46 protein-coding genes (1 of these 46 cut by a window edge) are annotated in these 56,175 nt (G+C 68.3%); 27 read left to right on the plus strand and 19 right to left on the minus strand.

All coding sequences use genetic code 11. The features are described 5' to 3' along the window. Together CAP_RS15020 and CAP_RS15025 are read left to right on the plus strand one after the other, a co-directional pair. Positions 1-422: the 3' portion of a peroxiredoxin family protein gene (locus CAP_RS15020; protein WP_044241140.1), read on the plus strand. 148 nt of this gene lie to the left of the window's left edge; the window shows 422 of its 570 coding nt (coding positions 149-570); its start codon lies beyond the left edge, outside the window; it ends in the stop codon at positions 420-422. 298 nt (positions 423-720) lie between these two features. Next, positions 721-2,772, plus strand: a complete 2,052-nt coding sequence (locus CAP_RS15025; protein WP_156040820.1) for a hypothetical protein — start codon at positions 721-723, stop codon at positions 2,770-2,772. A 162-nt stretch (positions 2,773-2,934) separates the two neighbouring features. On the opposite strand, the gene CAP_RS15030 is transcribed toward CAP_RS15025, so the two are convergent. Both CAP_RS15030 and CAP_RS15035 read right to left on the minus strand, forming a co-directional pair. Next, the gene (locus tag CAP_RS15030) at positions 2,935-3,525 is read right to left on the minus strand and encodes a GTP-binding protein (RefSeq protein ID WP_044241143.1); all 591 of its coding nucleotides are present in this window, start codon (positions 3,523-3,525) and stop codon (positions 2,935-2,937) included. 11 nt (positions 3,526-3,536) lie between these two features. Beyond that, positions 3,537-4,019: a roadblock/LC7 domain-containing protein gene (locus CAP_RS15035; protein WP_044241146.1), complete on the minus strand. Its 483-nt coding sequence runs from the start codon at positions 4,017-4,019 to the stop codon at positions 3,537-3,539. Between the two features lie 981 nt (positions 4,020-5,000). On the opposite strand from CAP_RS15035, the gene CAP_RS15040 reads away from it, so the two are divergent. The 6 genes from CAP_RS15040 to CAP_RS44645 all read left to right on the plus strand — a co-directional run bounded on the left by CAP_RS15040 (position 5,001) and on the right by CAP_RS44645 (position 11,661). Further along, the gene (locus tag CAP_RS15040) at positions 5,001-5,354 is read left to right on the plus strand and encodes a hypothetical protein (RefSeq protein ID WP_044241269.1); all 354 of its coding nucleotides are present in this window, start codon (positions 5,001-5,003) and stop codon (positions 5,352-5,354) included. Positions 5,355-5,617: 263 nt separating this feature from the next. After that, a complete protein-coding gene (gene pyrG, locus CAP_RS15045) occupies positions 5,618-7,273 on the plus strand; it encodes a CTP synthase (protein WP_044241147.1) in 1,656 nt (551 codons plus the stop codon). Between the two features lie 246 nt (positions 7,274-7,519). Further along, positions 7,520-7,717 (plus strand): 50S ribosomal protein L35, encoded by a 198-nt coding sequence (rpmI, locus tag CAP_RS15050; RefSeq protein ID WP_044241148.1) that lies wholly within the window; start codon positions 7,520-7,522, stop codon positions 7,715-7,717. A gap of 19 nt (positions 7,718-7,736) precedes the next feature. Then, a complete protein-coding gene (gene rplT, locus CAP_RS15055; protein WP_044241149.1) occupies positions 7,737-8,093 on the plus strand; it encodes a 50S ribosomal protein L20 in 357 nt (118 codons plus the stop codon). An 18-nt stretch (positions 8,094-8,111) separates the two neighbouring features. Further along, positions 8,112-9,182: a phenylalanine--tRNA ligase subunit alpha gene (locus CAP_RS15060; RefSeq protein WP_197041190.1), complete on the plus strand. Its 1,071-nt coding sequence runs from the start codon at positions 8,112-8,114 to the stop codon at positions 9,180-9,182. Between the two features lie 991 nt (positions 9,183-10,173). Then, complete coding sequence (locus CAP_RS44645; protein WP_081864904.1) at positions 10,174-11,661, plus strand: sigma-70 family RNA polymerase sigma factor; 1,488 nt, start codon at positions 10,174-10,176, stop codon at positions 11,659-11,661. 140 nt (positions 11,662-11,801) lie between these two features. Here CAP_RS44645 and CAP_RS15070 read toward each other — a convergent pair whose 3' ends face one another. Together CAP_RS15070 and CAP_RS50405 are read right to left on the minus strand one after the other, a co-directional pair. Continuing rightward, a complete protein-coding gene (locus tag CAP_RS15070) occupies positions 11,802-14,543 on the minus strand; it encodes a protein kinase domain-containing protein (RefSeq protein WP_044241151.1) in 2,742 nt (913 codons plus the stop codon). 142 nt (positions 14,544-14,685) lie between these two features. After that, complete coding sequence (locus CAP_RS50405; RefSeq protein ID WP_156040821.1) at positions 14,686-15,087, minus strand: hypothetical protein; 402 nt, start codon at positions 15,085-15,087, stop codon at positions 14,686-14,688. A gap of 349 nt (positions 15,088-15,436) precedes the next feature. On the opposite strand from CAP_RS50405, the gene CAP_RS15075 reads away from it, so the two are divergent. Together CAP_RS15075 and CAP_RS15080 are read left to right on the plus strand one after the other, a co-directional pair. Continuing rightward, positions 15,437-16,951, plus strand: coding sequence for an acyl-CoA carboxylase subunit beta (locus tag CAP_RS15075; protein ID WP_231511480.1), 1,515 nt, complete (start codon positions 15,437-15,439; stop codon positions 16,949-16,951). A 490-nt stretch (positions 16,952-17,441) separates the two neighbouring features. Further along, positions 17,442-17,939, plus strand: a complete 498-nt coding sequence (locus tag CAP_RS15080) for a hypothetical protein (RefSeq protein ID WP_156040822.1) — start codon at positions 17,442-17,444, stop codon at positions 17,937-17,939. 993 nt (positions 17,940-18,932) lie between these two features. On the opposite strand, the gene CAP_RS53610 is transcribed toward CAP_RS15080, so the two are convergent. Continuing rightward, positions 18,933-19,391 carry a hypothetical protein gene (locus tag CAP_RS53610; RefSeq protein WP_231511481.1) on the minus strand — a complete coding sequence of 153 codons (459 nt, stop codon included), beginning with the start codon at positions 19,389-19,391 and terminating at the stop codon, positions 18,933-18,935. A 183-nt stretch (positions 19,392-19,574) separates the two neighbouring features. Here CAP_RS53610 and CAP_RS53615 point away from each other — a divergent pair, with 183 nt between their 5' ends. From CAP_RS53615 to nusB, 6 genes are read left to right on the plus strand one after another with little or no spacing between them, the layout of a single operon-like run. Next, positions 19,575-21,131: an Rne/Rng family ribonuclease gene (locus CAP_RS53615; RefSeq protein WP_269324304.1), complete on the plus strand. Its 1,557-nt coding sequence runs from the start codon at positions 19,575-19,577 to the stop codon at positions 21,129-21,131. A gap of 6 nt (positions 21,132-21,137) precedes the next feature. Next, positions 21,138-21,518, plus strand: a complete 381-nt coding sequence (locus CAP_RS15090; RefSeq protein ID WP_044241157.1) for a PilZ domain-containing protein — start codon at positions 21,138-21,140, stop codon at positions 21,516-21,518. Positions 21,519-21,530: 12 nt separating this feature from the next. Beyond that, positions 21,531-22,235 carry a riboflavin synthase gene (locus CAP_RS15095; protein WP_044241158.1) on the plus strand — a complete coding sequence of 235 codons (705 nt, stop codon included), beginning with the start codon at positions 21,531-21,533 and terminating at the stop codon, positions 22,233-22,235. Positions 22,236-22,251: 16 nt separating this feature from the next. Beyond that, positions 22,252-23,418, plus strand: a complete 1,167-nt coding sequence (ribB, locus tag CAP_RS15100) for a 3,4-dihydroxy-2-butanone-4-phosphate synthase (protein WP_044241159.1) — start codon at positions 22,252-22,254, stop codon at positions 23,416-23,418. Positions 23,419-23,462: 44 nt separating this feature from the next. Then, positions 23,463-23,945 carry a 6,7-dimethyl-8-ribityllumazine synthase gene (gene ribH / locus CAP_RS15105; RefSeq protein ID WP_044241272.1) on the plus strand — a complete coding sequence of 161 codons (483 nt, stop codon included), beginning with the start codon at positions 23,463-23,465 and terminating at the stop codon, positions 23,943-23,945. 22 nt (positions 23,946-23,967) lie between these two features. Beyond that, positions 23,968-24,390, plus strand: a complete 423-nt coding sequence (gene nusB / locus CAP_RS15110) for a transcription antitermination factor NusB (protein WP_044241160.1) — start codon at positions 23,968-23,970, stop codon at positions 24,388-24,390. A 7-nt stretch (positions 24,391-24,397) separates the two neighbouring features. On the opposite strand, the gene CAP_RS15115 is transcribed toward nusB, so the two are convergent. The 4 genes from CAP_RS15115 to CAP_RS15130 all read right to left on the minus strand — a co-directional run bounded on the left by CAP_RS15115 (position 24,398) and on the right by CAP_RS15130 (position 31,060). Then, positions 24,398-26,896 (minus strand): endonuclease MutS2, encoded by a 2,499-nt coding sequence (locus CAP_RS15115; protein ID WP_044241161.1) that lies wholly within the window; start codon positions 26,894-26,896, stop codon positions 24,398-24,400. Then, positions 26,896-28,821, minus strand: a complete 1,926-nt coding sequence (locus tag CAP_RS15120) for a sigma 54-interacting transcriptional regulator (protein ID WP_044241162.1) — start codon at positions 28,819-28,821, stop codon at positions 26,896-26,898. Before CAP_RS15120 ends, CAP_RS15115 begins: the two co-directional genes overlap by 1 nt. 42 nt (positions 28,822-28,863) lie before the next feature. After that, a complete protein-coding gene (locus tag CAP_RS15125) occupies positions 28,864-29,952 on the minus strand; it encodes a hypothetical protein (RefSeq protein WP_044241163.1) in 1,089 nt (362 codons plus the stop codon). 109 nt (positions 29,953-30,061) lie between these two features. Then, the gene (locus tag CAP_RS15130; protein WP_044241164.1) at positions 30,062-31,060 is read right to left on the minus strand and encodes an NAD(P)H-dependent glycerol-3-phosphate dehydrogenase; all 999 of its coding nucleotides are present in this window, start codon (positions 31,058-31,060) and stop codon (positions 30,062-30,064) included. Between the two features lie 63 nt (positions 31,061-31,123). On the opposite strand from CAP_RS15130, the gene CAP_RS15135 reads away from it, so the two are divergent. The 4 genes from CAP_RS15135 to CAP_RS15150 all read left to right on the plus strand — a co-directional run bounded on the left by CAP_RS15135 (position 31,124) and on the right by CAP_RS15150 (position 36,015). After that, entirely contained in the window at positions 31,124-32,188 is a 1,065-nt protein-coding gene (locus CAP_RS15135; RefSeq protein ID WP_044241273.1) for a hypothetical protein, read from the plus strand. A gap of 132 nt (positions 32,189-32,320) precedes the next feature. Then, positions 32,321-33,826 carry a signal peptidase I gene (gene lepB / locus CAP_RS44650; RefSeq protein ID WP_156040824.1) on the plus strand — a complete coding sequence of 502 codons (1,506 nt, stop codon included), beginning with the start codon at positions 32,321-32,323 and terminating at the stop codon, positions 33,824-33,826. A gap of 186 nt (positions 33,827-34,012) precedes the next feature. Beyond that, complete coding sequence (locus CAP_RS15145; RefSeq protein WP_044241165.1) at positions 34,013-34,600, plus strand: hypothetical protein; 588 nt, start codon at positions 34,013-34,015, stop codon at positions 34,598-34,600. 245 nt (positions 34,601-34,845) lie between these two features. Further along, positions 34,846-36,015, plus strand: coding sequence for a zinc-binding dehydrogenase (locus tag CAP_RS15150; RefSeq protein WP_044241166.1), 1,170 nt, complete (start codon positions 34,846-34,848; stop codon positions 36,013-36,015). Positions 36,016-36,167: 152 nt separating this feature from the next. Here the strand turns inward: CAP_RS15150 and CAP_RS15155 are convergent, their stop codons facing one another. Both CAP_RS15155 and kbl read right to left on the minus strand, forming a co-directional pair. Next, entirely contained in the window at positions 36,168-37,574 is a 1,407-nt protein-coding gene (locus CAP_RS15155; protein WP_156040825.1) for a hypothetical protein, read from the minus strand. A 35-nt stretch (positions 37,575-37,609) separates the two neighbouring features. Beyond that, on the minus strand, positions 37,610-38,800 hold the full coding sequence (kbl, locus tag CAP_RS15160) for a glycine C-acetyltransferase (protein ID WP_044241170.1): 1,191 nt from the start codon (positions 38,798-38,800) through the stop codon (positions 37,610-37,612). Between the two features lie 115 nt (positions 38,801-38,915). On the opposite strand from kbl, the gene CAP_RS52315 reads away from it, so the two are divergent. From CAP_RS52315 to CAP_RS44660, 3 genes are all read left to right on the plus strand, one after another. Further along, positions 38,916-40,058, plus strand: coding sequence for an NHL repeat-containing protein (locus CAP_RS52315; RefSeq protein ID WP_052375287.1), 1,143 nt, complete (start codon positions 38,916-38,918; stop codon positions 40,056-40,058). 28 nt (positions 40,059-40,086) lie between these two features. Beyond that, entirely contained in the window at positions 40,087-41,499 is a 1,413-nt protein-coding gene (locus CAP_RS15175) for a DUF4331 domain-containing protein (protein WP_044241171.1), read from the plus strand. A 247-nt stretch (positions 41,500-41,746) separates the two neighbouring features. Next, positions 41,747-42,406: a hypothetical protein gene (locus CAP_RS44660; protein WP_156040826.1), complete on the plus strand. Its 660-nt coding sequence runs from the start codon at positions 41,747-41,749 to the stop codon at positions 42,404-42,406. Between the two features lie 10 nt (positions 42,407-42,416). Here CAP_RS44660 and CAP_RS15185 read toward each other — a convergent pair whose 3' ends face one another. From CAP_RS15185 to CAP_RS15195, 3 genes are all read right to left on the minus strand, one after another. Then, the gene (locus CAP_RS15185; protein ID WP_197041191.1) at positions 42,417-43,331 is read right to left on the minus strand and encodes a hypothetical protein; all 915 of its coding nucleotides are present in this window, start codon (positions 43,329-43,331) and stop codon (positions 42,417-42,419) included. 67 nt (positions 43,332-43,398) lie between these two features. After that, the gene (locus tag CAP_RS15190; protein WP_197041192.1) at positions 43,399-44,478 is read right to left on the minus strand and encodes a helix-turn-helix domain-containing protein; all 1,080 of its coding nucleotides are present in this window, start codon (positions 44,476-44,478) and stop codon (positions 43,399-43,401) included. Positions 44,479-45,399: 921 nt separating this feature from the next. After that, the gene (locus CAP_RS15195) at positions 45,400-46,419 is read right to left on the minus strand and encodes an endonuclease/exonuclease/phosphatase family protein (protein ID WP_044241174.1); all 1,020 of its coding nucleotides are present in this window, start codon (positions 46,417-46,419) and stop codon (positions 45,400-45,402) included. Between the two features lie 14 nt (positions 46,420-46,433). Here CAP_RS15195 and CAP_RS15200 point away from each other — a divergent pair, with 14 nt between their 5' ends. Continuing rightward, positions 46,434-46,883 (plus strand): hypothetical protein, encoded by a 450-nt coding sequence (locus CAP_RS15200; protein WP_052375293.1) that lies wholly within the window; start codon positions 46,434-46,436, stop codon positions 46,881-46,883. 8 nt (positions 46,884-46,891) lie between these two features. Here the strand turns inward: CAP_RS15200 and CAP_RS44665 are convergent, their stop codons facing one another. Beyond that, entirely contained in the window at positions 46,892-48,133 is a 1,242-nt protein-coding gene (locus CAP_RS44665) for a HupE/UreJ family protein (RefSeq protein WP_052375296.1), read from the minus strand. 16 nt (positions 48,134-48,149) lie between these two features. Further along, positions 48,150-49,697: a tetratricopeptide repeat protein gene (locus CAP_RS15210; protein WP_081864907.1), complete on the minus strand. Its 1,548-nt coding sequence runs from the start codon at positions 49,695-49,697 to the stop codon at positions 48,150-48,152. A 123-nt stretch (positions 49,698-49,820) separates the two neighbouring features. Here CAP_RS15210 and CAP_RS50415 point away from each other — a divergent pair, with 123 nt between their 5' ends. Further along, positions 49,821-50,672 (plus strand): hypothetical protein, encoded by an 852-nt coding sequence (locus CAP_RS50415; RefSeq protein WP_156040827.1) that lies wholly within the window; start codon positions 49,821-49,823, stop codon positions 50,670-50,672. A 207-nt stretch (positions 50,673-50,879) separates the two neighbouring features. Next, positions 50,880-52,307, plus strand: a complete 1,428-nt coding sequence (locus tag CAP_RS50420) for an ImmA/IrrE family metallo-endopeptidase (protein ID WP_156040828.1) — start codon at positions 50,880-50,882, stop codon at positions 52,305-52,307. 408 nt (positions 52,308-52,715) lie between these two features. Here the strand turns inward: CAP_RS50420 and CAP_RS15240 are convergent, their stop codons facing one another. From CAP_RS15240 to CAP_RS15250, 3 genes are all read right to left on the minus strand, one after another. Further along, positions 52,716-53,465: a hypothetical protein gene (locus CAP_RS15240; protein ID WP_156040829.1), complete on the minus strand. Its 750-nt coding sequence runs from the start codon at positions 53,463-53,465 to the stop codon at positions 52,716-52,718. Positions 53,466-53,647: 182 nt separating this feature from the next. Beyond that, positions 53,648-54,718, minus strand: a complete 1,071-nt coding sequence (locus CAP_RS15245) for a polysaccharide deacetylase family protein (protein ID WP_231511483.1) — start codon at positions 54,716-54,718, stop codon at positions 53,648-53,650. 101 nt (positions 54,719-54,819) lie between these two features. Further along, positions 54,820-55,629 (minus strand): ComF family protein, encoded by an 810-nt coding sequence (locus CAP_RS15250; RefSeq protein ID WP_063748694.1) that lies wholly within the window; start codon positions 55,627-55,629, stop codon positions 54,820-54,822. A gap of 140 nt (positions 55,630-55,769) precedes the next feature. Between CAP_RS15250 and CAP_RS15255 the strand changes: the two genes are divergently transcribed. Then, positions 55,770-56,175, plus strand: a 406-nt coding sequence (locus CAP_RS15255) for a DUF4339 domain-containing protein (RefSeq protein ID WP_044241181.1), incomplete at its 3' end; no start/stop codon positions are given.

Genomic DNA, 56,175 nt, shown 5'->3' on the forward strand with positions numbered 1-56,175 from the left:
CCGACTTCTCCTTGCCGACGCTGGACGGCAAGACGGCGCGCCTCTCGGACTACCAGGGCCAGGTGGTGCTGCTCGACTTCTGGTCGACGACCTGCGACCCGTGCCTCGCCGCGATGCCGCACCTCGTCGACATGTACAAGAAGAACAAGGAGCGCGGCTTCGTCGTGCTCTCCATCGCGCTCGACGGGCCGGAGTCGCGGTCGCAGGTGAGCAGCGTGGTCCACCAGCGCGGGATGGTCTTCCCCATCCTGCTCGACGAAGAGACGTCCGTCACCGCCCGCTACAACCCGAAGCGTGAGCTGCCTTTCACGGTCCTCGTCGACCGGCGAGGGGCGATCGTGAGGAAGCGGGGAGGATACCAGCCCGGGGACGAGGTGACCCTGGAGGCTGAGGTCGAGAAGGCCCTCGCAGCCGCCCCCTGATCAGAGGCGTAGAGCCATCTGTCCAGTGAGGTCGATGACCTGTCCGGAGAGGTCGGTGACCGGTCCGGTGAGGTCGATGACCTGTCCGGAGAGGTCGAGCCATCTCTCCCGAGAGGTCGATGACCTGTCCCGAGAGGTCGATCGATGACCTGTCCCGAGAGGTCGATGACCTGTCCCGAGAGGTCGATGACCTGTCCCGAGAGGTCGATGACCTGTCCCGAGGGCTCGGTGACCTGTCCCACCACACCGCCCCACGAGCGACCGCCAAGCGATTGGATGGCCATGCTACAAGGCGCGGGTGCCGAGCCACATCCGCGCGCTCTCGCTCTCGACGCTCCTCCTCGCCTCCGTGTGCTCGGGCACCGCGGGAGCTGCCGAGATCGGCGCCATTGATGGCAAGCCCGTCACGCTCGACCTGACGAACACCGCTGTCGTCGACTACCGATTCGACAACCGCAACGACGATCGCCGTTACCCCACGCGCTACGTCGACGATCAGTTCGGGGAGTGGATCGATCGCTTCAATCTGCAGTTCTTCTGGTGGCGGCTGCAGCTCGGGGTGCGCGTCGACACGGCCACGTACTTCATCACGCCCTCGCCCGGGGACGCGGAGTTCCAGCGCCTCTTTTCCTCGGACGAGGTGGTGTTCGGGCGGCCGGACCTGGTGCGGGAGCTGAATACGCGGTTCCTCAATACCTACTATCCCGCCAAGCTGTACGTCAGTTACTCGCAATCGGGGGTGGAGGCCACGGTCGGCGATTTCTATGCGCAGCTCGGGCGCGGGCTGGTGTTCAGCGTGCGCAAGCTCGACGAGCTGGCCATCGATACCACCGTGCGCGGGGGGAAGCTGACGGTCAATCAGGCGGTGGGGCCGCTCCGGCTGGGCGGGACCTTCTTCGGGGGCCAGATGAACCCGCTGCGCATCGACGAGGTGAGCGGTCGGCGGCTGCACGGGGACGGGTCACCGCTGTTCTTCGGCTTTCCCGGCCGGGGGAGCGTGACCGATCTGGAGAGCGTGGAGGCCTTCGCCGATGCGCAGGGGAACACGGTGAACGTCACCCAGCTCGGACGCCCGAGCTACCTCGAAGACACGGTCGTGGGCGGGCGCGTCGAGGCCGGGACCGATCTCGTGCAGCTCGCGGCGAACGGGGCGATGCTGCTGCGGAAGTCGTACACCCGGGAGTACCTCGATTGCATCGAGCGCGGAGACGACGAGCTGCGCTCGGGCAACAACCTCATCCAGGGTCGATGCGCCAATCAGTACCCGGAGTTCACCCGCAACAATGCCTCGCGGCGGCACGACACCATTCGCAACTTCGGGGGCTCGCTGAACATCCCGTCCATCGCCGATCACGGGGACGCTTACGTGGAGGTGGTGGGCCAGCAGCTCCGGGACGGTCACCTGGACCTGACGCGCACCCCGGCGGAGGACCTCTCGGGCTACGCGGTGTACGCCTCCGCGAACGCGCGCGGGGGGCCGCTGACGCTGGCGCTGGAGGGGAAGCACTACCGGCGCTTCTTCCCGCTCGCCGCCAACATCGACGCGGATCCGATCTCGGGCGTGGGGTTCGGGGCGCCGGAGTTCAGCCTGGTGAACTACAGCCAGCCTCCGACGGCGGAGCCGATCTACATCGAGCCCATCGGCGCTCCCAACGTGTGCATCACCGCGGGCCGGGCGCGGGCCGATTACCGGTTCCGGCCCGATTCGGCGGTCTATGCGTGGCTCGGCCGCTACGTGAGCTGGTCGGAGCTCGACCCCGAGAACGAGACCTGCGACACCTCGCGCGAGAAGCAGACCAATGCCTGGGATTACGGCGCCGGGACGGACCTGGAGTTCGAGAAGGGGCGCTCCCATGCGCGCGTCTGGGCGGGCTTCCGGCGCACCGAGACGGAGGTGCCGTACAGCGGCTTCGTCGGCGGAGAAGGAGAGCTGTTCTACAGCGAGACGTACGTTCGCTACGACATCGTGAAGCACCTGGCCGGCGCGTTTTCGCTGCAGTTCCAGGGCAACCACCGGCGTCGCTTCCGGCCTGAGAACTTCGTGCGGGTGTGGATCGAGGGCGAGAACTACACGGCGCTACAGTGGGCCCCCAACCTGGTGGGGATCTTCGGCGTCGAGTACACGTCGCAGGAGGGGTGCGAGCCCGGAAGGACCGAGGGCTTCTGCCACTACTTCAACGGCGGCCTGCAGTGGAAGGCGACGAACCACGACACGCTGCCCGAGCAGATCTTCGACACCGTCAACCTGTTCGTGGGGCAGCGGCGCGGTGGGTTGCGCTGCGTCTCCGGGGTATGCCGCTTCTTCCCGCCTCTGGAAGGCGTGCGCCTGGAGCTGGTCTCCAGGTTCTGATCCGGTGCGTCGACGGCGGCGCGCGCAAGTCACGGCCCTGAAGCTTCAGGGCGTGATTTTCCCGTAGCTTCAGGGCGTGATCTCCTGGAAGCTCGGGCGGGTTTGCTGGACGGGTTCGGTGAGGAGAGGACCCCGGCGTTCACACGCCGGCGAGGGAAGGGCTCAGGGGCCGCCCTTCTTCAGCTCGGTCAAGACGAGCTTCGCGACAGCCTTCAGGGTGTCGAAGACACCCACGCCAGTGCGCGCCACGCCTTCGAAGTCAGGCACGCCGAGCGGGTTGAGAAGCTGACGAAGCTCGGGCACGGTGCCGGTCTCGGGGAGATCCCGCTTGTTGTACTGAATGACGTACGGAATCTTGTCGAGCGAGTACCCCTGCTCGGCCAGGTTGGTGCGAAGGTTCTCGACCGACTCCTGGTTGGCTTCGACGCGGGCGACCTGCGAATCAGCCACGAACACCACGCCATCGACGCCCTTCAGGATGAGCTTGCGGCTCGCGTCGTAGAACACCTGCCCCGGCACCGTGTAGAGGTGAAACCGGGTCTTGAAGCCGCGGATCTCGCCCAGTGCGAGCGGCAAGAAATCGAAGAACAGAGTCCGGTCCGTCTCCGTGGCGAGGGAGATCATTTTCCCCTTCGCTTCCGGATTGGTGCGCTCGTAGATGTACTGCAGGTTGGTCGTCTTCCCGCACAGGCCGGGCCCGTAATAGACGATCTTGCAGTTGATCTCGCGCGCCATGTAGTTGATGAAGCTCATCGAGCGCGCTCCTAATCGTTAAACAGGTTGTCGATGTCCTCGTCGGTAATCTCGGCGAATGGCGAATCGGCGCCAGGCTCCTGCACCTTCCGGAGCAATGCTTCGAAGATGTGATTCAGCTCCTCGCTCGCTTTCCGCACGCGGAGCCGAACCAGGCCGAGGCTCGACTTGGAGTCGAATATCACCACCAGGATGACCCGGTTGCCGACGAGCTGAATGTGGATGTTGGCCTTTTCACCTTCGTGAAACTGGGTGGCGAACTCGTTCTCCTTGAGGAGCTTCGCCATGCCGCCGGTGGCAGCGATGTTGCCCGCGGTCAGTGAGGCGAGCGAGGTCGTATCCAGGTTGTCGACATCGCCGCTCGCGGCAATCAACTGGCCGTTCTTGTCGACGATGAACACGACCTTGGCATTGGCGTCCTTGACGAGGCGATCCACCACGCTCTGGATCTGATTGAACTCCTCCTCGTACATCACCATCTGGGGGTTGACCATCGTTCCTCCGCCCGCACTCTCTCGATGGGGCCCTCGGGCATGTCGGGCGTCGCTCCAGCGGCCCCACCTCATGGGAGGCGCCCTGTGGCCCCCCACTTCACAGGATTGATACCGCCACTGCGGTAACATCCCTATTTGATCGGACTACGCTTCAACTGTTGCCGGGGAGTGGCGCGAACCTGCTCGGCCGCTCACCGAGTTCATCTCAACCAGGTTCTATCCGAAGCAGGCACGGTCGAGCAAGGTGGCCCTTCCCAGAACAACCATCCAGTGTTGGCCCTGCTCAAAACCCGGCTCGGATGCCACATCGACGTATGGATCACCTGCGATCCGGGGCTGGATCTTTGTATGATCTACACGGCTTGTCCTTGTCCAGCAACGGTTTTTGGTCCCTCTGGCCACATGGTGGGGGTACGTCTCGGGCCTCCTGAGGCTCAAGGCTCAAGGCTCGAGGGCCCAAAGCTCAAGCGCCACGCCGCACCGCGGAAGACGGAGCAAACTTCGGGGATGGAGCTGGAGAGGCGCCATGATGTAGCGCCAGGTGCGTCGGGAGACCTGCGGAGCCAGGTCGACGAGGATCGATGGTGCGATGCCCGGCAGGAAGTGGAGGGCCCGGGAGGGCCCCCGCCGGGCCAGGACCTAGCGGCCGTAGACGCGGTTGCGACGTCCGCGATTTTTGGCCTTCATCTTGGCGCGCAAACGTCTAGTTTTCGTCCGGTTGCTCTTACGGGGCACTCTCGACAGCATCAGAAACATACAGGCTCCACAGTTCAGATACCGCCTGTCGTGAGGCGGGCGTTTTGCGGGGACACCCCTTTACGGCATCTCAGAGGCGAGCGCAACCACATGACGTCTTTCCGGCTACCTTGGACTGATCGCCTCCTCCAGATGCGTTCGACGTCTTGCGCGACGTCTTGCGCGACGTCTTGCTGCTCGAAAGCGCTCTGCTGGCCCTCGTGTCCAGGCTTCATCCGTCGGTGGATGCACCCTGGCGTCGTCCTTTTCGGGCTGACCGCGCTGGCCGCGACGGGATGCGGCGCCGGGCTCAATGCAGTCTACGAAGGTGACGTGCGCTTCGAGCGCTGTATGGCGCTGGATACGATGATGGATGTGAAGCCGACCATACGCCAGGCGTGCTGGGAGGAATGGTCAGCTTATTATACGTACGGTCAGACCCGCGATCGGGTCGAGTACGCAGCGACACGCAGGCGGCAGCTCGGTCAGACCAGCAACTTCGACGAGAGCGAGCAGAGCCTGCAGAACGACGCTGCCGCGGCGCCCGCGCCGACGCCAGAGCCGACTTCCGCGCCCGAGAGCTCGCTCCAGGCCGAATAGAAGCGCGCGGAGCCGTCGAAGCGGGCCCTGCAGGTGGGCGCCGGCCGGCGGAAGCTTGGTGCAGGTGGTGGCGCGGTCTCGGGGAGAGGGTTATTGACGTGGACCACAGACCGCCTAGCATGGGCGGAAATATCTGACAGGGGTGCCCTCGCCCACAGCACGCCCGCAGATCGAATGTGGAGGCGGCTGAAGGTAGCCCCGGACCCCTAATTGTATTTTCGTCGGAGCGGCCGTGCGTTACATGTCACAGCCCGAGAGAGGTCATGAGTAAGCGGACTAAGTTCATCTTCGTTACAGGCGGCGTTGTCTCTTCAATCGGCAAGGGACTGGCCGCAGCCTCTATCGGCGCCCTGATGGAAGCACGTGGGCTCAGGGTCACGAACATCAAGCTCGATCCGTACATCAACGTCGATCCCGGCACGATGTCGCCATACCAGCACGGCGAAGTGTTCGTGACGGACGACGGTGCCGAGACCGACCTCGATCTCGGACACTACGAGCGCTTCACCCTGGCCCGCATGACGCGGCAGAACAATTTCACGACCGGTCGCATCTACGAGGCGGTGATATCGAAGGAGCGCCGGGGCGAGTATCTCGGCGCGACCGTGCAGGTGATTCCACACGTCACCGACGAGATCAAGCTGCGCATTCAGTCGGCGGCCGAGGGCGCCGACGTGGCGATCGTCGAGATTGGCGGGACGGTGGGCGACATCGAATCCCTTCCCTTCATCGAGGCCATCCGGCAGCTCAAGATCGAATCGGGTTCGCAGAATGCGCTGTCCGTGCACGTGACGCTCGTCCCGTTCATCGCGACCGCGGGCGAGATGAAGACGAAGCCGACGCAGCACGCGGTGAAGGAGATGCGGGCCATCGGCATCCAGCCGGATGTGCTCCTGTGCCGCTGCGACCGGGCGCTCCCACGGGACATGAAGGAGAAGATTGCCCTGTTCTCCAACGTGCCCGTGGACCGGGTGGTCGCGGCCATGGATGTGGCGTGCATCTACGAGCTGCCGCTGGCGCTTCATGCGGAAGGGATCGACGAGAAGCTCACGGAGCTGCTCAACATCTGGGCGCGGCAGCCCGACCTGTCCTCCTGGCATCGGATCGTGGAGCGCTTCAAGAAGCCCTCCCGCGGCAACGTCAGGATCGGGGTGGTCGGCAAGTACGTGCACCTGCGCGACTCTTACAAGTCGCTGCACGAGGCCCTCGTCCATGGTGGCCTGCACAACGACGTGCGGCTGGACCTCGAGTACATCGACTCGGAGCAGATCGAGCAGCTCGATTCGCAAGGCACGGGGAGCATGCTGGGGCACCTCGACGCCATCCTGGTGCCCGGTGGGTTCGGCGACCGGGGGACCGAGGGGAAGATCGGGGCGATCCGGTTCGCCAGGGAGCAGGGGATTCCGTTCTTCGGCATCTGCCTCGGCATGCAGCTCGCGGTCGTGGAGTTTGCCCGCCATGTGTGCGGGATGGCTGGCGCGAACTCCGTGGAGTTCGACCGCGAGGCGGCCTTCCCGGTGATCGACCTGATGCCCGACCAGAAAGGCATCGTCGAGAAGGGCGGGACGATGCGGCTCGGTGCCTATCCATGCATCCTCGAAAAGGGGACGCTGGCCGCGGAGGCCTACGGGGTGCTCTCGATAGCCGAGCGACACCGGCACCGGTACGAGGTCGCGAACAAATATCGTGAGGTCATGACGCAGGCGGGGCTGGTGTTTTCGGGGGTATCGCCCGATCAGCGGCTGGTCGAGATGATCGAGCTCCGCGACCATCCTTATTTCATCGGCTGTCAGTTCCACCCCGAGTTCAAGAGCCGGCCCCACAATGCGCACCCGCTGTTCGCGCGGTTCATTCGCGCGGCGATGGAGCGTCAGCGGATCCGGCGGATGGAGCAGCCGGGCGCGGTCGAAGCGCAGTAACTTGCCTCTGGGCCGCCGTCGTGATGCGTCGCGGCCCGGGCGAGGCGCGGGACTGCCTGTGCATGCCAGCCATGGAGGACGTAACAGGACTCACGTCCATGCCCGAGCAGGTAGGCTGGATCCTGGATAAGTCTTGACACCCAGCGGAACCTCGGCATAAGTCCCCACCGTGCATCCATAGTGGCTCGGAACAGCTCTCCCACGTGCGGGAGCAGCGGCCCTAAGGAGCAACTCAGGACCATCATCATGCCGAAGATGAAGACCAACCGCGCTGCCGCCAAGCGGTTCAAAGTGACGGGTTCGGGCCGCATTCGTCGCAGCAAAGGCGGCCTCAACCACTGCATGCAGGAAAAGAGCAAGAAGCGGTGCCGCCGTCTCCGCAAGAACGACACTGTGGACAAGGCGATGGAGAAGCGCGTCAAGCTGCTTCTTCCCTACGGCTGAGGATGGGTCGGAGTAGACAATGCCGCGCGTAAAAAGAGGATTCAAAGCTCGTCGCCGACGCAACCGCGTACTCAACCAGACGGAAGGGTACTTCCTCGGCAGGAAGAACCGCTTCCGTCAGGCCGTGGAAGTGCTGCGCCACGCCTGGGAGTACGGCTACATCAGCCGCAAGCTGAAGAAGCGCGACTTCCGTCGGCTGTGGATTGCCCGCATCAATGCGGCAGCACGTCTCAATGGCACCACCTATTCCAGACTTATCGGTGGCCTGAAGCGTGCGAACATCCTTCTCGACCGGAAGGTGCTCGCGGATCTCGCGATCCACGAGCCGGCTTCGTTCCGTCAGGTGATTCAAGCGACCGGCGCCGCCACCCCTTGAGCATGGCGCAGGGATAACGTGAGCGATCCCGCAGAGCCCGCAGCCGACATCAACACCACGTTGACGGGGCTGCGGGAGCACGCCCACCAGGTCTTCCAGACGTCGCGAACCGAGGCGGATCTCCGCGAGCATCACGCGAAGTTGCTCGGGAAGCGCGGTGAGCTGACCAATCTCCTCTCCACGATACGCAAGTACCCGGCAGACCAGCGCTCCGCGGTGGGGGCCGGAATCAACGCTTTGAAACACGACGTGGAGTCGATGTTCGAAGCGCGGCTGCGCGGGCTGGCGCAGTCGGCGAAGGCGGACGAGCTTCGCCAGGTGCCGTTCGATCTAGGCCTGCCCGGGAGGTGCCAGTTCGAGCGCGGTCACCTGCACCCCATCCACCAGGTCAAGGACGAGCTGCTCTCGATCTTCCGCAGCCTGGGGTTCGTCGTCGCCAGTGGCCCGGAGGTCGAGACCGAGGAGAACAACTTCACGAAGCTGGCCTTCCCCCCGGAGCATCCTGCCACGGACATGCAGGACAGCTTCTGGGTGGGTCCCGGGGTTCTGCTCAGGACCCACACCAGCAATATGCAGGTCAGAGAGATGACCAGCCCCGACCTCAAGCTGCCGCTGGGTGTCGTGAGCGCGGGTCCCGTGTACCGGCGTGACGATGATGTCACCCATTCGCCGATGTTCCATCAGATCGAGGGGTTCCTGATCGATGAGCGCGTTGGCATGGCCGACCTGAAAGGAACGCTGACCGCCTTCGCGGAGCGGCTTTACGGGCCCGGGACGCCGGTCCGGCTCCGGCCGAGTTACTTTCCGTTCGTCGAGCCGGGAGCGGAGATGGATGTGGGCTGTGTGTTCTGCGTCCGACCCGACGGCGGCCATGATGGCTGCAGGGTCTGCAAGCAGACGGGATGGATCGAGATCCTCGGGTGCGGAATGATCCATCCAGAGGTGTTCCGGCAGTGCGGCATCGACGGTGAGCGCTACACAGGGTTCGCCTTCGGGATGGGGATCGAGCGCATCGCCATGCTGCGGTACGGGATCCCGGACATCCGCCTGATGTTCGAGAACGACCTCCGGTTCTTGAGCAGCTTCTGAAGCGCTGAAGCGCTGAAGCCCTATCCCTGATCCAGCGGCCAGGGGGTGGTTAGATTTTTCTCACCGCCATGTTCTGGTAGATGCGTCGGCCGCTCTGGCCAGCGTCCACCCGTTCAGCACGTCAACAGGCCGGTGGCCTCTGTGCAATTTCAGCACGTACCCAGGGGTGCGCTGGAATGTCGCTGTGCGTCAAACAGGACCGGCGTTCCTCCTGGAAACTTGCGGGCAGTCGTCCCGGGAGGATGCGGTCTCTCCGAAGGCACTCATGATCCAGGCGGATCGCGCGCAAGAATTGCTGCAACCTCTCTGTCCTCGGACAACCTTCAGCTCCGTTTCCTGCTCGGAGCCGTCAGGCGCTCAAGCCAGTTCGTGCGTTTGGACGTGATGACTGCTGGCACGCTTCGAGCAATGCATGGGCACGTCTCAAGCTTTGGACGATGCGTCCGGACCGCCGGTCGATGAATGGATGGAACGTCAGTTCTGTCTGAGTGTCTACGTTCTCCTACATGGAAGAATGTGAACACCAGAAGGACATGGCGCAATCATTGCTTGGGTTGTCAAGCTCCCAGACATACCCAAGTTATGTTGGGTGTGGCGGACAAGGCAGAGGAATCAATACGGCTGTCTGATCGTTACATACCTCGACAGGACGAAGGAGCAACAAGGATGCGATCTCGAACTGTGGAGGAACGACGATCGAGCCTTGTTGTCCAGACCTTGGCTGCTCATCCATGCAGCCGCTCGGCGGAGGGAACCCCTGCCGTCAAAGGCTGAGTCCTGGGTTCGCTCCGTGATCTCCGTACGGCTTGCCGGCAGCACGAAACAGATGAGCACGCCAAGCATCACTCCCAACGCTCTCAATGGCTGCACTGATCAAATCGGGCAGGACGACCGTGTCTGCTACTGCGGTGAAATGAAGGAGGTGCGTCTTTAGCGACTTCCCGACGCATGTGTCACTCGCGAAGGTTTTTGAAGGGCGGAAGGAGCAGCCATGAGAAGAACGAATGCCGTCGGGCCGGCCGTGGAGCCCGTTACCCGGACAGACCCTCCTGCACCGTCGCTCGCGAAGCGCGGTCTCCTCGATGACGATCACGCGGAGGAGACTGGCATCCGTGCTCGAGGAACGGACTTCATCGACGAAGAGCCTCCGAGCGAGTTCCTCGATATGGATCTCAACGCCGTAGAGCGGTTTCCCGCGCCCGAGAGAGTCACCCGCCTGGAGCGGGAACTGAAGGACGTCGAGGATGGCGGAGGCGATTCCATGCTCGCCCGCTACTTCCGGGACATGGCTCTCCACCCGGTCATGGGACCCGATGAGGAGCTCGATGCAGCCCGCGGTGTCGAGCGGACGGAGGTGAATCACTGGATCGCCATCCTCTCTCATCTGCCCGCCGCAAAGTACATTCTCGAAGGGATCACGAAGGACATTGCTGCCAGCGGTCAGGAGGAGATCAAGGTTCCCCAGATCGAGCAGATGCTCCGCCTGAGCCGGCTTGCGCCCACCCAGAAGGACGGTCAGCTCACCAGTGAGCAGCAGCTTTCGTGGCACGAACTCTCGGAAGCGCTCGCGGGAGTGATCCGGCTTCCTGATTCCGACAGGCTGTGGATGATGAATGCCTACACCGTGGCCAGGGACCTCGTCCGCGAACTGGATTTCGATGACGATGTCAGTGATCCCGATGAGGCACAGCCGATCAGGCCACGCCTGGAGATGACGGCGTCCTACCAGGACTATCTGAACCTGCTCGAGCGGACGTTCCAGGCCCAGCACATCGCGAAGAACAAGTTCGTCAAAGCCAACCTGCGCCTCGTCGTCTCGATCGCGCGCCGGTACAACCGGGGCCGTCTGCCGCTCATCGACCTCATTCAGGAGGGAAACATCGGCCTGATGAAGGCCGTGGAGCGGTTCGACCACAACCGTGGCTATCGCTTCTCCACCTATGCATCGTGGTGGATCAGGCACGCCATCAGCCGCGCACTGGCTGACAAGGGCCGGGCCGTTCGCATTCCGGTGCACATGCTCGACACGTACAACCGTGTGGCGCGTGCCACGCAGGCCATCGTGGCACGAACGGGCAGGGAGCCCAGCATCGAGGAGCTGGAGAAGGAGACCGGCGTACCGCGCGAGAAGCTGGACAAGGTGAAGGACTTCTACGCGGAGACGCCCTTTTCGCTGGACCGGCCGGTGGGAGATGAGGACGGGCGGAAGTTCATCGACTTCCTGCAAGAGGAGAACGCGCTCTCTCCGTTCGACCACCTCGCCAACCGCAAGTGGAGTGACGAAGTCAGGCGGCTGCTGACCACGCTGACGCCGATCGAGTCACGCATCATCCGCTGGCGCTTCGGGCTGGACGATGAGGACGAGCTGACGCTCAAGGAGATCGGCGACAAGTACAACCTGTCCCGGGAGCGGATCCGTCAGCTTCAGGAGCAGGCGCTCGGCAAGATCCGCAAGCAGATGCGCGATTACTCGCCCTAGTCGCCGCGCACGGGCGCGAGGTCACGCCCTCGCGCAGCGCCCCTTCCCCTCCATTCTCGAACCAGCTTCCCTCTCCTGCTTCCTGGCAGGGTGAGGGCGGTCAGCCTCGCCTGAGGGCAGCCCGTGTCAGACGCCACGCCTCAACCCCGTGACGCTCTCGGGAGGGCCTTCACGATCCTGAACGACAGGTTGGTGTTCCGGGCGAGTGCGAAGAACCTCGACCGTGAGGCGCTCCTGCAGCGTTGATCGTCACCCGCCCAGTTGCCGGAACGAAACACGCGCCAGGGGGAGGCGTCTCGCTCCACGTCGACGCTCGGCTCGGGCTCGGCGAGCGCTTCGGTCCACGTCTTGTCACCATGCACGTCCGCGACCCACTCCCGCATGCCGCCAGCCATGTCACGCACGCCATAAGGTGACACATCGGCGATGAAGGTGCCCACAGGTTCGGGCTGGGGGATGAACGGCCGCGAGGTGCGCATGAGGCAGAAGGTCGGATCGAAGTGGTCGCCCCAGGGGTAGAAGCGGCCATCGGCGCCGCGGGCCGCTTTCTCCCATTCCAGCTCGCTGGGCAGGCGGATCTCCGCGCCTTCGCGCTCACCGCGGTAGCGGCAGTAGGCGACGGCATCGAACCAGTCGATGAGGAAGACGGGGAGGTTCCAGAGGTGCCCTTCGTCGGCACGGAACAGCTTGCGGGTCTCCCCTTCCAGGACCGTGGGGATCGGCTCCCAGCCGCCGCCGCTGGCAGGCTGGACGACGTAGCCCTCCGAGCCTCGGGTGTCGTGCGGGGCGCGTTTGAGCGCGAACCCGAGATCCCTCGTTTCGAGCTCGTTCAGGAACTCGCAGTACTCCCTGAAGGTGACTGGAAACCTGGAGATGGCGAAGTCGGGTACGAAGACCTCGTCCCGCCGCAGCGAATCGATGGCCTCGGGGTCTCCACCCACGATGAATTTCCCGCCAGGCACATAGATGAAGCTCTCTCCGATCTCCTCCTCCGTGTAGAGGTTGATGTCGGCGTGATGGTGATCGCCTCTCCGTAGCAATGCGGGATAGCGGACGTCACGGTATCCGGTCCGCTTCAGGATGAAGAGGTAGCTGCCCGGGCTGAGGCGAGCATCCCGCAGGGGCGTGCGACCGAGGTATCGCTCGTCGCTCGCGACGAGTATCCGGTCCTTCTCCACGTACCGGTAGGCGAGCACCGCTGCGCCCGAGGGCTGGGTGTCGAACGATATGGCGGCATCGGCCTTGAGCAGCGCCGCATAGCTCCCCACGTCGAACTCGGAGACGAGCGCCTCGTAGTAGATCCGCTCCGCGTGACGCCGCTCTTCGTCCGCGCGCAGCGCTCGTTGCCAGTAGAGGTCGGCCAGCCCGGCGCGCGCCTCGGGGAGGTCAGGGTCGTACGCCAGCGCTTTCGTGTAGAGGTCGATGGCCTCCGCATTCACCCGTGCCTGCTCCCTCTCCACTTCGGCAGCACGGTCTTCGAACTCCCACCCGGAGCGCTTCCGCTCGATGGGCTCGTGACCCTTCACGTCCTGTAGCAGGCGTCTGGCTTCCTTCTCGAGCCACTGGCGCTCCACGGTGAGTTCACGGTCCCTCTGCAGGGGTGCCTTCGCGAGCCCGCACAGTTTGCGGGCTTCCTCGCGGCGTCGGGACCGTTCCTTCGCGCCATCCAGGAAGGCGTCGATCTCGGAGACAACGATGTCGGCCGATGCAGGCCGTCTGGACGGGTCCTTCGCCAGCATCGCCAGGCACAGGTCCTCCAGCATGAGGGGGCAGTTCGGGACGATCGAACGGGGTGCCTTCGGCTCACGGGTTTGCGTGGCAAGGATCACCGCGAGGACCGTGGGGGCATCGAAGGGATGCTCGCCAGTGAGGATCTCGTAGAGGATGACGCCCAGCGCAAAGAGGTCGGCGCGGTGATCGATGAGGCCCGAGTCACCACGAATCTGCTCCGGAGCGATGTAGCCCGGTGTGCCAGAGAGCCCGCTGGGAAGGACCTCGTTGCGCTTTCTATCGAAACTGCGGTTCGCTTCGTGAATCTGCAGTGGTTCGTCCGCGCCGTCGGTCGCTCTGCCGTGCTCGGGCAGGCCGGCCAGGAGCTTGGCATTCCCCCAATCGGCCAGGTAGACCTCACCGTAATCGCCCAGGAGCACGTTCTCCGGCTTGATGTCGCGATGAATGACGCCGCGTCGGTGCGCATAAGCGAGCGCGCGAGAGACCTGCACGAAAACCCCGACGAGACGCACCAGAGACCATTGACGACGCAGCTCGACGCTCGTGAGGACGTCCTGCAGGCTGCGCTGCTTGACGATCCGCATCGTGTAGTAGGGGGCATCCCCGACCAGACGTCCGAGATCGTAGACAGGAATGATGTTCGGGTGTTCGAGCTGCGCCGTGATGCGCGCCTCGGCCAGGAACCGCTCGACGAGCCCGGCCTCGGCGTCAGCGCCTGGCTTGAGCATCTTCAAGGCGACGGCGCGGCCTATCTCGCGGTCATGCGCCTTGATGACGTTCCCTGCGCCGCCAGTGCCGAGCGAGGCGCCCAGGTCATATCGTGCAGCATTCGCACCGCGCCCATTCGGGGCGCTTTGCGTGGCAGGGGTCTCCGAGGTCGACGTCGGTGCCGTCGGGGCGCGTCCTTCGGTGCTCGATGCGCCCTGCTCGGTGGAGCCTGCGGCCGGCAGAGAGGCGTCTTCCAGAGGCTCAGTCGTGATCTGAGCAAGCTGTTCAGGCGTCAGGAGCTCTGCGAGCAGCTCCTTCGCGGAAGACGCTCCGCCGAGTGCGATCCGACAAGCCAGGTCCCAGAGAGTCTCTTGCTCGATGAACCCTCGCTTTGCCGCCGCAAGGGCCATGGAGCGAACCTGACGGGTTTGATCGAGCTTCACGGAAGCGCCCTCTTGTCCTCCGTCACGGCGTCTGGTCGGTCACACGATACGACCACCTCCGAAGTATAGCGACGCCTGGGAGTAGATCTGATCCCCAAAAGCACCACTCTCTTGGAGGTCGGACGAGACTCCTGACGTGAGATCATGGGGATGGGCGTACGCTCGTCAAGCCGAATGAACCGTTACGGTTCTGTTCATCGCTTCGTGCGTACTCGACGCTGCATCCGTCGGACGCCAATTCCTTCAGCAATCCCTGGAAGTATGGCGCCTGTTGATTCTGAACGAGCCCGAGATTCCAGCGAACGGCGACATTTCTGCACTGGCCGTCGGGGATCAGGTCAGGGCAGTCGACGAAGCGGTAGATGGTTGCCGGCATGATGTGGAGTCTTTCGGCGACCTTGCTCTCACCGCTCACCGTGAGCAAAGCCGACGTCTTCATGTAATCCACAATCCGACCTGACGAGGACACCACACTCGCGAGAACGGCGGAGGACGACAAGGCCAAGGTAAGGGTAACAGATGCAGCCAACGCGCTCTTCTTCATAACGACCTCCTTGCTCTCTGGCGGCGCGGAGTCGTGCTCTACACGGCCAGGTGGCGGTGCGACGTTACGAGTGTCGCGCGGCATCGTGCAAGCCCAGCTAGTCCCACAACTAACGGCGCGACTGATTTTCGTACGACCTTTCTACTCTCCGTCGCCCACTGTCGCACCGTTGCGCGCTTCGCCGGCATCCAGCGCATCCAGCGCGGTTCGAGCGTGAGGCGAGGCGATATGTACGCGCTCCCTGCTCCCTAACGGACTTTTCGCCTCCGGACATCCACCGTGGTAGGAGTCCGTCTTCATGGCCGAGACAACAACAACGACAGCAGATCTGCTCTCCCGACTCGACGAGATGAACCGCCGAGCTCTCGAAGGAGGCGGTGCTAGCCGCATCGCCAAGCAGCACGAGGCGGGGAAGTTGTCGGCGCGTGAGCGGGTCGACCTGCTGCTGGATCCCAACTCTTTCGTCGAGATCGATCGGTTCGTCATGCACCGGTGCACCGATTTCGACATGGGCCAGAACAAGGTCCCTGGCGATGGTGTGGTGACGGGCTGGGGATTGATCGATGGCCGCAAGGTCATGGTCTTCGCCCAGGACTTCACGGTCATCGGTGGCTCGCTCTCTCACGCTTATGCGCGGAAGATCTGCAAGGTGATGGATCTCGCCATGAGCATTGGCGCTCCGATCATCGGCCTGAACGACTCCGGCGGGGCGAGGATTCAGGAGGGTGTCGAATCGCTCGCAGGATACGCGGACATCTTTCTCCGCAACACGCTCACGAGCGGCGTGGTCCCGCAGATCAGCGCCGTGATGGGGCCCTGTGCTGGAGGCGCCGTCTACTCGCCTGCGATCACGGACTTCATTCTCATGGTCGAAGAGACCAGCTACATGTTCATTACCGGACCGGAGGTGATCAAGACGGTCACCAACGAGGACGTGACCAAAGAGGACCTCGGCGGAGCCTCGGCTCATGCCACACGAAGCGGCGTCTGCCATCTCACGGCGCCCGACGACCGGGCGACGCTGGCGCTCCTGCGCGAGCTGCTCTCGTTTCTTCCTTCCAACAACACGGAGGACCCGCCTCGACGCCCCGTGAGCGATCCGGTGGACCGCGAGCTGACGAACCTCGACACGATGATCCCTGCCGAGGCTTCCAAGCCCTACGACATCAAGCAGGTGATCAGCGCCGTCGTCGACGACGAGAACTTCTTCGAGGTCCACGGTCGCTACGCTCAGAACATCGTGGTCGGGTTCGCACGCATCGGTGGTGCGCCCATAGGCGTCGTCGCGAACCAACCGAATGTCCTCGCCGGCTGCCTCGACATCAAAGCGAGCATCAAAGCTGCGAGGTTCGTGAGGTTCTGCGACTGCTTCAACATTCCCCTGGTCACATTCGTCGACGTGCCCGGGTTCCTGCCCGGGACCGACCAGGAGTACGGGGGAATCATCACCCACGGGGCGAAGCTGCTCTACGCCTTTGCCGAGGCCACGGTGCCGAAGGTGACGGTGATCACGCGCAAGGCCTATGGCGGTGCCTACGATGTCATGGCGTCCAAGCACATCCGCGCCGACTACAACCTCGCGTTCCCCAGCGCAGAGATCGCGGTGATGGGTCCCGAGGGTGCGGTCAACATCGTCTACCGCAAGGAGATCCAGCAAGCTGCCAACCCTGCCGAGGCGCGGGCCCGGTTCGTGGCGGAGTACAAGGCGAAGTTCGCGAATCCCTACAAGGCCGCAGAGCTCGGGTTCATCGACGAGGTCATCTACCCGCGAGAGCTACGCATCCGCCTCGCGCGCGCCCTGGACATGCTGCGCGACAAGCGACAGAAGAATCCGCCTCGAAAGCACGGGAACATTCCTCTCTGATCCTGGCGCGGGTTCCTCCCTGCCCTGCCCGTCTGCGTTCTCCACGAGCCTGCGGAAGGTGATCCGGTGACCCGGCTCGACCTTCGCCGCGCCAGGTTCCTTCGCTACTCCCAGTTCCTCACCCGGCAGCTTTCCCGGTTGCGCAGGAGTCACCCGCCCCGCTCCTTAGAGAACCTGAGATCTTCTAATTTCCATAAAGAAGTCCACCCCTGGAGGAAGCCAGAGATGTGCTGTTCCGTTGCGCCCCAGGTCGTGACCGTGTAGACGTGGTTACTGACGGCTCCTGCGATGCCGGGGCACGTGAACGCGGATCCTTGTTGTTGCAGTGAGCAAAGTATTTCGCGGCCTCATTCAGGAAACGAGCCTCCCAGCAAGGGAGCTGCTGGTCCACCGAATGGCTGCGGCACATCGACCGCTGTTCGCGCATGATGTCGGTGGTCGTGGATAGTTGTTGACGAGTGTTTAGGTCACGTTTGCGGAGGTATTGAGCATGAAGTCTTGGGTTATTGCTGCGATTTTCGTGTCGATGGGTGCTCTGGCGGCGTGTGACAGCGGCGACGGCAGCGACGGCGCTGGCGGCTCGGGCGGCGACACGGGCGAGGGTGGCTCCACCAGCAGCTCGACCGACACCGACACCGGCACCGACACCGGCACCGGCACCGGCACCGCCGTTGCTTGCGCCGAAGAGGACGCGATGGCCACCGAGTGCTCGCAGGACTCCGTCTGCGGCACCTGCGCCATCGCAGAAGACGGCCCTTGCCGCGCCGAGTTCGTTGCGTGCGCAGGGGACGCGGCGTGTGCCGGCCTGGCGACCTGCCTCAATGCTTGCGCGGCCAACGACACGACGTGCGAGGATGACTGCTACACGGCCGCTGGCGGAGACGACTCGGCGTCCGCGGGCCTCTATTTCGACGCCCAGGCCTGCGTGATCTGCACGGCGTGCCCCGTGTCCTGCCAGGCGGACATGGAGCCCAACTGCATGCCGTGATGACTCGCGAGGGGCTCTCCATGAGCCCCTTTCGCTTGTCCTCTTCCCTGTAACTCTCCCCCGCCAAGCCACCACGTATAGGTGGGCCACTGGCCCCTCGATCCAGTCAATCTGGGTCGTTCCTCCCAACCGTCGGCGATAGCACTCCTGCGTCACGCATTGCTGCGTCGTCAGAGCGGGTCTTGCCCTTTGGCCGATGGCTTCCGGGCAGCACGCGCGAGGGCTCCTTCCTGCCCGGAAGCTGAAGCCACAGGCCCTCGCGAGGGACTGCAAACCAGTCTCTCCGAGGCCTGAGCGGGGGTCGCCTCTGCCCTGCCGGCCTGCCCGTCCAGCAAGATCTCCTTCTCTGGTCCGGGTTGCGCCTTCATGGCTCGGGCAACCCGTGGTAACGCTTGGCGAAGCCGCTCCTGTGCGGCATCCGACATGGCCAAGAATCTCCTCGTTATCAATGTCGACATCCGCGAGACCCGGGTCGCGCTGATCGAGAATGGGATCATCGCCGAGCTACACATCGAGCGGGAGAGCTCCACGGGAACGCTCGGCAACATCTACCTTGGTAAGGTCAGCCGCGTCCTACCGGGCATGCAGGCTGCGTTCATCGAGGTGGGGCTGGAACGGGCAGCGTTCCTTCACGTCGAAGATCTCATCCGACCTGACGACTTCGAAGCCTACCTGGCCGGCCGACGCCATCCTTCGAGCGAAGAAGCGCGTGGCGGTAGGCGGGCATGGGCAGCACGACCGGGCGAACCACAGCTACAAGTGGAGGATGATCAGGACGAAGACCTGCAACATCTGGAGGAAGTAGAGGGCTCGGAGTTTTCCGCTGCCCTCCATGAAGAGCCGACGATCTCTGAATCCGAGGACGATGCATCCATCGTCCTGCCGACCGCACTCGATGTGCTTGGCAGTGCTTCCGAAGATGCGTTTTCCGGTCTGGAGTCACAGGACTCGCTGGAGCCGGAAGCTGAAGACGTGAGCGACGCCAGGAGTGGCTCAGAAGAGGGGCTGGCCGATGAAAACGGTGCAGCCGACGACTTCGAAGCCTTCGTGGAGACCAGTGCGGTGGTGGCGCTGGCCGTCGAGCCTGACGCGCCGGAGGGTGACGACCCTCCTGGCGAGGCTTCCGCTGCAGCCGCCGTTGACCTGGAGGCAGGTCACGACGGCGCAGACGTGAGCGTCGACCTCACGCAGGCGACCGCAGACACGGCAGAGACCGCCTTTGAAGCGCGCGAGGTGGCCTCCGACGCGGATGCCCCCGCAGACGACGCGGCACACCGCTCCGACGCTGAAGCCAGCCGTGTCGAGGATGAAGGGCGAGAGGACGCGGAAACCTCGGAGGAATCTTCTTACGAGACGGCATCCCCTCTCCCGGAAGCCAGCTTCGCGCAGGGCGACGACAGGCCCGAAGGCTTCGAAACGACTGTCGCCGACGAGGTGCTCGTCGAGCCTCACGCGGTCGAGGATCAGGCGCTCCCTCTTGCCGAGGCTGGAGCAGCACCTGAAGAGGTTACCTCGGTGGCACGTGCCCCCGCCGGCCGAACACGCGCACGACGTGAGGGGCGGGTTCGTCGCTCCGGGCGCACGCGCGACCGACGGGCAGAAATCGGCGCCGAACCGGATCAAGCGACCCCCCAGGTGCGCGTCGAGAGCGCGCCCGAGCGTGCCGAAGGGGGGCGTGAGCGTGCTGGAGGCCGCGAGGGTGGTCGCGACGGTGGTCGCGAACGTGCCCAGGGCCGAGAAGGCTCGCGTGAGCGTTCCTCATCGCCCGAGGTTGCCCGGGAGGGCCGCGACAAGGAGCCCTCGCGAGGGCGCGAGGGGCGCAGCAGCAACAGGGGACGAGACCGCCAGCGTGACGGACGCGAGAAGGAGCCGGCTCGCGGACGCGAGGCGCGCGACAAGGGCCGGGACGCTCGCGAGGGTGATTCGCGCAGCCGTGGCCAGGCACGCACCCGCTCGAACGAGCCGCCTCGCATCTCCAAGTCGACCCCCATCCGCGAGGTGATCCGGGAAGGCCAGGAGATCCTCGTCCAGATTTCGAAGGAGCCGATCGGGACCAAGGGCGCGCGCGTCACAAGCCACGTGTCCCTGCCCGGCCGGTACGTCGTCTACCTACCCACGGTCGACCATATCGGCATCTCGAAGCGGATCGGCTCCGAGAAGGAGCGCTCCAGGCTGCGCGAGTCCATCGAATCGATGAAGCCTCCCCAGGGCGGCCTCATCGTGCGCACCCTGGCCGAGGGGCTCACCAAGAAGCAGCTCAAGGCGGACGTGGGCTACCTCGTGAGGCTCTGGGGAGAGATCGCGAAGAAGCGCGAGAGCGGCATCCGAGCGCCGACGGTGCTCTACACCGAGCTCGATCTCGTCCTGAAGACGGCGCGTGACCTGTTCACCGACGACATCGAGAAGATCGTCATCGATGACCGGGATGAATATCTCCGACTGAAGCGGTTCGTCGAGATGTTCATGCCCGAGCGCGCTGACGCGGTGGAGTTCTACGAGGGCGAGGAGCCCATCTTCGACGCCTACGGTATCGAGGACGAGATCCAGCGCGCGCTCGCGCGCAAGGTGCCGCTCCCCTCCGGTGGGTACCTGATCATCGATCAGGCAGAGGCGCTCACCGCCATCGACGTGAACACCGGCCGCTTCGTCGGCAAGGGTTCCAAGGATCTCGAAGAGACCATCCTCACCACGAACCTGGAGGCGGTGGAGGAGATCGCGTACCAGCTCCGCTTCCGGAACATCGGCGGCCTGATCATTCTCGACCTGATCGACATGGAGCGCGCGCAGAACCGGGAGAAGGTGCGCAAGCGCCTGGAAGACCTCCTCGCACGCGACAAGGCCAAGACCACGCTCAACCGCATCTCCGACCTGGGCCTCATCGAGATGACCCGGAAGCGAACGCGCGAGAGCCTGGGTCAGATGATCCTGGAGCCCTGCTTCTACTGCGATGGAACTGGACAGCTCCAGTCGAAGCAGACTGTCGCCTACGAGATCTTGCGCCAGATCCGCAGGGAACGGCACCACCTCCCGGGTTACTCGGTGGTGGTGAACGCCCATCCGGCCGTGATCGACCTCCTGAAGAGCGAGGAGCGTGTGGCCGTGCATGAGGCAGAGCGACGCTTCCAGCGCCGGATCGATCTCGTGCCTCGCAAGGAGTACCACCTCGAGCAGTTCGATCTGCAGGGCAGGTAAAGCGCGATGGTGGACGATCTGGATCAAGAGCACAAAGGGACGTCGCGCAAGGACGAGCGCGTCACGATCAACAAGGAGTTCGAGTCGTACGACGCCTTCATCAGCGAGTATGTCACCAACATCTCGCGCACCGGCGTGTTCATTCGCTCGAAGTCTCCGCTCACGGTGGGGACCAAGGTCAACCTCCGCTTCACCGTGATCATGGATGACATCGAGACCATCGAAGGGGTCGGCGAGGTGGTCCGTGTTCACGATGATCCGCCTGGGATGGGCGTGGTCTTCACCGAGCTGTCGAACTACTCGAAGGGGCTCATCGACAAGCTGCTCACCAGCCAGCGAGGGCCAGGCGTGCAGCTCACCCGTCCGGCAGATCAGCCGGAAGAGTAGACTCCGGCGCGGATGTTCACGGGTCTGGTCGAAACGATCGGCGTGCTGCGTCGCCGCACCGGCGGCGCCGTGGCGCGCGCGCTCATCGAAGCCAACCTCGGCCCCCTGGAGCTCGGCGAATCCATCAGCGTCAACGGTGCATGCCTCACGGTCGACCGGATCGCGCCAGGAGGCTTCGAGTGCGACATGTCACCCGAGACCCTGGAGCGCACGACTCTCGGCAGGCTGCCGCTCGGCGCGCGCGTGCACCTGGAGCGCGCCACGCCGCTCGGCGGGCGCATGGGCGGTCACGTCGTGCTCGGCCATGTCGACGGCATCGGGCGGGTGAGCGCCACGGAGCGGAAGGGCGGGGCGCTCCGCGTGGAGGTCCAGGCACCCGCCGAGCTCGCGCGGTTCATCGCCATCAAGGGGTCCATCGCGATCGATGGAACCAGCCTGACGCTCAATGCCGCAGGGCTGCCGCGCGGCCCCCACCTGACGTTCGACGTCATGCTGGTGCCACACACGCTGGGGAGGACCCTGCTCGCCGAACTCCGACCGGGTGCTGAGGTGAACCTTGAAGTCGACGTGCTCGCGCGCTACGTGGCGCGACAGCTAGAGGTCGTGGCGTTGCAGGACAGCGGCGCCGCCACCCACCCGGGGCGGGAAGGAACGGTTGAGCATGTCGATCCTGATCAACGAATCCTCCAGAAGCTTCGATCAGCAGGTTTCGCCTGAACCTGGTGGGAGCGCCATGTCACAACGACTGACGATCGATGGCGCGGTGCTCGACCGTATCAACCGGGCACTCGCGGAGATCCGGGCTGGCCGTATGGTCATCCTGGTCGACGACGAAGATCGCGAGAACGAGGGCGACCTCTGCCTCGCCGGCGAGCTGGTGACCCCGGAGGCCATCAATTTCATGGCCACTCACGGCCGCGGCCTCATCTGCCTCGCCCTCGACGAAGAGCAGGTCGCGCGGCTCGAGCTCCCCATGATGGCAGCCCCTGGCCGCGGTGGCCCACCGCTCGGGACTGCCTTCACCGTGAGCATCGAGGCCCGCACGGGCGTCACCACCGGCATCAGCGCCGCCGACCGCGCCCACACCATCCGCGTCGCGAGCCGCCCGGACAGCCGCCCCGAGGACCTCGTGACGCCAGGGCATGTCTTCCCACTCAGGGCGCGCCGAGGCGGCGTCCTGGTGCGCGCCGGGCAGACCGAGGGCTCGGTCGATCTCGCCCGCCTCGCTGGACTCCGCACCGCGGGCGTCATCTGCGAGATCATGAACGACGACGGCACCATGGCCCGCATGCCAGACCTGGAGGTCTTCGCGGCCAAGCACGGCCTGCTCATCGTCACCATCGCCGATCTCATCCAGTACCGACTGCAGACCGAGAGGTTCGTCAGGCGCATCAGCGAGGGCCCCATCCGGCTCGACATGACCGGCACCGAGTGGACCGGCATCGTCTACGAGATCCTCGGAGAGTCCCGCGAGTTCCTCGCGCTTGTGAAGGGCTCCGTGGCCACGCCCGATCCCATCCTGTGCCGCGTGCACTCCGGCTCGCTCATCGGTGACCTCTTCAGCTCCACCCCCGCCGACGGGGGGTCGAATCTCCGCGAGGCGGTGACTGCCATCGAGAAGGCCGGCGCAGGCGTCGTGGTGTACATCCCGCCGCGCGGCGAGCTTCGCCGCGAGTTCGACCACCTGCGGAGCATCGTCAGCGGCGATGCCCCCCTGCTCCCGGAGCAGGCCCCCTGGACGTTGCGGGAGTTCGGCCTCGGCGCGCAGGTGCTGGCGGACCTCGGCGTGCGCCAGATCCGCCTCCTCACCAACAGCCAGCGCAAGATCGCGGGGCTCACGGGGTTCGGCCTTGAAGTGGTCGAGCGCGTGCCGCTCTTCTCGGTCCAGGGCCACGCCTGAAGGAAGGAACCGATCCCATGGCAGAGAGCACGCAGACGCCCACGGTGCCCACGATCATCGAGGGCAACCTGGTGGTGCCGCCGGGAGCACGCTTCGTGCTCGTGGTGAGCCGCTTCAACCACTTCATCGTCGACCGCCTGGTCGAGGGCGCTGTCGACGCGATCGCGCGCCACGGCGGAGAGCCCGGCCGCATCACCATCGTTCGCGTCCCGGGCGCGTGGGAGATCCCCACCGCCGTCGCGCGCATCGCCCGCAAGGGAGGCGCGAGCGCCATCATCGCACTCGGCGCCGTCATCCGCGGCTCCACGCCGCACTTCGACTACGTGGCGTCCGAGGTCTCCAAGGGCATCGCGGCGGTGGCGCTCGATACGGGCGTCCCCGTGACCTTCGGCGTGCTCACCACCGACACCATCGAGCAGGCCATCGAGCGGGCGGGCACGAAGAGTGGAAACAAGGGCTGGGAGGCCGCCGTGAGCGCCATCGAGATGGTCTCGCTCGCCGCGGCGCTGGACGGGGCAGGGCTCTAGCCCTAGAGCCCCCAGGAGAATCATGGGCGCCCGTTCAACTGGCCGTGAGTCCGCGTTGCAGATGCTGTTCGCCCTCGAGGTGAGCTCCGACCCGGCGCCGCGCGTCGTCACCAACTACTGGCGCGAGACGCCCGGCGATCCCGAGGGCCGCGAGTACGCAGACGAGATCGTGCTCGGCTTCGCGGGCGCCGCCGACAAGGTGGACAGCACCATCCGCAAGGCCAGCACCAACTGGCGCATCGAACGCATGGCCCGCGTCGATCGCAACGTGCTGCGGCTCGGGGCGTGGGAGCTCGTCCACCGCCCCGACGTCCCCAGGGCCGTCATCCTCGACGAGGCCGTCGAGCTCGCGAAGCGCTACGGCAGCGAGGACAGCAGCGCCTTCGTCAACGGCGTCCTCGACAAGATCGCCGAGGATCTCGGCCGCCTCGATCAGGACCGCTGACCGCCCCTCACCACTTCAGCCAGGCGACGGTCACCCCTCCCCCACCCTCGCCCTGCGTGCCGGCTCTCGACCTCGCCACGTAGCGGTTCCCCCGCAGCGACTCCTGCACCGCGTCGCGCAGCGCCCCCGTGCCGTGCCCGTGGATCAGGAACACCACCCCGAGCCCGGCGCCCAGCGCCCTGTCGATGAACTGCTCGGCCATCGAGACCGCCTCGTGCGCGCGCAGCCCCCGCAGGTCCACGGTGTTCGTGGAGGTCTGCACCGGCACCTCGGGGTCGGAGGCCGCGTCGAGCTGCACCTTCCGCGCGGGAGCCGCTGCTGGCGCCGCTGCCGTCGAGGACTGGATCTCGGCGATCGACGTGGTCAGCTTGAGCGGCCCGGCAGCCACCCGGAGCTGACCGCCGCTGAGCACCTCCACCACCTCCGCCTCGGCGCGGAGCCTGGGCACGTACACCTTCGTGCCCACCTTGATCGCCCCTGCCTGCACGGCGCCCCGGGGTACGGTCGGCTCGGGCGGCTTAGTCTCCAGCTCGCCTCCGATCGCGATCTTCTGCCCGATCGCGTCCAGCGTCCGCGACACGGTCCGCAGGTCCTCTTCGGTGGGCCTCCCCCGCAGCCGGGTCTGCGCCGTGCGCAGCTCTTCCCGTGCCCGCCTCAACCCGGAGAGCACGGCCTCCCCTTCCTTGCTGAGCACCGCGCGCTCCTTCTCGCGGAGCCGCTTGATCTCCCCCTGCAGCTCCCGCTGCCGCGCGCGCGCCGCATCCGCCTCGCGCTCCGCGTCCGCCCGCGCCAGCTCCAGGGCCCGACGCTCTGCCGCGAGCTTCTCCACCATCTGCTCGAAGTCCACGGCTTCCCTGCTGAGGAAGCGCTCTGCCCGCTCCAGCACCGTGGCCGGCACCCCGTAACGGCGCGCCACCGCCAGCGCGCTCGACGAGCCCGGGATCCCCGCCGTGAGCTGGAACGTCGGGCTCATCGACCCCAGATCGAACCCCACCGAGGCGTTCTCGAAGCGCCCGTCACCCAGCGCCAGCGCCTTCAGCCCCTCGTAGTGGGTCGTGCACGCCACCGTCCCGCCGCGCGCGCACAGCGAGTCCAGCACCGCCGCGGCGAGCGCCTCTCCCTCGCGCGGGTCGGTCCCCACCGCCAGCTCGTCGAGCAGCACCAGTGCCCCTGGCCGTGTCTCTCCCAGGATCTCCGCGATGTTGCGCACGTGGGCGCTGAAGGTGGAGAGGTTCTTGTGGAGGTTCTGCTCGTCGCCCACGTCGGTGAGCACCACCTCGAACAGCGCCACCCGCGACCCCGTCTTCGCCGGGATGGGGAGCCCTGCCCGCACCATGAGCGCGGCGAGCCCCAGCGTCTTCAGCGCGACCGTCTTCCCGCCCGCGTTCGGCCCCGAGATCACCATCGACCGCCCGGCGTGCACCGTGAGATCGCTCGGGACCACCTTCACTCCATCGAGCGCCAGCAAGGGGTGACGCGCGCCGAGCAGATCGATTGACGGCGGCGGCGTCTGCGCCCCCTCGCCTGCGTCCTCCAGCGCCTCCGCGCGCCCTGCCCGGCCTGCGCCCGGCCCTGCCCCCGCGAACGCCTCCTCGGGCACCTCCGGGAAGTGGAGCGAGAGATCCTTCGCGAGCCGCGCCGACCCCGCCCGCAGGTCCGCGTGGCTCAGCGCGCGCGCCGCCGCCGCCACGCTCTCGATCACGTCCCCCACCCTCGCCGTCAGCTCCGCGTAGATCGCCTGCTCCTCGCGGGTCACCTCCGCGTCGAGCATCTTCATCCGGTTGCCCTGCTCCACGAGCGTCCGCGGCTCCACGAACAGCGTCGCCCCGCTGGCGCTCGCCGCGTGCACGATCCCCGCGAACCGCTCGTGCGCATCGGACCGCACCGGCAGCACGTACCGCCCGTCCCGCTCCGTCCAGTAGCGGTCTTGCAGGATGTCCTCGTGCTTGTGGATCAGCTCTTCCAGGCGCCGGATGAGCCGCTCCCGCATGGCCCGCCACTCCGCGCGCAGCTCGCCGAGCCGCGGCGAAGCCTTGTCGGACAGGAGGCCATCCAGATCGAAGGCCGAGGCCAGGTCCCGCGACAGGTCGTCCAGCGCCGGGTCCGTCGCGCACGCGGCGTTCAGCGCCGGCGCTTTCGCGCGCCGGTTCTGCAGGTACTGCCGCAGCGTCCTCGCGCCTCCCAGCACGGTGAGCACCTCGCGCAGCTCCTGGTTGGAGAGCACCGCCCCGATGCGCGCCCGGTCGAGCGCGGCGCCGATCTCCGGCACCTCGCCGACCGGCAGCGGCTCACCGGCGGCGTCGAGCGTCACCGCCTCGCGCACCTCGGCGAACGACCGGAGCACCTCGGCCCGCGTGCCCGCGAACCGCAGCTCACGCGCGGCGCGGCGCCCCCCTGGGGATGCGCACCGGGCGGCCAGCGCTTCGAGGATTCGGTCCCATTCCAGGTCGGAGCGGGTCTTGGGGGGGCAGGGATCGGAGAGGGTCTCGGGGAGGGTGTCGCTCATCAGCCTTCGGAGGGGTCTCGGGCGACGCCACCAGCGCCGCTCGGGATCGGGTTCTGCTCCCGCTCCAGGTAGCGGAAGATGGTGCGCGGATCGACGCCGAGGTCGCGCGCGGTCTGGGTACGGTTGCCGTTGTTGCGTTCGAGCACTTCGAGGACGTAGCGGCGCTGGAACTCTTCCTTCGCCTTCTCCAGCGGCTGGATGGGGGTCTCTGCGTCGGGCCCGAGATCCAGGTCCTCGGGTCCGAGGAGCGGCCGATCGCAGAGCACCAGGGCCTTCTTGATACGGTTCTCTAGCTGCCGGATGTTGCCTGGCCAGGTGTATTTCTTGATCGCCGCCAGTGCCGCAGGGCTGTAGCCGCGCACCGGGCTCTGGAGCTCGTCCGCGTACTTCGACAGCAGCGCCTTGGCGATGATCAGCACGTCATCGCCACGGTCGCGGAGCGGTGGCATCCACAGGTTCACCACGTTCAGGCGGTAGTAAAGGTCCTCGCGGAAATTGTTCGCCTTGATCTCGTCTTCGAGCGTCCGGTTCGTCGCGGCGACGACCCGGATGTCCACCTTCTCCGGCTTCGAGTCGCCCACCCGGAACACCACGCGCTCCTGCAGCGCCCGGAGCAGCTTCACCTGGAGGTTGAGCGGCAGCTCCCCGATCTCATCGAGGAACAGCGTCCCCTTGTCGGCGAGCTGGAACTTGCCGGGCCGGCTCGCGATGGCGCCTGTGAACGCGCCCTTCACGTGCCCGAACAGCTCGCTCTCGATGAGGTTCTCCGGGATGGCGCCGCAATTGATGGTGATGAATGGGCCGCCCGCGCGGTTGCTGCGCCGGTGCACCTCGCGCGCGATCAGCTCCTTGCCGGTCCCGGTCTCGCCCGTGATGAGCACGCTGATGTCGGTGGCTGCCACCTTCTGCAGCTTGCGGAACACCTCCAGCATCGACGGGCAGGCGCCGATGATCTCGCCGAAGCGCTTGTCCTTCAGCTCGGCGGTGAGCTTCTCCTTGTCGGCGCGCAGCGCGTTCACCAGGATCGCGTTCTGCAGGATCAGGGACGACTGCGAGGCGAAGATCGAGAGCAGGTCGAGCTGGGCACGGTCGAACAGGTGCTTGATCTTGTCGTTGCCCACGTAGAGCGCCCCGATGAGCTGCCCCTGCGCCATGAGGGGGACGCACATCACGCTGGAGAGCTTCATCGCGATCACGCTCTCGCTCCTGCCGAACTGGGTGTCTGCCAGGGCGTCGGAGACGATGACCGGACGGCCCTTGTCGAGGACCTGCTGCACGATGCTGTCCGAGATGCCGCCCGCCGCGTCGGTGATCGCTTCCTTGCGCACGTTGCGCGAGGCGCGCACCGCCAGCTTGCGCTCTCCCCCCGAGGACTGCACCGAGGGCCCCGCCGCGTCCGCCGCGGCCTCGGCGCCCTCGATGAGCAGCAGGAAACCCTTGTCGGCGTGGGTCACCTCGATCACGTCGTCGAGCATCGCCTCCAGCAGCTCGTCCACCCCGCGGCGGTTGCTCAGCTTCTCGCTGAACGCGAAGAGCTTGCGCACGCCGGCCAGCTCCGAGGAGCCCGACGGCTCCTGGCGCCCCGCGGCGCCCGCGTCATCGTCGTCGTTCGCGCGGCGCGCGGCCGAGGTCGCGTCCGCGAACATGGAGAAGCCGACCTCCGAGGCGCCGAGCTGCACCCGGTCGCCGTGCACGAGGCGAGCGCGCCGCTTTTTCTTGCCGTTGATGGCGATGTCGCCCTCGCGGTCGCACTCCTCGATCACGAAGTCGCGCCCATCGAACACGATCTGTGCGTGGTGATCCCTCACGCCCGCGCCGCTGATCGGCAGGTCGTTCCCGAGCGCCTTGCCGATGGTCGTGACCGGCTTGTGCACGCTGTAGAGGCGCGGTGTCCCCGTGGACGAGAAGGACTTCAGGGTCGGCATCGCGGGAGAGCATAGCAGGCGCGATGCGGGCCCGTGAGGGCTCTACCAGAGCTCGCCGATCATCTGCGCGCCGACACCGGCGGGGACCGCGAGCGGACCTGCGCTGAGGATCCGGGCGAAGGGGCGGCGCGCGGGTACGGCGGGGTCGTTCAGCACGAAGGCGCCCGAACGATCCGGGCGACCGAGGAACGCGCCACCGCCGATGCCCAGCAAGGACAGGGCGCCCGTGACGATCATCCCGCGCCGTGGATCGCTGTCCCCCCCGGCGTAGGCGATGTACACCGGCAGCGACGCCGCGGCGCCGATCGCGGCGCCTCCCCACATCCACCCGAGCTGGTTCCAGGAAGGCGTCCACGCGAGGGACAGCCCCACCGCGCCCGCAACCGCCACGTTGAGCCCGATGAGCCCACCGAGCGACACCGCGTCGTTGGCCTCCGACCACTCCCCGTTGCTCGCGCCCCCGCCGATCAGGCTGCCCACCGCGCTGCCCCACACCGCGCTCGACGCGAGGAAGACGTTGGTCTTCGGGCTCGGCTTGAGGGTGTAGTAGAACGCGGCGCCCGCGAGGCCGCCCACTGTGGCCCCGATGAACTCGGAGGTCGCCAGGCCGAGGAAGGGCCACTCTTCACCCTCTTCCGCCGTGAGGTACTGGTACGACGCCACGCCGAGCCCCTCGGCCGCGCCGATGACCAGGCCGGTGGCGATCGACGAGGGCAACCCCTCCGGCATGCGCGGCCTGTCGGCGATGGCCACCAGCACCGGCGCTGCCACGCCGAGGATCGCCGGGGCGAGCACCGCCAGCCCCGGGTCATCGATCCCGGCCAGCGCGTCGATCCAGATGCCGGTGCCCACGCCGTAGGCCGTGGCCGTGACGTAGAGGTAACCGATCTCGAGCCCCGTCGACTTGGGCCGCCCCTGCGACACCGGCTGCTGCGGGTACTGCTGCGGGTACTGCTGCGGGTACTGCCCTGGGTACTGCTGCGGGTACTGCTGCGGATACGGCTGGTAAGGCTGCTGCGGATACGGCTGGTAAGGCTGCTGTGGGTACTGGCCGTACTGGGCCGCTGCGGTCCCGAGGAAGGTGGTGACCGCGAGCGCTGCGGCGGAGCCGGCGAGGGAGCGAAGGCGCATGCTTGCGCCACTTTACACGGTTCACCACGGGAGCGGCCACGCCGCTCGACCCCCTCCGGCCGCCGCGATCTTGCTCTCCCGCCGACGACGCCGCGGGCGCCCCTGTCGGCTACTCCCGCGTGAGGGCGCGGTTCATCAGGTCCACCACCGCCTGGCGCGGCGATTTCCCCTCGTAGAGGGCCCGGTACACCTCGCTGGTGATGGGCATCTCCACGTCGAGCTTCCTCCCGAGGTCGTAGGCGCTCTTCGCGGTCTTCACCCCCTCGGCCACGTGCCCGAGGCTCGCCAGCACGTCCTCCAGGGTGCGGCCCTTGCCCATCTCGAAGCCCACCGTCCGGTTGCGCGACAGCTCGCCGGTGCAGGTCAGCACCAGGTCGCCCATGCCCGAGAGCCCGGCCACCGTGAGCGGGTTCGCCCCCTTGGTCATGGCGAGCCGCGCGATCTCGGCGAGGCCCCGGGTGATCAGGCCGGCGCGCGCGTTGTGGCCGAAGCCCAGGCCATCGGCGGCTCCGGCGGCGATGGCCACCACGTTCTTGAGCGCGCCTCCGATCTCCACCCCCACCACGTCGAGCGACGAGTAGACGCGCAGCCGGTCCGTCGCGAAGGCTTGCTGCACCGCGTGCGTCTCCGGCTCGCTCGCCCCGGCCACCACCACCGCCGTGGGTTGCCCCACCGCGACCTCCTTCGCGAAGCTCGGCCCGGACAGGTAGGTCAGCCGCGGCGATACGTGGGTCCCCAGCTCGTCGTGCAGGACCTCGCTCATCAGCATCAGCGACTCCTGCTCGATGCCCTTCGAGGCGCTGCAGATCAGCACCTCGGGCGGCAGGTAGGGCCGCGCCTGCCGCACCACGTCGCGGAGCCCGTGCGAGGGCACCACCACCACCACCATCTCCGCCCCGCGGACCGCTTCTTCCAGGTCGCCGGTGGGGTGGAGCGTCTCCGGCAGCGCGATCCCCGGCAGGTAGCGCGCGTTCACCCGGTCGCGCGCGATGTGCTCGGCGATCTCCGGACGGTGCGCCCAGAGCGTGGTCCTGTTTCCCTTGTCGGCCAGCACCTTGGCCAGCGCAGTCCCCCAGGCTCCGGCTCCCAGGACGGCGAAGTTGCCCATGGGTCCGACCCTACCACCGCCAGAGACCGCCGCTCCAGCCCGCCTTCGACTATGCTCCGCGCCATGATCGCGTCGCGCGCCGCCCGCGCGCTCCTGCCCCTCTTCTTTTTCCTCGGCCTTCCGGGCGCCTCCTGCGGACAGAGCGCGCTCGGCCTCATGCCGGGGGTGGTGAACAACACGGGGAACCTCTCCCTGCGCCGCGCCGTGCTCACCTGGGCCACGCAGACGCTGTGCACCGAGGTCCAGAAGCGCAGCGTCCCGCTCCGCCTCCGGGACGAGGATCCCTCCACCGGCCGCTTCTACCCCACCTCGTGCGCGGCCCAGCAGCTCCCGAACGGCAACCTCAAGGTGCAGCTCGGGGGGTTCGGCTTCGTCTGGACCAACCTCACCCGCCGCATCGGCTTCGATGCCGCCGTCGGGGTCGAGTACGAGCAGGATTTCCTGATGGAGGGAGGCGTCATGTACGTCTACTTCCGCCAGCGCGAGACCACCGCCGCCACCTTCACCACGCGCATGATCGAGAAGCCCGCCACGATCTCGGTGGGGGGCATCTCCCTCGCGCCGGGGACGGCCATGTCCGACGCCCTCGGCGCGCAGCTCCTCCGCTCGGAGATCGCGCGCGGCTTCACGGTCATCCGCGGCAGCGACGCCTCCATGCAGCTCGGCCTCGGCATCGTCGAGAAGGGGCAGCGCCCGCCCGAGCCTTACGAGCACGGCAGCAGCCAGAAGCTGCTCCTCCTCAACGAGCGCACCGAGATCCACCAGGACCAGCGCGACTACATCGGTCCCCTGGAGGTCACGGGCAACGACGAGGCCCTCAGCCTCACCCTCAACGTCGACGGCGCCGATGGCGTCGATGTCCTCATCCTGCCGCGGGCGCCCACTGGCCCCTGGCTCCAGCAGTACGCGACCCAGCCGGTGCCCACGCCCCCGCCGGAGGTCCCGCGCCTCGCCGAGGCGGTCCCCGCGGGCGCGATCTGGCGCAAGACGGTGCCTTTGCCCCGAGGTTTCTACTACCTGGTCCTCGACAACACGGCCGCTGCGGGCCCCACGCAGCCCGCGACCCAGGCCCACGACGACCGGGCCGCCCTGGTCAGTTACGCAGTGCAGCTAGGGGACGCGCCCTGAGGGCCGCCAAGCTGCGTCGACGGCCGCCACGGACCGGACGACCGCGGGGGCGCGCGCGGGGGCGTGGATGGGGACGGGCGCGCGCGCGGGGGCGCTTGCCGCGGCAGGGTGTGACGTATACATAACCACCCCTTGTCGCCGCGATCCGAAGACCAACCCAGGGCCCCGTCGGTCGGCGCGGCTACCACGTCCACGGAAGGCCGTGCCGCCGGCCGCGATCTCGTCGACGACGATGAGCGAGGGCCAGGGGTACCGGCGGGCAGCCCGGGAGGCGGGGCCCCTCCGGGTGGGTCCGCGGGCGGCTTTTTGCGGTTCCTGTTCTACGCGGTGTGGGTGGTGTCGGTGCCGCTCCTGCTCGCGGTGGCCAACGTCTGGCTTCTCACGCCGTCGTCTTCCGGAGGCGGTCAGCCCCTCCGCGATTTCGTGGCCGAGCAGCAGCTCCCGGTCGGGATCGTCCTCTTCACGCTCTTCGCCATGGTCCTCTGGCGCTTCCGCCACGACCTGCCGCTCGCGTCCTCGCTCGGCGTCGATGGGCGGCGCGACATTCCCCCGAAGGCCCGCGCCCGCTTCGAGGACGCGGCGGCCCTGCTCGACGAGGCGCAGCGCATCCTCCGCACCCGCAAGCGTGACGTCGAGCGCGAGCTGACCGAGGGAGAGCGCGAGCAGGTCGAGCAGGCGCTGCGCGCTCTCGAGCGCACCATGAGCGCCGAGCGCTTCGATTTCCCGGCCTTCGACGCCGCGCACAGCCGCGCCGACAAGGTGGTCGGCGAGTACCTGGGCCGCTGGCGCAAGGGGGAGATGCGCGAGTACGCCGAGTCCATCGGCATCGCCGTCGCCATCGCCCTCATCCTCCGCGCCTTCGTCGTCGAGGCCTTCAAGATCCCGAGCGGCTCGATGATCCCGACCCTGATGGTCGGCGACCACATCTTCGTCAACAAGCTCACCTACGGCCCGCTCATCCCCTGGACCGATCGGCGCCTGTACTCGCAGCTCCCGCCCGCGCGTGGCGACGTGATGGTCTTCAAGTTCCCCGAGAACGAGGACCAGGACTTCATCAAGCGCACCATCGCCCTGCCGGGCGACACCCTGGAGGCCATCAACGGCCGCCCCATCCTCAACGGCTGGCTGGCGCCCCACTGCTACGTGGGGCCCTACCGCTATGACGGTCGGCAGGCGGAGCTGTTCGTCGAGTACCTGGAGGACAGGTCCTACTTCACGCTCTACGACGAGAACCCCGACGAGCAGGTCTGCAAGACCGAGAGCGACTGCAACGCGGGCCTCGTCTGCCGCAAGGGCCTGTGCGGCGTGCTCCAGGGTCCCTTCAAGGTGGCGCCCAAGGAGGCCTGGGTGATGGGCGACAACCGCAACAACAGCCACGACTCGCGGAGCTGGCGCGGTGGTCTCGGCGCGGGCGTCCCCTTCGAGAACATGAAGGGCCGCGCCACCTTCGTGTGGATGAGCGTCGCGCCGGGCGGCGGATTCGCCCTGGATCGCCTCTTCGTGAACGTCATGGGGCGCCCGAAGCTCCCCGGAAACCTGAGCGAGCGGGACCTGGCGAAGCTCCAGGAGACGCTCGACCAGTGCCTCCGCGAGCGCCCCTCGGTCGCCGAGACCACCCCACCGGTCCGCACCAGGTAGCGCCCGCGGGTCCCTGGGAGGGCGCAGCGCGATCCCTCTCGGAGAGGCCAGGCCCCCGCGATCCCCTCCCCGAGCGCCTTCGCGATCCCTGGAGAGGCGGGAGGCCCCCGGAGATTCGTGGGGTTACCCGCCGTTGCTGCGCGATCGGTCGGTCTCGTGTACCGTGCGCCGTCGAGGAGACCACGCATGATGAGCAAGACGCTGCTGGGACTGGCCATCGGGGGAGCGCTGTGCTTCGGCGCCGGTTGCCAGAAGGAAGAGACCGCGACCAACGAGCTCCCGAAGCCTGTGGAGACCGCCACGGTCAGCGAGACTCCGTCTGCGAGCAGCACCGACGAGGTGGCGAGCTACCCGAACCAGGTGGTGCAGAGCGGGACCCGCAAGACGCTGCAGGCCTTCAAGGTGTTCCAGGCGGCAGACACCACCTCGAAGCTCCTGACCACCGTCGGACCGGGCACCTTCATCAACCTGAAGGCGAGCTCCGGCAACTGGATGCTCATCGAGTGGCCGTGTGGCACGTCCAAGCTCTGCCCCGGCTGGGTCGAGGCGAGCGTCACCGACAGCCGCCTGAGCAGCACCCCCGCCGTCATCACGGACGCGGGTGTCACCGACGCGGGCAACGACGCGAGCACCCCCGCCACGGACGCAGGCACGGAGACCGACGCGGGCACGGCGACCGACGCGGGCACGGCGACTGACGCGGGCACGGCGACTGACGCGGGCACCGACGGCGGCCGCGGGCGCATCAAGTTCAAGCTGCCCAACACCAAGTGATCGCGCACGTGCAGGTCGGTCCGTAGCGCATCGCATCAAGCGCCACGCCCGATCGCTTCGACACGGCGTCCCTCCGTTCAAGCCGTGCGTTCCGACCCGTAGCGCACCGCATCAAGCGCTTTCCTCGTCAAGATGAAGCCGGCGCCCGCTTGTCGCAGTGGGCGTCCCGGTGCTACCGCAATCTCCGCAACCTGACGGCTGCACGCGGACACGCGCGCAGCGAGCCCAGAAGAGGAGCCTCGTCCATGAGCGACACGATGTGGGCGTTGACGTACGACCGCGCAAAGGACCCGTGGGAGACCACCGTCGGCTTCCGCCGCGAGCAGGTGGAGCGGCCCAGGATCGACGAGAGCCACGACCGCAGCGACAGCCAGAGTGTCCTCATCAAGCCGCTGATGACCGGCTTCTGCGGCTCGGACCGGGGCATCTGGTTCCGCACCGCCTTCCACGACATGATCTTCCAGTCCCTCGATCGCGATCACCGCGAGCAGCGGGTGATCGGCCACGAGCTGCTGGGCACGGTGGTCGACGTGGGCCAGGAGGCCGCGAGCACCTACGGCTTCCGCGTCGGCGATGTGGTCTCCACCGAGAGCCACATCCCCTGCGGCGTCTGCTACCAGTGCCGCGTCGGGGACACCCACGTCTGCGCCGACGACAAGATCATCGGCATCAGCGAGGACGGCTGCTTCGCCGATCTCGTCAAGCTGCCCGCCAGGAACCTCTGGCGCACCGACATCTCCAAGATCCGCCCCGAGGTCGCGGCGGTGCAGGAGCCCTTCGGCAACGCCGTGCACGCCTGCACCAAGGTCCCCCTGCGGGGCAAGCGGGTGGCGATCATCGGCTGCGGCACCATCGGCCTGTTCGCGGTGGCCATCGCGCGCGCCATGGGGGCGGCCTCCATCATCGGGGTCGAGCCCTCCGAGCGGAACGCGGAGATGGCGCGCCGGCTCGGCGCCAACGTGGTGCTCGCCCCGGGCCCTTCCCCGAAGGATCGGCCGTTCGCGCACGACCCGGCGCTCGCCGAGCAGATCCGCCGCGCCACCGAGGGCGTGGGCGTGGACGTGGCGCTGGAGATGAGTGGCGTGAACAGCAGCGTCAACAACGCCATCCACGCCACCCGCCGCGGCGGTGACGTCATCCTCTTCGGCCTGAAGAGCGGCGACGCGGTGATCGAGAACCTCGACCGGATGATCGTCAACGGCATCGCCGTGCACAGCGTGGTGGGGCGCCGCATCTTCGAGACCTGGCACATCACCCGCCAGCTCCTGGAGTCGCGGGACCCGAACATCCACGACCTCATCTGGGAGGTGATCCTGAACCGCGGCGAGGGCACCGTGGTCGACTTCGACGCCTTCGAGCCGAAGTCCTTCCAGGACGCCATGCAGCGTCACCCGAAGATGATCCTCCGCTACTGAAGGACGCAGGGGCGCGAGCCCCTGCCGGGTGGGCTAGTACTCCGTTTCCCAGGTTCGTCCCGGGTTTTCGGCTCGGCGTTCGAGCGAAGTCACGGGGGTAGCGACCACCGGGAGCGTAGGGGCCGAAGGTCCCTGAATCGCCGTACGCAGTACTACAGCGCGCAGTCGAGGCGGATGACGCGGATGCGGTCTTCGCCGCACTCCGGCGTCTCGGACCAGGCGACGAGCAGGCGCTGGCCGTCGTCCGCCCCGAGCAGGGAGGGGGCTCCGACCACGGGCCTGCCGCTGCGGATCTGCGCCGAGGCGATGGGCTGGTTGTCGATGTCGAGCATGCGGATCTGGATGACCTGCCCCGGGCCGCCCTCCGGATCGTCTTCGACCCACGCGACGGCGAGCGTGTCCCCGAACGCCTTCGCGTCGAAATGGTCCAACGACCGCGGCGTGGCGATCTCCTGCAACTCCAGCATCGAGTACCCGAACGGATCGAGGTGCTCCACGTAGAGGCGGTTGCCCCCCGCCTGGCTCCCGGCCACCAGCCACGCGCCCACGGGGCTGGGTGCGAGCCGTACCCGACCGGCCAGCCCCTCGATCGGGATGCGCTCGCGCTCGTCGCTGGAGTTGATGTCCTCGTACCCGAGCTCGTTCATCCACATGATCTGGATGCGGTTCGGCGCGGGGGCTTCGGGCAGGTGGCCCTGGGTGGCGCAGGAGACGTCTTCCTGGGACCCTCCCAGGGAGTACGCGAGGAGGTAGCCGAGGCCCTCCGGGCTGCGGATGGCGTCGGCGCCGAGCGTCGCGTTGCCGCAGCCCAGGATGGTCCCTCCGACGTCCGCGGGCGCCTCGGTCACCGTGAAGAACTCGAACTGGTGCCACCCCTCCGGCGCTCCGAACGCCTTCACCCCCTCGGTCACCACCAGGGTCCGCTCCGGGCCTGGCACGGTGGTCAGCGCGTGCTCCCCCCCATAGCTCACCCGGAAGCTCGGAGGGATCTCCGGGCTCCCTGGCACGAAGGAGCGCGACGTCCAGATATCGCCTCCCGGGAGCGCGAACGAGATGGTGAGCTTGTCTCCGGGCATCGGCGCTGCAGCGTACGAGCTTCCCCCCGTGAAATCGGCGACGTGGCTCGGCCCGAGCCACCCATCCACGGGCCATAGCTGCCACGGCATCCAGCTCGTGTGCCGCAAGGCAGCAGGCGAGGTGGGAGAGGCGGCGATCGTCCACCCACTGAGCACGGTGACCTGCGTCCGGTCGTCGCTGGAGTACGTCAGCACCGGCCCGCGCTGGTGAAAGCCTTGCCCCCCGTCCACGTAGCCGGTGGCCGTGACGTGGTTGCACTCCGGGGTGGTCACCTCGATGGGATCGACCTCGTCGGCGGGGCACGACGACCCTGCCCCTTGCCCGTTGGCGCCTTGACCGTTGGCGCCTTGACCGTTGGCGCCTTGCCCGTTCGCGCCCTGCCCTCCCCGCGAGCTGCCCTCGGCGTTCAGGTCCGTCCTGGCGCCGCAGGCCGCGAGGAGAGACAGGGCCGCGAAGACCACCACCCTGCGATCACGAAGCATGCTGGTCACGAGCATCGCGGGCGCCTCTCGGTGCATCAGGCGAGCACGCCGTGGGCGCGCCCCACGCGGGTGAAGGCCTCGATGGCGCGGTCCACGTGCTCCGGCGTGTGGGCCGCGGAGAGCTGCACGCGGATGCGCGCCTCGCCCTTGGGCACCACCGGGAACGAGAACCCGATCACGTAGATCCCCTCGGCGAGGAGGGACTTCGCCATCTCCGCCGCGAGCCGCGCGTCGCCGAGCATCACCGGCACGATGGGGTGCACCCCGGGCTTGATGGTGAAGCCCGCGGCGGCCATGCCCTCGCGGAAGCGGCGCGCGTTGTCCATGACCCGCTCGCGCAGGGTCGACTCCTTGTCGAGCAGGTCGAAGACCGCGAGTGACGCGCCGACGATGGCCGGCGCCACCGTGTTCGAGAACAGGTAGGGCCGGGAGCGCTGCCGGAGCAGGGCCACGATCTCCTTGCGCCCCGTGGTGAACCCGCCGCTGCCCCCGCCGAGGGCCTTGCCCAGCGTCGAGGTGAACACGTCGACCCGCTTCATCACCCCGCACGCCTCGGCCGTTCCGCGCCCCGTCGGGCCGATGAAGCCCGTGGCGTGCGAGTCGTCCACCATCACCATCGCCTGGTACTTCTCGGCGAGGTCGCAGATGGTGTCGAGCCTGGCCAGGTAGCCGTCCATGGAGAAGACGCCGTCGGTGGCGATCATCCGGAGCCGCCGGCCTGCCGTCTTCTTGAGCGCCTCCTCCAGCGCGGCCATGTCCCCGTTCGGGTAGCGGTGCCGCTCCGCCTTGCAGAGCCGGATGCCGTCGATGATGGAGGCGTGGTTCAGCGCGTCCGAGATGATCGCGTCCTCCTCGCCGAGGAGGGTCTCGAAGAGGCCCCCGTTCGCGTCGAAGCACGACGAGTAGAGGATGGTGTCGTCGGTGCCGAAGAACCGGGCGATGGTGTGCTCGAGATCCTTGTGCAGGTCCTGGGTGCCGCAGATGAAGCGCACGCTGGAGAGCCCGAAGCCGTGGGAGTCGATGGCCTGCTTGGCGGCCGCGATGACCGCGGGGTGGGAGGAGAGGCCCAGGTAGTTGTTCGCGCAGAAGTTGAGGACGTCCTTGCCGTCGGTCGTGCGGATCACTGCCCCCTGGGGCGTGGCGATGACGCGCTCCTCCTTGTGGAGCCCCGCCGACTGGATCTCATCGAGCGCCTGGGCGTAGATCGAGCGAGCCGTGTCGAACATGGGGGGCTTTATAAGGTGTACGGCGCGGGGGGTCGAGCGAAGCCCTAGGCAAGCGGGGGTCGCCCGTGGCACGTAGTCCCCTGGATCCGGACGTTTGCCCGAGGAGGAGAGACGCATGAAGGACGCGAAGGAACGCGGCTCGATCCGCACTCCCCTCCTGGACGCGCGTGCGCGCGCGCTCACGCTCGCGGTGCTCGCCGCGGTCCAGCCAGGGTGCAGTTGTTCGGAGGAGACCACCCCGAACAGCACGACGACGACCACCACCACCACGACCTCCTCCGGCGGCGGCATGGGCGGCGCGGGCGGGACCGGCGGCGCAGGGAACGTGGGCGGCGCGGGCAACGTGGGCGGCGCGGGCGGGACCGGCGGCGCAGGGGGCAGCGGGGGCGGGGCGAGCGGCGACTTCCAGATCGCTCCCGCGGCCAGCGTTCGCGCCTTCGACGTCACCCCGAGCCCCTCGGGCGATCGGCTCTACGTCGCAGGCTTCGGCGTGGATGGGAGCGCCGCCGTCTCCACGGTCACGCTCTCGGGCGGCGACGTCGACACCATCGTCACGGGCTCCGGCCTCGTCGCTCCCTTCGGCATCACCATCGACGACACCGGTTTGAACCTCTACGTGGCCGACCCTGCCGCGGGCGACGCTGGCGGCCTCGATGCGGGCCGCATCTTCCGGGTGAGCACGAGCGGCACCGTCACCCCGCTCTCCCTCGGCGAAGGCACCCGCCCGCGCGGCATCGCCTACCACGAGGGCACGGGCGGCGAGGGGCGGCTCCTCTTCACCGGCGTCGACCCGGCGGACGGTAGGCCCACTGTCTACGACGCCTCCCTCGCTGGCGGCTCTCCCGCGGTGCTCCACGTCGGCCAGCCCCTCGTCGACCCGAGCGGCGTCACCATCGCCGACGACGGCAAGGTCTACGTGTGCGACACCCGCGGGGCCGGCGATCAGAGCGCTGCGGTCTTCGTCATCGAGCAGGGCGTCGCCAACGTGGTCGCGACGGGCCTCTCCGTGGGCATGCCCTGCGGCGTCGCCCTCTCGCGGAACGGCGAGGTGCTCCTCGTCTCCGCGCGGGACCGCCTCACCGGCACCGACGCCGTCCAGGTGATCACCCTGGCCGACGGCAGCACCACCACCCTCACCGACCCGATCGGCGCCTACCGCGAGCCTGCGGGGCTGCACCGCGCCAGGAACGCCGACGTGTTCGGGTTTGCCGACAGCACGGCCGAAGGTTCCGGGCGGCTGTTCGTGATCTCCCACTGACCGCGACGTGACGAGAGGAGCTCGGATCATGAGAAAGCACCTTGCGTGGATCGGCACGGCCCTCGCGGCCCTCGGCGTGCTCTCGGCCTCTCCCGAGGCCAGGGCGAGCTCGCACCGCGAAGCCCCCGCCATCGCCAGCGACCCCGCCGCGGACAACACCGACCTCTATGCCTGGGTGCAGGGCTCGAACCTGGTCATCCTCGCCAACTACATCCCGTTCCAGCCCCCTGCCGGCGGCCCGAACTACCACGCCTTCTCGGACGACGTGCTCTACGAGGTGCACATCGTCCGCGGCCCGACCAGCCTCGAGGACGCGATCACCTACCAGATCCGCTTCTCGACCACGCCGGTCACGGTGCACGACCCCGCCGCGCTCGACCCCACCCCGGCGGGCGGCAACGAGTTCTTCTCCCAGATCGCCGGCGCCGTGCAGACCTACAGCGTCACGAAGGTCGTGGGAGGGAACGCGGTCACCCTCATCGACAACGTGCCCGTCGCCCCGCCCAACATCGGCCCCCGCAGCAACGTGCTCGCCTACGGCGCGCCTGCGGCCGGCTACCCTGCCTTCTCCGTCAGCTCCACGTTCCTCCGCCTCCTCGCCAACAACGAGGGCCGCGTCTGGGCTGGCCCGCGCGATGACAGCTTCTACGGCGACCTCGGCCACCTCTACGACCTCGGGGGTCTCTGCCCGATGATGGTCGCGCCGAACCCGCCCTGCACCGCGAGGAACCACGTGGGCGGCTACAACGTCCACACCATCGCCCTGGAGCTGCCCCTGACCCGGGTCAACGGCGGCGCGGTCATCCCGGGCGCGAGCGACGCGCAGACCGTGGGCGTCTGGGCCTCGGCCAGCCGGCGCAAGGTCCGCGTCCTCCGCGCGGGCGGCACGCACGACGATCTCGGCCCCTGGGTGCAGGTCTCGCGCGCCGGTATCCCCCTCATGAACGACGTGGTGATCGGGCTGCAGGACAAGGACCGCTACAACAGCGCCCACCCGCGCGACGACTTCGCGAACTTCGGCCCGTACCTCCTGAACCCCATGCTGGTGCGCAACGCGGAGTACGCGGGCCTCTACGGCGCCGGCCAGCCCCTCGCGGCCTACGCCGCCCAGCTCCCCGAGCTGCGCGCGAACCGCACCGACATCATCGAGGTGCTCAACCTGGGCATCCCGATCCTCGGCAACCACACCATCACCTCGGTGGGCGACGTGCTCCGCGTCGACCTGGGCACGCCCTCCATCTTCCCGAACGGTCGCCCCATCAACCTGGGCCAGAACACCGAGCAGACCGACGTCACCGACCTCTCGCTCACCCTGGTCCTGACGGGCACCATCGCCCTCACCGTGAGCGACGGGGTGAACACCAACGATCGGCTCTTCCTGACGACGTTCCCGTACCTCGCGCCGCCCTGGGAGGGCGCGAACGAGAGCCACTACAAGTAGCCTGTCGCTCGTGGCGCTGGCGAACGGGCCCTGAAGCAGGACGCCCGCGCGCGGGAAGGAGGAGCGTCGGGATCGTGTCCTTGCGCGCTGGCCTCGTGTCCTCGCGCGCCAACTTCGTACCCACGCGCGCCATTCGCCGTGGGGGGGCTGGAGGAGGCGCGGCGTTCCTGGTGAGGTTCGGGCTTTGTTCGGCGCGCGGTCGCTCGCGTTCGCGGCCAGCACGGCGCGCCACTTCGAGGAGCCCAGGATGAAGCACGGTTTCGATTCCAAGCAGACGCATGCCCTCGTGGTGCATGGCTATCCGCTCGACGGACTCACGTATGCCCAGTGCGCCGCCATCGCCAAAGGCGTGAGCGCGCTCGGGGGGGCGCTGGTGGGGGCGCCGAACGGTGACCTGAGCGAGACGGGGACGCCCAATGCCTCCACGCCGGACGAGGCGGCGGTCTTCACCTTCGTGGTCGGCGCGGTGGCGGCGCATGCAGCGGTGAAGCCCAGGCAGGGGGCGAAGGGCCAATCGGCGAAGTTCGGCGCGACCGAGGTTGCGCAGGCCGAGCAGGAGTTCGAGAAGGCGCGCGCGGGGATCGATGCGCTGCTGGCGAAGAAGGGGGTGTCGCCCACGAAGGACCCGGGGCTGTTCGTGCTCGCCGCGGGGCCGCTGGCGAACGCGATCCTCGAAGGGGTGGATGGAGCGACCATCGAGCGCGTCGAGGAGCAGGAAGAGGAGGACGAGGGGGAGGCCGAAGAAGAGGAAGAGCGCGAGGCCGAAGAAGAGGAAGAGCGCGAGGCCGAAGAAGAGGAAGAGCGCGAGGAAGCGGGTGAGACGCTGACGGTGAGCTGGGAGTCGGATCCGGATGCGGTGAGGGTGAGCCTGCGCGGGAGCTACAAGCTTTCGGCGCGCTACGACTGAGGCGTCGCGTTCAGGCGACGGTGGCGAGGCGCGCCGCGAAGGCCGGGTGCTGCGCGAGCGCCTCGTTCACGACTTCCCCGCTCGGCATGGTGTTGCCGCGGGCCTGGTAGATCGCGCACTGCGCGAGGAGCATCGAGCACACCTCGCGCGGGTCCACCTGGCCGGAGGCGAGCACCTGCGCGGCCAGGGCGGGGAACGAGGCGGCGAAGATGTCGCCGCGCTGCAGGTTGCCCATCGGCTCGGACGCGATGAACGTGTAGCCCTTGGTCCCGCGCACGATGCGCAGCTCCGCGTCGGCGACCTCGCGCTCGATCATCAGCCGCTCCGCCGTCGGTTGCCACCCGCCGAGGTTCCCGAAGTCGAAGCCACCGCCCGCGGGGTTCGCGCCCGCCGCGAGCTGCGGCTGGAGCGTCGAGAGCCACGCGAGCGCCTGTGGCCAGCACTTGCTCCCCGGGTCCGAGGGCGCCCACCGCTTCGCGTTGTAGTTGACGACGCAGTAGTCCAGGTAGCAGCACAGCCAGAGCGCCAGGCGGTCCCCCGTGGGCATCTCGCCCGAGAGCGGGTTGTTCACGCGCGCCAGCATCTTCCTGGGGTCGGCGATCACCCGCGCGCTGCCGACGGGCACCTGGAGTTTGCGCTCTCGTTCCGCCGCGCTGTGGCTGATGGTGGCAGTGATCACCACGCCCACCAGCACCACCACGGGCAGGCCGACCAGGGTCCCGAGCAGGGCCCACACCACGCTGTCGGTGACGAGGTAGAGCACCACCCCGATCGCCAGGATCGCGAGGGCGGTCAGCGCGAGCCTCGCGGGCTTGACCCTGACCCGGTTCGCGTCCCGGGCTGCGGCCTCTGCGCGCGCGTGCAGGTCCTTGTACTGCGCCAGCAACGCCTGGCGCTCCGCATCGGTCATGGGTTGCTGGCTCATGGTGGCGGCGAGGATGAGCACAGCATCCTTTGGTCACCAAACCGTTTCGTCGCGTCCGCGTCTCGGATCAGCGGCGCGCGCTTCCGTCCTTGCGGGCGCGGAAGACGGCGGGGGTCGTGCCCGTCCATCGCCGGAAGGCGCGGAAGAAGGGGGCGCTCTCGGCGAACCCGAGGCGCTCGGCGAGCAGGGCGACAGGCACGGAGCGGTCTTCCAGCAGCGCGATGGCGCGCTGGCGCCGCACGTCGTCGAGGAGCGCTTGCAGGTGCGTCCCGCGCTCCGAGAGGCGCCGCTGGAGTGTCCGCGTCGAGACGCCGAGGGACCGGGCGAGGAGCGACACCTTCGGCGCTGCCGGGAGCGAGCGCGCCACCGCCGCGCGCACCTGCTCCAGGAAGGCGTCGTAGCGGGCCCGCTCTCCCACCTTCCGCACGTGCTCGTCGAGGGTCAGGCTCACGGAGGGGTCGGAGGTGAGGAGCGCGCAGTCGAGCAGGGAGGCGTCGAAGACCAGCGCGTCCTCCTCGCACCCGAAGCGGTTCGGGGCGCCGAAGAATGCCTCGCAGGCGTCCTTGCGGTCCATCTCGGGGTGAATCCAGGCGACCTCGCGGAACTGCATGCGCGGGCCCACGGCTTCCCGGCACCGGGTGGCCACCAGCGCGAAGAAGAACTCGGCGAGGCGCCGCGACAGCCTGGGCCTGTTGCGCTCGCGGAGGACGAAGCGGGCGAGGTCGCCTTCCTCGACGAGCGCCACCGGCAGGGCGTCGGTGAAGACCTTAAGGCACTGCACGAAGCGGGTGAGCCCCTCGCGCAGGGTGGCGCTGGACATGGTGTAGTAGTCGACGACGCCGAGGCTCGCCTGAGGGAAGTACGCCACGGTCTCTACCCCGAGCAGCCCTGAAGCCTCCAGCGCGGCGATGAGGGGCTTCAGCTCGCGCCCCGGGATGAGCACCTCGGGCGCCGCCGCGCGCACCTTCTCGAAGAGGGCCCACGCCTCCTGCCGGTCCGAGCGCTGCCAGAGCCGCGCCGCGATGGGATGGAGCAGCGACGCGACGACGCCCCGGCTCACGCTGCGCAAGGGCGGCAGGCCCGGTTCCTCCTGGCTTGCCGTGTCGCCAGCGTGCCCCTGCAAGCTCTCGGACGTCTCTCGAAGCATGCCTGTTGTCCGTCCCGAGGATCCGCGCCGCGATGGCGCGCAGCGGACCTCATACCATCGCTTTCCTGACCTCCGTACCGCCACCCTGCGTGGGTGCTCCAGTCCGCGAGCCGGCATGCCGCGCGGCATCGGGTCGCTGACCGGAGGTCGCCCCGCTCCACGCCGGAGCCTCGCCATCCCTCCTCGGGAGTAAGCCCTCCTACTCGGGAGCTGCGCCGACGTGGTCGGGAGTGAGCCCTCCTACTCGGGAGTTCGCCAGACCTGGTCGGGAGTTTTGTCGACGTGGTCGGGAGTTGCGTCTTCCTGCTCGGGAGTTCTGGCGACGTGGTCGGGAGCTGAGCCGACCTGGTCGGGAGTTCTGGCGACGTGGTCGGGAGCTGGGACTGACCTGGTCGGGAGTTCTGTCGACGTGGTCGGGAGCTGACGGGACGTGGTCGGGAGTTCGCCAGACCTGGTCGGGAGTTCGTCAGACCTGGTCGGGAGTTGGGACTGACCTGGTCGGGAGTTCTGTCGACGTGGTCGGGAGCTGACGGGACGTGGTCGGGAGTTCGCCAGACCTGGTCGGGAGTTCGCCAGACCTGGTCGGGAGTTCGCCAGACCTGGTCGGGAGCTGGCGGGACGTGGTCGGGAGTCGCGCCGACCTCCGCGGGAGCTGCGGGGATGGTCGCGGGAGCCTCCCGGATGTGCGAAGGAGTACAGCGCGCCAGACGCTGCAGCCGCGGGATAACCACAGGAAGTGCGTCATCTTCCTCGGGAGTCGTCCTGCCCTGCACGACACCTGCACCTCCCCCCTGCACTCCGCCCACATCCAGCCACCCACCCCAGCCAATCCTGGGGCAAAGAGGCGCGGCGGGGCCCCCAGGAGAGGCCCCCGCCGCGCCTCCGCCGGGGCCCCCAGGAGAGGCCCCCCCTCCCCTACCTTCAGGCCGCCTCCGCCACCGGCACCTTGCACCGCCCGATCAGCGGCACATGGTCCGACAACCCCGCAAACGCCCCTTCCTTCCCGAAGGGAAACGTCCCCGCGAAGTCCACCCACTCCACCTCGGGCGACGAGTACACGTGATCGAGGTGCATCCGCAGGTTCATGAAACCTGCCGTCGCAAACGCCCGCGCCTCCTCCACGGACACCTGCTTCACCCGCGAGAACGCATCCACCAGCCCTGCCTCCTCCCGCAGGTACCGGTCCACGGGCGACCCGGGGAGCGCGTTGAAGTCCCCCACCACCACGAACAGGTTGCTCCGCTTCTCCTGCTCGATGAAGCGCGCCAGCACCCGGGCTTCTTCGAGCTGGTTGGGCCCGAACCCCATCCGTGCCTCGCCTGTCCAGAACTCCCGCGAGAACACGCTCGGGAGGCTCAGGTGCGTGTTGAAGATGTCGAGCGTCTGACCGCAGGCGTGCTTGAAGGACACGTGCGCGCAGATCCGCGTCTGCTTCAGGTGGCGCACCCGGCGACGGAAGGTGATGTCGTGCGGCTTCGTTGCGTTGTGGTGGTCCACCTGCAGCGTGTCGCGCGCGATCACGGCCAGGCCTGTGGTGTAGATGTTGGTCCGGTTCGTCAGACGGTAGACGTGCGCCGGGAAGTAGTAGGAGAGGAACCGCTCCGACCGGCCCTCGTGGGCCAGGGCTGCGTGCAGCTCCAGCATCAACCGGTCGAGCTGCGTCTCTTCCGGGTGCCACTGCTTGTTCATCGTCGACGAGCGCAGGGACTGGGTCTCCACCTCTTGCAGACAGATCAGGTCGGGGAGCTGGTCCATCCGGGAGAGAGAGCGGGCGATGCGGTGGATGGCCGCGGACGTGGTCGCGAGCCCGCGTGTGGCGTGCCCGAAGTAGCGGACGTTGTAGGTCATCAGCCGCAGCGTGGAGGCTGAGGCCGACGGGGACGAAGGCGACGAAGACGGCGCTTGCGCGTCGTCACTGGCTGGACAGGGGGGCTTGGTCATGGTTCCTCTCCACCATGGGCAAGAACGTCATCGTTTCCGAGGAGACGCTGAGGGATCTGCTGGAGGCGCACGCCTCGCTGTGTGCCTGGTACTACGCCCTGTGGAATGCCGTGCGCGATGCCGGGGGCTCGGCGGCGGCACCCGATGGGCCGGCGCGCGCGGCCTTCATCGGGCGCATCGCTGCGGATTATCCCGAGCTGGCCAGTGTCGCCCGTGCGCTCGGAGAGCCCAGGATGTTCGTCCCACCGCCACCGACGGTGACAATTCCCCCGCCACCACCGCCGGCCTTCGTTGGCGCGGGGGAGCCGGTGATCCACACGGCGCGTGAGCCCGAGACGGCGGTCGAGCCGGCCACGGCGAGGGCGCGCGAGCTGGAGCGGCTCCGTCGCAGCGGCAGTGGCGGCGCTGGCGGGGACGGGGGCGGTGCCGGCGGGGGTGCCGGCGGGGGTGGGATCTCGTCCTGAAGGGTGCATCACGCACCGAGGACACGTTCCACAAACCAGGCCACACCAGCGAGCACGATCAGCACGCTCGTCCCTCGCACGATGCGCTCGGTCAGCCAGCCTCGGCGGCGGGCGAGGGCGAGGAGGGGGAGCACGACGGCGAGCACGGCGAGCTGTCCGGCTTCGACGCCGAGGTTGAAGAAGAGGAGCGCCTTGGGCACCTCGGCGCGGGGGAGGGCGATCTCCTGCAGGGCGCCGGCGAAGCCGAAGCCGTGGATCAGGCCGAAGGGGAAGGTGATGCGCCAGCGGCCTTCGGCGTCCTTGACGTGGAGGTTCTCGAAGCCGACGTACGCGATCGAGAGCGCGATTGCGGGCTCCACGATGCGCGGGCTGAGCGTCACGATCCCGAGGGAGGCGAGGCCGAGCGTGATGGAGTGTGCCACCGTGAACGCGGTGACCACGAGGAGGATCGACTTCCAGCGGCCGCCGAGGAGGATGAGGCCGAAGAGGAAGACGAGGTGATCGACGCCGAGGAGGATGTGCTCGACGCCCATGAGGAGGAGGTCGAGGGCACCGAGCGAGGTGGGGGCGGCGCCTTCAGGGGACGCGGGGGGGGCTGAAGAGGGCGCGGAGGAGGAGGCCGCGCGCGCGGGCGGGAAGGTGGTCCTGGCGATGGGGGCGTCGAGGGTCTTGCGCCTGCGGAAGAGGATGGCCTCGGTGATGCGGGGGCCACCGCCGACGCGGAGGATGTGGCGGTGCATGCCGGAGAGGTCGTCGAGCAGCGCGAGCTCGATGTGCACGGCGGCGGGAGGGGCGGAGCAGGTGTAGGCGGCCTTGAGGGTGATGCCGTCGTTCTCGACGGGGTGCGCGGAGAGGAGCTTGCCAGGGCACGGGGTGCCGTCGCCCTGGACGAGGATGCGGTCGACGATGGCGCGGGCGAGGGGATCGAGGGCGGCGGAGGTCTCGCTCTCGCTGAGGGCGTCGTCGTGGTTGAGGTCGAGGGCGGGCAGGAGGGTGATGATCTCGCGCTGGGCGAAGATCAGCTCGGCGTTGACGGTGGCGCCGTCGACGACGAGGTCGCCGCGGGAGAGGCCGACTTCGTGGGCGTGGGCGGGCGCGGGGGAGACGAGGGCGAGGAGGACGGTGAGGGCGGCGGTGAGGGCGGCGGTGAGGGCGGCGGTGAGGGCGGCGGAGAAGGCGAGGAGGGGCGCGCGAAGAGGGGGGAGGTGCACGCGAAGAGGGGGGAGGTGCACGCGGAGGGCGCGCAGCATGCGATGAAGAGAGAGGTCAGTGGGCCGGGGCATCGGCGGCGCGGGCCTGGGTGAGGAGGTGCTCGGCGGCGGCGGCTTCGGTGGGGTGGAAGCGGGGGTTCAGCTTGAGGGCGGAGGCGAGGAGCTTCACGGCTTCGCTGCGATCGCGGCGGTCGTCGGTGGCGAGGCGGATGGCGCCTGCGTGGTAGAGGAGGCGCGCGTCGCGGGTGCCGAGGGCGCGGGCGCGGTCGCTGGCGGCGCGGGCTTCGGGGATGCGGCCGGCGCGGTAGAGGGCCCAGGCGTAGAGGTCGTCGGTGGCGATGTCGGTGGCGCCGCCGCGGGCGGTGCGCTCGGCGTCGAGGAGGCGGAGGGCTTCGGCGATGCGGGCGGCGGGGGGCTCTGGAGGAGGGAGAGGGGGTGCGGCCGCGGAGGGCGATGGCGCGGAGGGCGATGGCGCGGAGGGCGATGGCGCGGAGGGGGAGGCGGCGGCGGCGAGGAGGAGCTCGGCGAGGAGCACGCGGCCTTTGCTCTTGCGGGCGAGGGTGAGGGCTTGTTCGTGGGTGCGGTGGGCGGCGTCGAGGGTGCCCGCGGCCTGCTGCGCGTCGCCGAGGAGCCAGGTGGTCTCGGGGTCGGTGGGGGTCTGCGCGAGGGCGCGGGTGGCGAGGGCGAGGGCGCGGGGGGCGTCGCCGTTCGCGAGGGCGACGCGGGCCTTGCCGCGGAGGGCGGGGGGGTACTCGGAGAAGGCGTCGAGGGCGCGGTCGAAGCCGCGGTCGGCGCCTTCGCGGTCGCCTTCGTGCCAGAAGATGAGGGCGGCCTGGACGAGGACCCAGGCGTAAGGCTCGGGGTCGGCAGGGTCGTAGGCGTTCATGGCGAGGCGGGCGATGCGCTTGGCGCCCTCGACGTCGCCCTCGAGCCAGCGGAGGCGGGAGGCGCGGGCGTAGGAGGCGAGGTCGGGCTTGAGGTCGACCATGGTCTGGGCAGCGCGGGCGGCGTCGGGGAACTTGCCGAGGGCGAGGAGGGCGTCGCTGAGGGTGCCGTGGGCCGCAGGGTCGCGGGGGTCGGCGGCGAGGATCTGTTCGGCGAGGTCGCGGGCGGCAGCGTGGTCGTGGTCGAGGAGGAGGACGAGGGCGCGGAGGTTGAGGGCAGGGCGGTGGTGAGGGTCGCGGGCGAGGGCGAGGTCGGCAGCAGCGGCGGCGTTGCGGTGGAGCGCGGGGGAGGCGGCGTGGCGGGCCTTGCGGATCCAGGCGTGGCCAAGGAGGACCCAGGTGTCGGGTGGGGTCTCGCCACGGGAGGCGCGCTGGATGAGGGCGCGGAGGTCGGTGTCGGCGGCGGTGCTGCCGGTGGGGGGCTGGAGGGCGAGGGCGCGGGGGTCGGGGGAAGAGGCGGGGGAAGAGGGGGAGGAGGCCGCGGTGGGGGCGGCGGAAGAGGTGGGGGAAGAGGCGGTGGGGGCGGGGGAAGACGGGGAAGAGGTGCGGTCGCAGGCGGGGAGGAGCGCGGTGAGAGAGGCGCCGGTGATGCAGGCGCAGGCGAGGCGGAGGACGCGGGGGATGGGGGGGACCAGGTGGCGTGTCCGGCGGGCGATCATGAGGGGGGATCGCGGGCGAGGGCTGAAAGGCAGAGGCGCGCGCCGCGGGGCTGGTCTTATCGCAGGCGGGGCTGGAGGTCGACCGGGGAGGGCGGAGGAGATCGGGAGGGGAGCGTGGAGAGGGTGAGGCACAAATGCCTTGCGGTGCTGCACGGAGGGCGCAAGCTCGCGGGCTTGCAGCGGGGAGCGTGGACACGGTGGGGGGTGGTGATCTGCGCGGTGGCAGGGGGGGCGGGGTGCAGCCGTGAGCAGGTCGGTGGGAATGGCGCGGGGACCTCGGCCAGTGCGAGCGCGGAGGCGGGGGCGAGCGCGGGGGCGAGCGCGGGGGCGAGCGCGGGGGCGCGTGCACGCGCGAGTGCGAGGGCAAGTGAGGGCGTGAATGCGCGGGGGAGCGCGGGGGGGACAGCGCGGGGGCAGGGCGCGGGGGATGAGGTGAAGCCGGTGTATCCGGTGACGGGCGAGGCGCCGGACCCGCTGGCCGTGCGGCTGTGCGAGGCGCTGCACGCGGTGCCGGCGGCGCGGAAGGCGGCGTGCCGGGGAGGGAAGCCGGGGTTCCATGCAGGGGCGGCGTGCGCGCGGACGTTGAGCGCGGCGATGCGCGCGGGGGCGGTGACGGTGGGCGCGGAGGAGGTGGGGCGGTGCGAGGGGGCGATGACGGCGTCGCTCGAAGGGTGCGGGTGGGTGTCTGCGCTGACGCCAGTGCCTCCTGGTGCGTGTGAGGGGATCGTGCGGGGGACGCGGGGCGAGGGGGCGATGTGCAGGTCGTCGCTGGAGTGCGGGGTGGGGATCACGTGCGCAGGGGTGGGGCCGACGGCGGAGGGGCGGTGCGCGAAGCCGCGGGTGAGCGGGGCCTGCGGGCGGGCGGTGGATACGCTGGCGGTGCTGACGCGGCAGACGCGCGCGGAGAAGGATCATCCGGAGTGCGCGGGGCGATGCGCGCAGTACGTGTGCGCGGCGGAGAACGTGGCGAAATAGTCGGGAAAAGACGGTGGATGGAGAGAGTGCCGGGGGCGGACGAGTGCCTGGATCGGGCTTGACCGGCAGTGTTCACGAACACTACGACTGATCCATGGATCATCTGCCTGACCTGGGGCGTGTGATCACCCAGTTCCGAAGTATTCTCGGCCTCTCGGCCTCTCGGTCAGCGAGGTTGCATCACGCATCGGTACCAGCGTCGAGCGCGTGGTCGCTGCCGAGCAAGGACACATCGAGCCCGGCGTGCTCGAAGGGCTCGCGAGGCTCTGGGCGCTTGACGAGGAGGAATTCCGAGGGGGCAAGGTCGCGCCCATCGAACGCGTTGAGGGAATTGGAGGGGCAACGGTTTTCCTGCTCCACGGAACCTACCAGGACTTCGATGCCCGAGATCTAGGCGCGCTGGAACGCGCGATGCGGGCGGGCCGATCGCTCACGGCGCACATGGCTGCCGCCGGGGAGGTGGAGCGTCTCTGCCGAAGAATCCAGTTCGTACCTACACCCCCAGCCGGGCCACGACCCGCGGACGCGGCCCGGCAGGGTTACAAGCTCGCGCGGCACGCGCGGGCGAAGCTCCTGCTCGGGGGTGAGCCCATCGGCGACATCCGCGTGCTGCTTGAAGAGCAGCTTGGTATCGCGGTCCTGGTAGACCATCTCGTCACCAAGCACCTCTGTGCTGCGTCCATTTGCGATGCCCACGGGGCTGCTGCAGCGGCGGTGCTCGAAGAGGACGATGCAGATCGCCACGAGAACCCAGCGCTCACGCGGGTCTATCTGGCCCACGAACTATGCCATCTCCTGTTCGATCCTGGAGCGCCAGGCGGCATAAGGCTGGCCCTGGATGATCGTCCTGACGAGAGCAGCAGTCCACGAACGAGCACCAATACCCTCCTCGAGAGTCGGGCGAAGGGCTTCGCGGCCGAGTTCCTCATTCCCTTTGAGGGGTTGCAGCGCTTGCTGCGACCACCGAAGGAGATAACCGATTTTCAGGAAGCTCAAGCGATGGTGGCCAAGGTGCGCGATCACTTCAGCACACCCTGGGAGATCGCTGCGTATCACCTGAACAACGTCCGGTTCATCGCGCGAAGCCTGTCCCTCAGCCTTCGAAAAAACAAGCTGCCAGCACCTCCCAACCAACTCGCGACGAGCCTGCCAGCCGCGCGAGGTACGCCGCTCCTGCTCGATGCCCTTCGGGCATCCGGGCGCACGCCGGATCCTTCCTTCGGTATGTCGCCAAGCCGCGAGGTAGACGAGACATATGCGCGTCCCGCCTATGTCGATGAAGCGCGTAGTACGACCGCGGCGGCACGGGACGATTCGAGTTCGCGGGTGCTCAAGGAAGCGCTCGCACTCTGTGCCGCAGGACGCGACATCGCCGCCGTGGACCTGCTCGTGGATCACCTCGACGACCTCTTCGATGCAGGCGAGTTCCAGGTGGCACGGCGCGCGCTCGAGTTGCTCGACCCCCACAAGCTCACGCCGAAGGTGCTCACCGGCGTGCTGATGGTGAGCGATCACATGCGGGAGCAGCTCGGCGAGGCGCGTGCCCGATTCTTCGAACGCGTGCGGAGTGCGCTCGCCGACACCTGGAGTCTCGACCCTGAAAGGATCGAGCGGGTCACGCAGAGGTGGGGCTGATGGATTCCATCACGCTGAAGCCAGGTCACACCGCGCCCTCGGAGGACGTGGTCGTTTTCGTGATGGAGGGCGCCGTGGGCGCCCACGTTGGGATCCTTTACCGCCACGACGACAACGTGACTTACCGCCACCTCACCTCGCCTGGCATTTTCGCCTGCAGGATGATGACGCTCCGCCTGGCGACGTTCACTGGGTGGAGCCACGCCTGTATGAGGATGAAATCGAAGCTCTGCGCGCCGCGGCCTCACGCATCGCGAGGAGGAACGAGGATGGCCGCATTCCTTATGCGCTGAACCCGATAGACGCTCGGTTCGACGACGAAGGGGAGCTCCACCTGAACCAGAGCCTGGGCCTCACATTCCGTCTGCGCGGGGGTGGCCTGGGCTGGACAGTCGGCGCGATGGTGGGTCAGCCGGGGAGCCAGAGGAGGCTGTCGAGGAGGGGTTCGATGCAGGCGTTGAGCTGGTCGCCGAGGTCGGTGCAGGAGACGGCGCTGAAGCAGGTGCGGAGCTCGGTGCGGCCACGCTCGTTCATGGCGCCGACGGCGCGGCGGAGGTGGGGGCCGAGGGCGTCTTCGAGGGTGTCGCGGCACTCGGCGTGGTCGACCGCGTCGCAGGCGGAGATGCGGCTGCAAATGGTGGCGAGGTAAGGGACGAGGTCGGGGGCGGAGGCGGCGACAGCGTCGAGGGCATGGGAGCCGCAACGGCTTACCTCGGCGGCATAGGCGATGGTGAAGGGGTCGCCGGTGAAGCTGGCGAGGGCGCGGCTGGAGCAGTGGGCGGTCTCGCGGAGCATGCTGGGAGAGGCCATGGTGCGGGCGTCGAGGCACTGCTCGAAGCGGGGCCAGCGGGCCACGCCAGGGGCGGCGCGGAGGTAGAGGTCCTGGAGGTAGCCGCACCAGGCATGCTGGGCGTCGCGCTGTTCCTGGTGGGCGCCGAGGGCGATGGAGGCTGGCTTCGGGCCGGGGGTCGTAGTGTTCGCACGGGCGTCGGCGGCAGGGCGGGCGTCGGAGGAGGCGGCGCTGGCGCAGCCGAGGGAGAGGGCGCCGAGGGAGAGGGCGCCGAGGGAGAGGGCGCCGAGGGAGAGGGCGCCGAGGGAGAGGGCGAGGGCGCTCAGAGAGAGGGCTGAGGCTGGGCGCGGGGTGGGCGGGTGGCTCATGGGGAGATCCTCCGGCAGGGCAGGTGGTGGGACGCTGCAGGCGGGAGGCGTGCAGCACTGGGGCACGAGGGGCGATGTGCACGGGGTAGGCCAGCCGGGCCGAGGGGCGGATGCACGGGCGCAGGCAGGTTGGGGGTGGGCAGGTCGTGCCTGGAGGCTGGATGAGGCTGGATGAGGCTGGATCAGGTGGCGGGGCTGTAGCGTTCGCCGGCCAGGAGCTTGAGCTTGTAGAGGGGGCCGACCTGGCCGCGATCCATGGCGACGCGGGGGAGGTTGAGGGGGTCGCAGGCGGTGGTGAGGCAGAGGCCGGTGTTGTTGGTGAAGCCGATCTCGAAGCCGGCTGCGATGACGGCGTCGCGGTAGGCGCCGCTGAGGGGGTAGCCGACGGGGTAGGCGACGGCGCGGACGGGCTCGGAGAGGACGTCGGTGAGGACGCGGCGGGAGCTGGTGAGGTCGCGCTGGGCGTCCTCGGGGGACATGGTGTTGAGGACGCCGTGGCCGTGGCCGTGGGACTGGATGTCCATGCCGGCGGCGCGGAGGGCGCGGATGTGGTCCCAGCCCATGATGGCGTTCGCGGCGAGGTCGCGCTCTTCGTCGGCGGTGAGGGTGACGCCGGTGGCGCGTTCGAGCTCGGCGAGGCTGCGGTCGATGTCGACGCGGGGGGTGCGCTTGAGGGCGGCGCTGAGGCGGTCGGCGGCAGCCTTGGGGTTGCGGAGGGGGTGGAGGACGAGGTGAACAGGGTAGGAGATCTCGATGGTGTCGCGGCAGCAGCGGCGGAGGGTGAGGTGCACGCGGTCCCACCAGAAGATGCGGCCAGCGTCGGGGTAGCGGGTGGGGATGAAGAAGGTGGCAGAGATGCCGGCTTCGCGGAGGATGGGGAGGACGATGTCGTGGCAGTCGCGGTAGCCGTCGTCGAAGGTGATGAGGACGGGGTTCGGGGGGAGCGGCGCGCCACGGAGGCCCCGGCAGAGGTCGTCGAGGGTGAGCGCGGTGCAGTGGGCCTTGATGAGGGCGATCTGCTCGCGTAGCTCGCGGACGGAGGCCTCGGCGACGCCGCCATCGAGTTCGCCCACGCCGTCCGGCTCGGCGATGCGGTGGTAGGTGAAGATCCCGAGGAGAGGGACGCGGCAACGACCACGGAGCCAGAGGAGGCCGTCCAGGAGCCCAAGGGAGTCCAGTGCGTCGGCTGCGATCGCCCTCGGAGAACTGGGGCGAGGCGCCGGAGTAGGGTGGGTCGGCATAACTGCGCTCACGGCCATACGTGATTATGGATGTTCCAAAGGCCCGCGGGTATGCGCCTGCGCCGAAGATGCGGGCAGGTTGTTGGTCCGCGGGGAAATGGCATCAGGGAGTTTCAGGGGATCCGGTTGAGGGAACTGCGGAGATCGTTTGGTCCCGGCGGAATGGGGAGATCCAGGGTGGCTTCTTCGTGCGCTCTGGCGATGACCAGAGCGGTGACGGCGGTGGCTCCTGCGCGGTGGAGGGCGCTGGCGCAGGCGGCAAGGGTGGCACCGGTGGTGGCCACGTCGTCGACGAGGAGCACGGCGCGGCCCTGGATGCGGGCCGGCCAGCGGGCACGGAAGGCGTCGGAGACGTTGGAGAAGCGGTCGAGGCGCGCAAGGCGGGCCTGGTGAGGGGTGGGGCGGAGGCGGGCGAGGCCGCGGGCGAGGAGGGGGATGCGGAGGGGGGATGCGATCTCGGCGGCGAGGAGGGCTGCCTGGTTGTAGCCGCGCTCGGCGAGGCGGCCAGGATGGAGGGGGACGGGGAGGACGAGGTCGGCGTGGACGCAGGCGTCGCGTGCAGCCTGGAGGAGCATGCGGCCGAGGGGGCGGGCGAGGTCCGGGCGCGAGGTGTACTTGAAGCGGCGGATGACCCGGGCGACAGCGCCCTGGAAGAGGGCGTGGGCGATGAGGGGTGGGTGGTCCGGGCAGCGCGGTGGCGTGGGGGTGTCACGGCGTACGGTGGCGGCGCAGGCGGTGCAGAGGTCGGCGCGCGCAGGGACGGGGGCGTCGCAGGCGGCGCACGCAGGTGGGCTGAGGGCGCCGATGGCGAGGGCACGGAGGTCAGGGGGCTGGACGGTGAGGGCACAGGTAGACAGGGCGCGGACGGCGAGGGGCTGGAGGGCGAGGGCACGGGTGGACAGGGCGCGGAGGACAAGGGGCATGCCTGTGTATCGGGGCTCCGCGAGGGCTGGTTGCGCCCGCCGGTGAAAAGGCATCGCGTCCAGGGCGACGCGGGGTACCATGGCGCCGTGAGAATCCCGGCCGTTAGAGGCTGCCGCGGCGCCCGGAGGAGCATCCGGCCTTGAGCGCGAACGAGGAGTGGCGGTGGACCGATGAGCGCGGGGTGCAGCGGCGCGTGAGCGCCGAGGAGCTGCTGGAAGCGCTGGCGACGGGGGTGCTGTCGGGATCGACGCTGGTGTGGCGGCGCGGGATGGCCGAGTGGACGGCGGCGCACCAGGTGCCGGAACTCGCGCGGGTGATCCTGACGGCGAGCAACAACGGGGAGATGGACACCATCACCGAGGCGACGCTGACAGAGCCCGGGCGAGAGGTGCGGGATGCGGGGGGAGCGCCAGGGCCCGTGCAGGCGTCGCTGGAGCGGGCGCGGGCGGCGTTCGCGACGCCGCAGATGGGGACGATGGCGGCAGGCGCGGCAGGCGCGGCAGGCGCGGTAGGCGCGGTAGGTGCGGTAGGTGCGGTAGGTGCGG

This window comes from Chondromyces apiculatus DSM 436, from assembly GCF_000601485.1.
GTDB classification, from domain to species: Bacteria; Myxococcota_A; Polyangia; order Polyangiales; family Polyangiaceae; genus Chondromyces; species Chondromyces apiculatus.

Excerpts from the sequence above, each read along its gene's own strand:
- CAP_RS15030 (WP_044241143.1), bottom strand. The coding sequence starts at position 3,525 with ATGAGCTTCATCAACTACATGGCGCGCGAGATCAACTGCAAGATCGTC.
- CAP_RS15035 (WP_044241146.1), bottom strand. The coding sequence starts at position 4,019 with ATGGTCAACCCCCAGATGGTGATGTACGAGGAGGAGTTCAATCAGATC.
- CAP_RS15040 (WP_044241269.1), top strand. The coding sequence starts at position 5,001 with ATGCACCCTGGCGTCGTCCTTTTCGGGCTGACCGCGCTGGCCGCGACG.
- pyrG (WP_044241147.1), top strand. The coding sequence starts at position 5,618 with ATGAGTAAGCGGACTAAGTTCATCTTCGTTACAGGCGGCGTTGTCTCT.
- rpmI (WP_044241148.1), top strand. The coding sequence starts at position 7,520 with ATGCCGAAGATGAAGACCAACCGCGCTGCCGCCAAGCGGTTCAAAGTG.
- rplT (WP_044241149.1), top strand. The coding sequence starts at position 7,737 with ATGCCGCGCGTAAAAAGAGGATTCAAAGCTCGTCGCCGACGCAACCGC.
- CAP_RS44645 (WP_081864904.1), top strand. The coding sequence starts at position 10,174 with ATGAGAAGAACGAATGCCGTCGGGCCGGCCGTGGAGCCCGTTACCCGG.
- CAP_RS50405 (WP_156040821.1), bottom strand. The coding sequence starts at position 15,087 with ATGAAGAAGAGCGCGTTGGCTGCATCTGTTACCCTTACCTTGGCCTTG.
- CAP_RS15075 (WP_231511480.1), top strand. The coding sequence starts at position 15,437 with ATGAACCGCCGAGCTCTCGAAGGAGGCGGTGCTAGCCGCATCGCCAAG.
- CAP_RS15080 (WP_156040822.1), top strand. The coding sequence starts at position 17,442 with ATGAAGTCTTGGGTTATTGCTGCGATTTTCGTGTCGATGGGTGCTCTG.
- CAP_RS15090 (WP_044241157.1), top strand. The coding sequence starts at position 21,138 with ATGGTGGACGATCTGGATCAAGAGCACAAAGGGACGTCGCGCAAGGAC.
- CAP_RS15095 (WP_044241158.1), top strand. The coding sequence starts at position 21,531 with ATGTTCACGGGTCTGGTCGAAACGATCGGCGTGCTGCGTCGCCGCACC.
- ribB (WP_044241159.1), top strand. The coding sequence starts at position 22,252 with ATGTCACAACGACTGACGATCGATGGCGCGGTGCTCGACCGTATCAAC.
- nusB (WP_044241160.1), top strand. The coding sequence starts at position 23,968 with ATGGGCGCCCGTTCAACTGGCCGTGAGTCCGCGTTGCAGATGCTGTTC.
- CAP_RS15115 (WP_044241161.1), bottom strand. The coding sequence starts at position 26,896 with ATGAGCGACACCCTCCCCGAGACCCTCTCCGATCCCTGCCCCCCCAAG.
- CAP_RS15120 (WP_044241162.1), bottom strand. The coding sequence starts at position 28,821 with ATGCCGACCCTGAAGTCCTTCTCGTCCACGGGGACACCGCGCCTCTAC.
- CAP_RS15125 (WP_044241163.1), bottom strand. The coding sequence starts at position 29,952 with ATGCGCCTTCGCTCCCTCGCCGGCTCCGCCGCAGCGCTCGCGGTCACC.
- CAP_RS15130 (WP_044241164.1), bottom strand. The coding sequence starts at position 31,060 with ATGGGCAACTTCGCCGTCCTGGGAGCCGGAGCCTGGGGGACTGCGCTG.
- CAP_RS15135 (WP_044241273.1), top strand. The coding sequence starts at position 31,124 with ATGATCGCGTCGCGCGCCGCCCGCGCGCTCCTGCCCCTCTTCTTTTTC.
- CAP_RS15145 (WP_044241165.1), top strand. The coding sequence starts at position 34,013 with ATGATGAGCAAGACGCTGCTGGGACTGGCCATCGGGGGAGCGCTGTGC.
- CAP_RS15150 (WP_044241166.1), top strand. The coding sequence starts at position 34,846 with ATGAGCGACACGATGTGGGCGTTGACGTACGACCGCGCAAAGGACCCG.
- CAP_RS15155 (WP_156040825.1), bottom strand. The coding sequence starts at position 37,574 with ATGCTTCGTGATCGCAGGGTGGTGGTCTTCGCGGCCCTGTCTCTCCTC.
- kbl (WP_044241170.1), bottom strand. The coding sequence starts at position 38,800 with ATGTTCGACACGGCTCGCTCGATCTACGCCCAGGCGCTCGATGAGATC.
- CAP_RS52315 (WP_052375287.1), top strand. The coding sequence starts at position 38,916 with ATGAAGGACGCGAAGGAACGCGGCTCGATCCGCACTCCCCTCCTGGAC.
- CAP_RS15175 (WP_044241171.1), top strand. The coding sequence starts at position 40,087 with ATGAGAAAGCACCTTGCGTGGATCGGCACGGCCCTCGCGGCCCTCGGC.
- CAP_RS44660 (WP_156040826.1), top strand. The coding sequence starts at position 41,747 with ATGAAGCACGGTTTCGATTCCAAGCAGACGCATGCCCTCGTGGTGCAT.
- CAP_RS15185 (WP_197041191.1), bottom strand. The coding sequence starts at position 43,331 with ATGAGCCAGCAACCCATGACCGATGCGGAGCGCCAGGCGTTGCTGGCG.
- CAP_RS15190 (WP_197041192.1), bottom strand. The coding sequence starts at position 44,478 with ATGCTTCGAGAGACGTCCGAGAGCTTGCAGGGGCACGCTGGCGACACG.
- CAP_RS15195 (WP_044241174.1), bottom strand. The coding sequence starts at position 46,419 with ATGACCAAGCCCCCCTGTCCAGCCAGTGACGACGCGCAAGCGCCGTCT.
- CAP_RS15200 (WP_052375293.1), top strand. The coding sequence starts at position 46,434 with ATGGGCAAGAACGTCATCGTTTCCGAGGAGACGCTGAGGGATCTGCTG.
- CAP_RS44665 (WP_052375296.1), bottom strand. The coding sequence starts at position 48,133 with ATGCTGCGCGCCCTCCGCGTGCACCTCCCCCCTCTTCGCGTGCACCTC.
- CAP_RS15210 (WP_081864907.1), bottom strand. The coding sequence starts at position 49,697 with ATGATCGCCCGCCGGACACGCCACCTGGTCCCCCCCATCCCCCGCGTC.
- CAP_RS15240 (WP_156040829.1), bottom strand. The coding sequence starts at position 53,465 with ATGAGCCACCCGCCCACCCCGCGCCCAGCCTCAGCCCTCTCTCTGAGC.
- CAP_RS15250 (WP_063748694.1), bottom strand. The coding sequence starts at position 55,629 with ATGCCCCTTGTCCTCCGCGCCCTGTCCACCCGTGCCCTCGCCCTCCAG.